44 protein-coding genes, 2 tRNA genes and 1 pseudogene (1 of these 47 running past the window's edge) are annotated in these 57671 nt (G+C 59.9%); 22 read left to right on the top strand and 25 right to left on the bottom strand.

Features of this window, described 5'->3' with window-relative positions; genetic code table 11:
- Window positions 1-51, top strand: a pseudogene (locus tag AC6H0R_RS15270) (helix-turn-helix domain-containing protein) (its annotated part extends 102 nt beyond the left edge of the window); the annotation flags it as partial.
- A gap of 721 nt (window positions 52-772) precedes the next feature.
- On the opposite strand, the gene AC6H0R_RS15265 reads toward AC6H0R_RS15270, so the two are convergent.
- From AC6H0R_RS15265 to AC6H0R_RS15240, 6 genes are all read right to left on the bottom strand, one after another.
- Window positions 773-1027 (bottom strand): hypothetical protein, encoded by a 255-nt coding sequence (locus AC6H0R_RS15265; RefSeq protein WP_497582226.1) that lies wholly within the window; start codon window positions 1025-1027, stop codon window positions 773-775.
- Window positions 1028-1062: 35 nt separating this feature from the next.
- Window positions 1063-2709 carry an NUDIX domain-containing protein gene (locus tag AC6H0R_RS15260; RefSeq protein WP_497582225.1) on the bottom strand — a complete coding sequence of 549 codons (1647 nt, stop codon included), beginning with the start codon at window positions 2707-2709 and terminating at the stop codon, window positions 1063-1065.
- 14 nt (window positions 2710-2723) lie between these two features.
- Window positions 2724-6092: a DEAD/DEAH box helicase family protein gene (locus AC6H0R_RS15255; protein WP_497582224.1), complete on the bottom strand. Its 3369-nt coding sequence runs from the start codon at window positions 6090-6092 to the stop codon at window positions 2724-2726.
- A complete protein-coding gene (locus tag AC6H0R_RS15250) occupies window positions 6092-9154 on the bottom strand; it encodes a site-specific DNA-methyltransferase (protein WP_497582223.1) in 3063 nt (1020 codons plus the stop codon). Before AC6H0R_RS15250 ends, AC6H0R_RS15255 begins: the two co-directional genes overlap by 1 nt.
- Before the next feature lie 33 nt (window positions 9155-9187).
- Window positions 9188-12127: an SNF2-related protein gene (locus tag AC6H0R_RS15245; protein ID WP_497582222.1), complete on the bottom strand. Its 2940-nt coding sequence runs from the start codon at window positions 12125-12127 to the stop codon at window positions 9188-9190.
- Between the two features lie 653 nt (window positions 12128-12780).
- Window positions 12781-14877, bottom strand: a complete 2097-nt coding sequence (locus AC6H0R_RS15240; RefSeq protein ID WP_497582221.1) for a site-specific integrase — start codon at window positions 14875-14877, stop codon at window positions 12781-12783.
- A 392-nt stretch (window positions 14878-15269) separates the two neighbouring features.
- Between AC6H0R_RS15240 and AC6H0R_RS15235 the strand changes: the two genes are divergently transcribed.
- On the top strand, window positions 15270-15896 hold the full coding sequence (locus AC6H0R_RS15235; RefSeq protein ID WP_497582220.1) for a DNA-binding protein: 627 nt from the start codon (window positions 15270-15272) through the stop codon (window positions 15894-15896).
- A gap of 430 nt (window positions 15897-16326) precedes the next feature.
- On the opposite strand, the gene AC6H0R_RS15230 is transcribed toward AC6H0R_RS15235, so the two are convergent.
- From AC6H0R_RS15230 to AC6H0R_RS15205, 6 genes are all read right to left on the bottom strand, one after another.
- Window positions 16327-17235 (bottom strand): helix-turn-helix transcriptional regulator, encoded by a 909-nt coding sequence (locus AC6H0R_RS15230; protein WP_497582219.1) that lies wholly within the window; start codon window positions 17233-17235, stop codon window positions 16327-16329.
- Window positions 17236-17463: 228 nt separating this feature from the next.
- Entirely contained in the window at window positions 17464-17787 is a 324-nt protein-coding gene (locus tag AC6H0R_RS15225) for a YkgJ family cysteine cluster protein (RefSeq protein WP_497582229.1), read from the bottom strand.
- A gap of 75 nt (window positions 17788-17862) precedes the next feature.
- Window positions 17863-18855 carry a hypothetical protein gene (locus tag AC6H0R_RS15220; protein WP_497582218.1) on the bottom strand — a complete coding sequence of 331 codons (993 nt, stop codon included), beginning with the start codon at window positions 18853-18855 and terminating at the stop codon, window positions 17863-17865.
- Between the two features lie 11 nt (window positions 18856-18866).
- Window positions 18867-19232, bottom strand: a complete 366-nt coding sequence (locus AC6H0R_RS15215; RefSeq protein ID WP_497582217.1) for a hypothetical protein — start codon at window positions 19230-19232, stop codon at window positions 18867-18869.
- A gap of 134 nt (window positions 19233-19366) precedes the next feature.
- Window positions 19367-19582: a hypothetical protein gene (locus AC6H0R_RS15210; protein ID WP_497582216.1), complete on the bottom strand. Its 216-nt coding sequence runs from the start codon at window positions 19580-19582 to the stop codon at window positions 19367-19369.
- Window positions 19583-19640: 58 nt separating this feature from the next.
- Window positions 19641-21194, bottom strand: coding sequence for a hypothetical protein (locus AC6H0R_RS15205; protein WP_497582215.1), 1554 nt, complete (start codon window positions 21192-21194; stop codon window positions 19641-19643).
- A gap of 281 nt (window positions 21195-21475) precedes the next feature.
- On the opposite strand from AC6H0R_RS15205, the gene AC6H0R_RS15200 reads away from it, so the two are divergent.
- A protein-coding gene (locus AC6H0R_RS15200; RefSeq protein WP_497582228.1) for an IS3 family transposase occupies window positions 21476-22638 on the top strand; the annotation gives its coding sequence in 2 pieces (ribosomal slippage) (window positions 21476-21734 and window positions 21734-22638; 1164 coding nt in all).
- An 88-nt stretch (window positions 22639-22726) separates the two neighbouring features.
- On the opposite strand, the gene AC6H0R_RS15195 is transcribed toward AC6H0R_RS15200, so the two are convergent.
- Window positions 22727-23005, bottom strand: a complete 279-nt coding sequence (locus tag AC6H0R_RS15195) for an AbrB/MazE/SpoVT family DNA-binding domain-containing protein (RefSeq protein ID WP_497582214.1) — start codon at window positions 23003-23005, stop codon at window positions 22727-22729.
- A 1128-nt stretch (window positions 23006-24133) separates the two neighbouring features.
- On the opposite strand from AC6H0R_RS15195, the gene AC6H0R_RS15190 reads away from it, so the two are divergent.
- Window positions 24134-24448, top strand: coding sequence for a hypothetical protein (locus AC6H0R_RS15190; RefSeq protein WP_497582213.1), 315 nt, complete (start codon window positions 24134-24136; stop codon window positions 24446-24448).
- A 166-nt stretch (window positions 24449-24614) separates the two neighbouring features.
- Here AC6H0R_RS15190 and AC6H0R_RS15185 read toward each other — a convergent pair whose 3' ends face one another.
- Complete coding sequence (locus AC6H0R_RS15185) at window positions 24615-25157, bottom strand: helix-turn-helix transcriptional regulator (protein WP_497582212.1); 543 nt, start codon at window positions 25155-25157, stop codon at window positions 24615-24617.
- A 2-nt stretch (window positions 25158-25159) separates the two neighbouring features.
- Window positions 25160-26641 (bottom strand): tyrosine-type recombinase/integrase, encoded by a 1482-nt coding sequence (locus AC6H0R_RS15180; protein WP_497582211.1) that lies wholly within the window; start codon window positions 26639-26641, stop codon window positions 25160-25162.
- Between the two features lie 586 nt (window positions 26642-27227).
- On the opposite strand from AC6H0R_RS15180, the gene AC6H0R_RS15175 reads away from it, so the two are divergent.
- From AC6H0R_RS15175 to AC6H0R_RS15120, 12 genes are all read left to right on the top strand, one after another.
- Window positions 27228-28094, top strand: a complete 867-nt coding sequence (locus AC6H0R_RS15175) for a glycosyltransferase (RefSeq protein WP_497582227.1) — start codon at window positions 27228-27230, stop codon at window positions 28092-28094.
- A complete protein-coding gene (locus tag AC6H0R_RS15170; RefSeq protein WP_497582210.1) occupies window positions 28081-28482 on the top strand; it encodes a sugar 3,4-ketoisomerase in 402 nt (133 codons plus the stop codon). Before AC6H0R_RS15175 ends, AC6H0R_RS15170 begins: the two co-directional genes overlap by 14 nt.
- An 11-nt stretch (window positions 28483-28493) precedes the next feature.
- Complete coding sequence (locus tag AC6H0R_RS15165) at window positions 28494-29702, top strand: FAD-dependent oxidoreductase (protein WP_497582209.1); 1209 nt, start codon at window positions 28494-28496, stop codon at window positions 29700-29702.
- Between the two features lie 98 nt (window positions 29703-29800).
- Window positions 29801-30424, top strand: coding sequence for a formyltransferase family protein (locus tag AC6H0R_RS15160; RefSeq protein ID WP_497582208.1), 624 nt, complete (start codon window positions 29801-29803; stop codon window positions 30422-30424).
- Window positions 30421-32046, top strand: a complete 1626-nt coding sequence (locus tag AC6H0R_RS15155; protein ID WP_497582207.1) for a transporter substrate-binding domain-containing protein — start codon at window positions 30421-30423, stop codon at window positions 32044-32046. The genes AC6H0R_RS15160 and AC6H0R_RS15155 overlap by 4 nt, the downstream gene beginning before the upstream one ends.
- Window positions 32043-32669 (top strand): ABC transporter permease subunit, encoded by a 627-nt coding sequence (locus AC6H0R_RS15150; RefSeq protein WP_497582206.1) that lies wholly within the window; start codon window positions 32043-32045, stop codon window positions 32667-32669. Before AC6H0R_RS15155 ends, AC6H0R_RS15150 begins: the two co-directional genes overlap by 4 nt.
- Window positions 32670-32694: 25 nt before the next feature.
- Window positions 32695-34098, top strand: coding sequence for a TAXI family TRAP transporter solute-binding subunit (locus AC6H0R_RS15145; protein ID WP_497582205.1), 1404 nt, complete (start codon window positions 32695-32697; stop codon window positions 34096-34098).
- Between the two features lie 54 nt (window positions 34099-34152).
- Window positions 34153-34890 (top strand): transporter substrate-binding domain-containing protein, encoded by a 738-nt coding sequence (locus AC6H0R_RS15140; protein ID WP_497582204.1) that lies wholly within the window; start codon window positions 34153-34155, stop codon window positions 34888-34890.
- Window positions 34891-34909: 19 nt separating this feature from the next.
- Window positions 34910-35563, top strand: coding sequence for an amino acid ABC transporter permease (locus AC6H0R_RS15135; protein ID WP_497582203.1), 654 nt, complete (start codon window positions 34910-34912; stop codon window positions 35561-35563).
- Window positions 35564-35566: 3 nt separating this feature from the next.
- Window positions 35567-36322 carry an amino acid ABC transporter ATP-binding protein gene (locus AC6H0R_RS15130; RefSeq protein WP_497582202.1) on the top strand — a complete coding sequence of 252 codons (756 nt, stop codon included), beginning with the start codon at window positions 35567-35569 and terminating at the stop codon, window positions 36320-36322.
- Window positions 36322-36996, top strand: coding sequence for an amino acid ABC transporter permease (locus AC6H0R_RS15125; protein WP_497582201.1), 675 nt, complete (start codon window positions 36322-36324; stop codon window positions 36994-36996). The genes AC6H0R_RS15130 and AC6H0R_RS15125 overlap by 1 nt, the downstream gene beginning before the upstream one ends.
- Before the next feature lie 20 nt (window positions 36997-37016).
- Window positions 37017-37220, top strand: coding sequence for a hypothetical protein (locus tag AC6H0R_RS15120; protein WP_497582200.1), 204 nt, complete (start codon window positions 37017-37019; stop codon window positions 37218-37220).
- Between the two features lie 287 nt (window positions 37221-37507).
- Here the strand turns inward: AC6H0R_RS15120 and AC6H0R_RS15115 are convergent, their stop codons facing one another.
- The 4 genes from AC6H0R_RS15115 to AC6H0R_RS15100 all read right to left on the bottom strand — a co-directional run bounded on the left by AC6H0R_RS15115 (window position 37508) and on the right by AC6H0R_RS15100 (window position 42184).
- Window positions 37508-39754 carry a TonB-dependent receptor gene (locus tag AC6H0R_RS15115; protein WP_497582199.1) on the bottom strand — a complete coding sequence of 749 codons (2247 nt, stop codon included), beginning with the start codon at window positions 39752-39754 and terminating at the stop codon, window positions 37508-37510.
- A 128-nt stretch (window positions 39755-39882) separates the two neighbouring features.
- Window positions 39883-40881 carry a FecR family protein gene (locus tag AC6H0R_RS15110; protein ID WP_497582198.1) on the bottom strand — a complete coding sequence of 333 codons (999 nt, stop codon included), beginning with the start codon at window positions 40879-40881 and terminating at the stop codon, window positions 39883-39885.
- Entirely contained in the window at window positions 40878-41408 is a 531-nt protein-coding gene (locus AC6H0R_RS15105) for a sigma-70 family RNA polymerase sigma factor (RefSeq protein ID WP_497582197.1), read from the bottom strand. The genes AC6H0R_RS15110 and AC6H0R_RS15105 overlap by 4 nt, the downstream gene beginning before the upstream one ends.
- 152 nt (window positions 41409-41560) lie before the next feature.
- The gene (locus tag AC6H0R_RS15100; RefSeq protein WP_497582196.1) at window positions 41561-42184 is read right to left on the bottom strand and encodes a DUF2238 domain-containing protein; all 624 of its coding nucleotides are present in this window, start codon (window positions 42182-42184) and stop codon (window positions 41561-41563) included.
- A 160-nt stretch (window positions 42185-42344) separates the two neighbouring features.
- On the opposite strand from AC6H0R_RS15100, the gene AC6H0R_RS15095 reads away from it, so the two are divergent.
- On the top strand, window positions 42345-42995 hold the full coding sequence (locus AC6H0R_RS15095) for a TetR/AcrR family transcriptional regulator (RefSeq protein WP_497582195.1): 651 nt from the start codon (window positions 42345-42347) through the stop codon (window positions 42993-42995).
- A 110-nt stretch (window positions 42996-43105) separates the two neighbouring features.
- Here AC6H0R_RS15095 and AC6H0R_RS15090 read toward each other — a convergent pair whose 3' ends face one another.
- From AC6H0R_RS15090 to AC6H0R_RS15065, 6 genes are all read right to left on the bottom strand, one after another.
- Window positions 43106-43450: a hypothetical protein gene (locus tag AC6H0R_RS15090; protein ID WP_497582194.1), complete on the bottom strand. Its 345-nt coding sequence runs from the start codon at window positions 43448-43450 to the stop codon at window positions 43106-43108.
- A gap of 91 nt (window positions 43451-43541) precedes the next feature.
- On the bottom strand, window positions 43542-43991 hold the full coding sequence (locus AC6H0R_RS15085) for a hypothetical protein (protein ID WP_497582193.1): 450 nt from the start codon (window positions 43989-43991) through the stop codon (window positions 43542-43544).
- A gap of 81 nt (window positions 43992-44072) precedes the next feature.
- On the bottom strand, window positions 44073-44660 hold the full coding sequence (locus AC6H0R_RS15080) for a recombinase family protein (protein ID WP_497582192.1): 588 nt from the start codon (window positions 44658-44660) through the stop codon (window positions 44073-44075).
- 838 nt (window positions 44661-45498) lie between these two features.
- Window positions 45499-46848 (bottom strand): DUF6538 domain-containing protein, encoded by a 1350-nt coding sequence (locus AC6H0R_RS15075; protein WP_497582191.1) that lies wholly within the window; start codon window positions 46846-46848, stop codon window positions 45499-45501.
- Between the two features lie 84 nt (window positions 46849-46932).
- Window positions 46933-47008, bottom strand: a tRNA-Thr gene (locus AC6H0R_RS15070).
- Between the two features lie 23 nt (window positions 47009-47031).
- Window positions 47032-48564, bottom strand: coding sequence for a fumarate hydratase (locus AC6H0R_RS15065; protein WP_497582190.1), 1533 nt, complete (start codon window positions 48562-48564; stop codon window positions 47032-47034).
- 259 nt (window positions 48565-48823) lie between these two features.
- Between AC6H0R_RS15065 and acs the strand changes: the two genes are divergently transcribed.
- From acs to AC6H0R_RS15040, 5 genes are all read left to right on the top strand, one after another.
- Entirely contained in the window at window positions 48824-50794 is a 1971-nt protein-coding gene (acs, locus tag AC6H0R_RS15060) for an acetate--CoA ligase (RefSeq protein WP_497582189.1), read from the top strand.
- A gap of 426 nt (window positions 50795-51220) precedes the next feature.
- Window positions 51221-53374: a 3'-5' exonuclease gene (locus AC6H0R_RS15055; RefSeq protein WP_497582188.1), complete on the top strand. Its 2154-nt coding sequence runs from the start codon at window positions 51221-51223 to the stop codon at window positions 53372-53374.
- Window positions 53374-55428 (top strand): sodium:solute symporter family protein, encoded by a 2055-nt coding sequence (locus tag AC6H0R_RS15050; protein ID WP_497582187.1) that lies wholly within the window; start codon window positions 53374-53376, stop codon window positions 55426-55428. The genes AC6H0R_RS15055 and AC6H0R_RS15050 overlap by 1 nt, the downstream gene beginning before the upstream one ends.
- Before the next feature lie 54 nt (window positions 55429-55482).
- Window positions 55483-55573 (top strand) — tRNA-Ser (locus AC6H0R_RS15045).
- A gap of 75 nt (window positions 55574-55648) precedes the next feature.
- Entirely contained in the window at window positions 55649-57373 is a 1725-nt protein-coding gene (locus tag AC6H0R_RS15040) for a site-specific integrase (protein ID WP_497582186.1), read from the top strand.
- The last annotated feature ends 298 nt before the right edge of the window (window positions 57374-57671 follow it).

Below are 57671 nucleotides of genomic sequence, written 5' to 3'. Positions count from 1 at the left end.
AAACTCTCCGTAGCTTTGGAAGTGCCGCTTGTCGATCTGCTCAGTCCGTAGCCGGCGGATGTGCGCGGCCAGCCAAAGTCGTAAGAAGTTATCGAGTTTATGTACAACCGAGCTATACAGGGTTGCAGTCAAACGGCACATGCGCCTCACCGTAGAGCGCCCCGGAGACTGCCGCCTAGTTGGTCGGGGTTATGAACGGCAGCGACTAGGGGATACACCGGACTGCGGGAAAGTCTCTGAGAACCGGGAACAGGTGGCGAAGCTAGCGCCTGTGGGACGAACGGCTGGCGGGTGAGTCGGCTCCAGACCTGCCATTGTGGCGAGGGTGGGGGTTGAGTCTGAAGGCCTATCCTTGCCGCTGTTGGCTGAGGATGGCTGGGCTCATCCCACCACCCTGACATTGTCTCCCTGGAACAACTGAGCTGGATGAGCCAATGGGAGAGATTGCAGCTTGAGCGTAGGGGGAGGCTCGCTGATTTGCTTACTTGCAGAGCGCCTACTATAGCGAGGGGGCGAAGCCCCATCCCAAAATGAGACGTGATTTTGGGAGCGTGGTTGTCCCGGGCAATTCTTTGCCATCGCAATTTAGCGAGGCGGTCCCAGCTTTCATATCTGACCGTTCGTAGCGGGGGTGTGCAAAATTTTATTTATCACCTCGGGCTTGTTGAGCTGCGCAACGAGCTCTGCAAACTTTGCTTTGGGGCCCATGAGCCGCGCTGTCTTGAACAGTTTTCGTGGTGACTTTTGCCGCTTCTCTCCGTCGGGCATACGCTCAGGGGTGCATGCCCAGCCAAAACGATTGCTGCTCTCCCCGCTGATCAAGTGTGCCGTCCTCCTGCTGCTTGTCGAGCTTTAGCGCCACCAGCGAACGCTGGATGATGCGCTTGAGCCTTCTGCATTCCTCAGCACGGCCGGGGGCGTTGCGGAGAGCGTCCAACTCCGTAGCCGCACGGCAGAGGATCTCGAGTTCGACGCGCTCGATATCCTGTTCGAGCTCCTGAACACTGCTGAATCTTCTGTTTTCCATGCCCGCCCTCCGCCTTCGGCGCCCGCGCATCGGCTTTACGCTTCGTCTTCGAGGATGTGCAGCACATCTGCCCACCGCTCCCAATCAATGATGAGCCCTTTTTTCTGCCGGGTCTTGAGCGCCTTGAAGACCCGCTCGCGAAACTCAGGATGCACCGCCACCGCCTGCAGTTGTGTCCAGTGGTAGGTGTCGAGCTGCTTCAGGGCGCTGCGCCATGTATCGACCCAGGGGTGATGGGATGGCTTGGAGATGTCCTCGATGACCGGTTGAGAGGCCGTATGGGCCTCAATGCGAAACTGCCAGCCGCTGGGCGACTGAATGCCGCACAGCGTCAGTTGGCCGCTCTCTGAAGCAACTTCAAGGATGGCCTGCGTCTGCGCTCCGACCGCGACTGGCACCCAGCGGAAGTCGCTCAAGGTCCTCTCGCCAAACTTCACGGTGTTTGTGCCGAGCATGACTGCCACCACGAACTGATGGGCAGCGTTGAGCTGAACCAGGGCATGATTTTCCCAGTTGGCTGCAGGGTCCTTCAGGAAGTCACCAAGCATCTCCAGCAGCTTGGCAAGCACTGCGGCCATGCCATGGCGGATGATCTCGGCAAGGTCTTCTCCCGGGTCGCTACCGAGCAGGTACTTCTTTACGTTGGCGCCCATCTGCTCGGCGCTGTGCCAGCCCGGCATACGGGTGTAGCCGGCGTCGTCCTCGGTAAAGGCTAAGGCCACCTGTTCGACTGCTTGGACAAAGTCATCTTCGGTCGCTTCATCAGCGATGGCTCGAACGGCAACATCGAATACTTCTTTGACCAACGCGGTCACGACATCTGGCGAGCCGAGGTACTTCGGCTGGCTGGCCAAGGCAATCGCCTTCACCAATCCATCGACTGCGGGTTCGTCCAGCTGCTCAAGTAGGTGGTATCGGATGATGTCGTTCAACAGCCTCAGATCTTCCGCGTCATCCGTGCAGCCGTACTCTCGAGACTCTCGATTTGCGATCACCTCGGTTACGCAGGCGGCGCCTTGCGCGTCGGAGGCAAAGCCCACGTCGAAGATCAGAAAACCCGTCCAGCTCCGGTGCATGCGGAGCCTGTTTCCGATGAAGTACAGGAACCACTTCTGCTCCATTACCGTAGGGAAGAAGCCGCGCTGGATGCGCTTCATCTCATCCGGGCTGAAGCGCAGCTGTGGGCGGAGCACGGTGTGCCGTGCCGGCATGGACTTCAGCTCCGGCCAGTCTTCTGGCTGGACACTGGGATGCTCGTTGTAGGGGATCATGTCGGCAGCCTTTGCCGCTGCGTTCAGAACGGACAGATCGCGGGCGCTACCGTCGGTGTTTGAAGACAGCCGAATCAGGTCGCGCGCTTCATCGAATGTCACCCAACGCAACCCGCTGGTCTGCCAGTTCGGGGAGGAGGGCGGGTGCCTGGCGTCCATCACGTAGTAACAGGTGCTGGAGGACGAGCCATTGAAGACGCCGGGTATGCTGATGCGGATCTCGGCGTCGTAGCCAGTTTTTTCACGCACGGCACGAAGGGCAGCATCGCGAGGCGACTCACCGGGCTTGGCCTCGGTTTTGGCAAGGGTCCACGCGTATCCACCATGGTGCTTGGTCGGTTCACGCAGCAGAACTTTGCCCCCGCCACTGACCACAACACCACCATAACTGTCTGCGGTAGGTAATTGCATGAAGCCTTCCTCAATCACACCAGTGCGGCAAACAGCTTCTTCAAGTAGCTGTTGCCCCCGTCTTCCATGAACAGCACGTTGCGGCTTTCGAGGTCTGCCTTCTTGGCCGGATCGCCTACGTTGAGAAGGTCAGAAAACTTCGTGGGTGACAGGACAAAAGCGTTCAGGACTAGCGGTGGTTCCCCGGTCCTGGCCTGCGCAGCCAACGTTGCTTCCAGCGTCTTCACTTCCTTGTAGAGGCCCAGTTTGGGGTGTGACAGGTCCAGATTGCGCAGACCCTTTGGATCAACGAAGGTCAGCCACTGCTTGCCGTTGGTATCGTCCACCAGCCACAGCAGGAAGTCCGGATAGAAGTTGCCCGCCAACGCGAAGCCCAGTCCTTTTTCTTCCCGATCCGCATTGCGCAGCAGATACAGACTGCGTGGGCCAATCGCTTCCTTGCCTTCGCTGGAGTTGTAGAACGCCTCCAGGTCGCGGACAAACTCCCATTCGCTGGGCGCGTCAAACGCCAGCGGACGCAGTTTCAGCGGCACAGCATCCTTGTCTTCCAACGCCAGCAGCGGGTAGTACAGGTGCCGATCAAAGCTGATAGCCACCATGTGCGGTGCGTTCCATTGGCTCGCCTCGCCAATCTTGCCGTCTGCCACCAGCTTTTTCAGCGTTTCCAGCTTCGCCTGATACTCCAGCCCGTCGTCGCTGTTTTCGATCTCGAACTGGTAAAGCTTGAGCATCGACCCGTGATCTTCATCGATGTGGGTGATGTCGTAGAACTGGCCCTCATAGCCAGTCTTCAGCGCCTTGTAGAAGCGGTCGGTGTAGTCCGTCAGCAGTCGCAGCAGGATGTCTTCCTGCTTGCGGATGTCTGCGAAGGTGCTCACGTTCAGCTCCGCAGCGGGAATGAACAGCGTGTACCAATCCTGCGCACCGGAGCAGAAGTCGATCAGCCTTTGTCTTTCAAGCCGCAGATTGCTCCAGCTGCGTTGCAGTTTGTAATCCTGCAAGGCCAGATAGATGCGATCCCAGTTGAAGGCGGAGAACAGCGTCTGATTCAGTTTGCCCTTGCTGCGAGCTTCCGTCGTGGGGGTGACCCCTTTGTCCTTGCTCGATAGCGCTTCGACGCGCGGATATAGGTCAAGCACCACATGCGGCAGCTTGATCTTGGGTTTGCCGGTGGTTTCGTCAATGAACTGTTCGGGAATTGTGTAAAGCTCAGGGAACACCTTGCGCTTAAACCCTAGTTTCTGATTGTCTTTGTAGCCATCCTTCAGTGCCAAGGTCTTTAATTTGTTTGCGGGCAGATTGGCCTTGGTCTCGAAGTCCAGCGTCAGCAGTTCGTCACTGGGCGTGATGCCTTCCTCGCGCAAATAGTCCTTGAATGCAGCCATATAGCTGGCACGCACGGCGAAGATGTTCAGCGCCTCCAGCTTGTCCAGATGAGCCCCCTTGGGGCTGTCCTGCGACAAGGTGCGCTTGAGCGAGAAGCCCTTGCCCTTGAGCCGCACCCCGCGCCCGAACAACTGGATGATCTGCGAACCTTCACCTTGGCCCATGTTCAGCAGGCCCATTGTGGACACGCGCCAACTGTTCCAGCCCTCGGTGAACTTGCGCGAGCCGATCAGCACATTCAGGCGGCTGTCTTTGTTGTTCAACGTACCAAAAAGTGCGCCACCGAAGTCGTCTCGTTCGCTGTCGAAGTTTTCTGCGTCCTCGGCCATCCCGAAGAAGCCAGCGTCGTCTCCGATGTTGATCAGACCGAAGGGCTCGGCATCGCCCACGCGCAATGCTAGCTCACCCTTGCTGCTTTTGATGTTGACCAGTTTCAAGCGCTGACGGGCGGAGGCATTGAACACACGCAGTAAGATGTCGGCGTACAGCTCGTCCACGCGGCCGCTGAAGCCCATCAAGGGTGTGAAGCGCCCGCTGAAGATGTTGTTGCCCTTGGCGTCCAGAATCTGCGCCTTGTCGGCAACTAAATCGGCCAGCCAACTCTTGATCTGCGCGTCGCTGTTCAAGAAGTCGGCGAGGAAATTCACCACTTCCAGGATGTCCGACTCCTCGCCCGACACCGTATTGCCCACGAAGACCCACAGCGGCTTTTCGATGTTGAAATCGGTCAGCTTGTCACCGTGCGTGCTCCACAGCCAAAGCTGCTGGTAGTACGCAAGCAAGCAGGCAGTGAAATACTTACGCGCGTTGTCGGTCTGTTCGTAGGCTTCGCCACTCATGTTGAGGATCAGCGATTCTTTGCCATAGCCATCCTCGTAGAAGAACTTGTACGAGTAATCGAACAAAATGCACTTGGCGTAAATCTCGCGGGTGGCAGTTACGCGCGCGCGGCGCTTGTCCTCTGCCGACAGCGCCAACTGCCCCTTCTGCTCGTCGTCCAGACTGCGCAGGCTGGTGGTGTTGAACAGCATCTTGGAGCGCTTTTTCTGGATGTCTTCTTCCGCCTCTGCCACGGTCATACCCTTGGCTACTGCCTGTCCGAACGTGGCGGAATACTCGAAGGCGAAACCACCCCGCACCAGCGCGTCACGTCGGGCCATCCAGGCGCCTGCTGCGGTGCCTGTGCCGCGGTGACCTTCGTCCACCAGTACCAGGTTGTTGCCTTCGAAGGCATCCACGGCGACTGTCTTGTCGCCCATCTCATCACCCAGCTTGTTGATGTCGATGATCTCAATGGAGCCGCGTGCGGGTGACTGCGCCTTGTTGAAGAACTGTGCAAAGCCAAAGCCGGACAGCTCCAGCTCTTCCAAATGCTGGCGCGACAGACCTTCGTTGGGCGTGAGCAGGATGATCTTGCTTGGATAGTGGTCGTGCCGTCCGGCTTGGAAGTAGTGCAGATACTGGCGGATGTTTACGTGAAGCAGCAGTGTCTTTCCGCTGCCCGTGGCGTTCCAGAAGGCGATCTTGTTCAGGTCGTCTGCCTCGAAGTCACGGAAAGGCTCCGCGCCGGTCTCGGTGCGGTAGCGTGTCATTTCCTCATTCAGGCCATCAAGCAAGTCCTGGCGGTGCTTGAAGTACCAGTCCAGATACAGCTCGGTGAATAGCAGCGAGAGGTACTGGAAGTACTTCATCTGCAACTCATGGCCCTCCAGCTTGTTGCGCTGGGCAGTGATGGCCTGCCAGTGGGCGACGATGTTCAAGTCGTAGCGCCGCAGGTCGGTCTCGGGGACCTTGTTGGGGTCGAACAAGCCTCGGATCAGCTCATGAAAGAACTTGGTCTGGCCGTCCTCGTCGATGCCCTCGAAGCGGTCGTCGCCCAGGCGCATCTTGAGTGCCGCCAGCGTGCCGCCTTGAAAGAAACCCAGTACCCAGCGGTTGAGTACCAGTTCCTGATGGAAGCTGCGCTTTTTCCCTTTTGGCTTTGCTGCGCGTGCCATCAGATGTCCTCCACAGAGAACATGCGTTCCTGAAACTCCGGTTCGATCTGGCGTAGCTTGAGCACGCGGGTGGCTCCGCCTTCCTCAGCGGTCTGTGTCAGCACGGTGGGGATGTTGTGGTCGCCATTGATGTAGACCACATCGAACTCGTTGTCCGCCGGGTTGATGGCCAGCTTGTCGCAGAGCTTGCTGACACCTTCGTAATCCAGCACATCACAGTCGCGCCAAAGCACCAGGCAGCTTTCACCGCTGGGTAGCGTGCCGGTGACGGTGATAAAGCCGCGTGAAGGCTGCATGTCGATGTGCTTCACGCGCAGGCCGATCAGGTAGTTGAAGGTTTCAATCAGGTCGACCTTGCGTGGCTCGAACGCGCCCGCGGAATCTACGGCCACATTGAGGGTGTAGTCGAATGGCTTCTTGAAATCCTCTACCGACAGCAGCGAGCTACGGCTTTCCACCTCCAGCAGGTAGTTGAGCAGGTAGTCGTCCTTGGCTTGTTGCGGCAGGGTGTTGAGCAGATCGCCCTGCGCGGACGTGCGTTGCAGCTGCAGGTTGTTCAGGGTGTCTTCGTAGCTTTCGAGCTTGAGGACTTTGAAACAGTGGGATATGCCCGATTCAGGATTAACGGGTTTGCCGTCCTTCCAGTCAGAAGAGTAAGTGGCCTTCTGCATGCGAGGCGTCAAGATGGTATCGAAATACTCATTCTTGTCGGTAAGTATGTATTTTCTATTTCCAGAGTCTCTTCGGTTTTCAGCCAAAACGGCTTGCCCGGTTGTTCCGGATCCAGCAAAGAAGTCCGCTACTATGCCCGATTCAGTAGTAGATATATAGATGATTCTGGATATGAGAGAAACGGGCTTTGCTGTGAGATTGGTGAGCGATTCGGCTTCCCTTCCAAAGAGCTTCATTAGCTCTTTAAGTCCATCTTGGGAGTGTCCAACATCTTCTTGGTTCCACCATGTCCATGGAACCATTCCGTCCATGTCACTCAGAAATCGTTTTACCGCTGGAGCCCCATCTCCATCTCTCCCAAAATACATGCGGTTTTCTGCCAGAAATTTTCTATATACCTCTTCCGTATAGCCCCAGCAACGATTTGCTGGTGGAGTTACAACTCGGCCGGAGGGTACGGTAATTGGGTACATTTGGTTCGGACGAAATCCTTGTGCAGTAAAGTTATCTGCTTTCCAAGGGCCTCTCGGATCATTGTCATGGTTCTTAAACTGCTTGGTTTGCGCGTCCCCAAGCGGAAGCTTTCTGCGGCGCGATTTAAACGATGCGGTGTCGTTTGCGTAACAGAAAATATATTCATGTGCGTCGCTAATGGCTTTCCGAACATCTGGCGCATATCGCTTCTGCCAGACAATATCCGCTATGTGATTGTGAGCAAAAAATTGCGCGTCGAGTAAAGCTTTGTAGCGATGTGCTTCGTTGTCATCTATGGATGAAAAGAACACAGAGTCGCTCGACATAAGAGAACGAATTCCGGATATCCGATCAGCCGTTAACGCAAGCCAGCTTGAGTGTGCGTATCCGTCTTTGTATGCAAACCCATCTCCTCCAGTATTGTAGGGGGGGTCGATATAAACGCATGTCAAATGATTGCGATATCGTTCTCTCAATAGGCTTGTGGCTTGGAAATTTTCGCTATGAATAACCAATCCATCCGTGCAGGAATCCAAATCTGGGATGTTGCTCAATAAACGACATTTGAAGTCAGGCGTAAAGAGCGCTGTATCCAACATCCGATACGGTGCAGCCTTCAGGTCCTCCAAAGTCCCAGGCGTCTCGCCATCCCAGACGCCCAGCTGCTTCCATCGCGCCCATTGATGCTCGTTCGCCGCCACCTCCGGCCACAGCGCTTCAGGCACCCGATCCAGCGTGATGCAGTAGTGGCTGGAGACAACGAACTTCTTTTTCAGCCAAAGCTTCTTCTGGAAATTCTCCAACTGCGCCAGGAAGGTAATCAGCTCTAGCGCGATGCTGCGTAGGCATTGGATCATGCGTAGGTTCTTCTCGATGTCCGCGAACGCGCTCGCGTTCTGCACATCATCCAGATGCATGACTTCGTTCTTGATGTAGAAGTCCAATTCACGCCGGAGGAAGCCACCCAGATCTTTGTGGATGAAGTAGTCCGCCGTGTTCTTGGTGGTGTAGTCGCTCAGGTGTTTTTCCAGCAGGGTGCGCTGAGGGTTCTTCTCGGTTGGCGCGCGGTTGCCCAGTGCCAACCAGCGGGCCTTGACGGAGCCATCCGCCAGCACAGCCTCTACTGCCTTGGTGATGAGTGCTTCCTGTTTGGTGCCTTTGGGCTGGGCGGCATACTCGAAGCGGATGATCAGCTCCTGGTTGCCGTCACTGCCCGATGCTTCCTCCACTGGCACAAGCTCTTCCTCGAACTCGTCGCCGTTTTCATCCACACGGGTGACGGCCTTGGGCGTCACAAGGGCAAATCGACGTTCCTTGTCGTTGTCCTTGCGGTTGTCCTTGGCGGTGTCGGCGGCGGCGAGACGGAAATGCACCGTGCGGCCGTCTTCGAGTTTGAAGCTGTAGTTGCTGAAGTTTTCGCCGCTCTTGGTGTAGTACTGGTCCTTGTTGGCCCAGTGCAGCATCACCTCTTCGCCCGCGTAGGGGATGGCGTAGGTGTCGCCCTTGTAGCGGCGCTGACTGATGAAGTCGCCACTTTCGTAGTAGCGCGAAAAGAAGGTGAGCAGGTGCGAGAACACGGCGTTTTCGTGTTCGCTGGCACCGGCGCTGTATTGCGCGAGCTTCTGTCGCAATTCCTGCACCTTGGGCACCGTGTCCGGGTTGATGCCGTCGGCCTGATACTGGGCTTCCTTTTCCTTTAGCTCGCGCGCCACTTGCTCGCGTTGGGCCTCGTTGCCGCTGCTAAGCGCTTGTTGCACCTTCTCGGCAAGCCGGTTTTGCAGGTAGTCATTGATCTCGCCCGCGCGGGCGTTGAGGATGCGGTAGATGCCGAAGTCGAGCTCGGGGCGGTCGATCTGAAAGATTTCGCGTAGCTTGGCGACAAGTTCCTGGAATTTGGGGTTGTGTTTGTTGGTCATGATTTGCCCTGATCTCGGGATGCTTGAATCGGGTTAGATCACCTGCCAGCGCAAGCTGAACAGGGTCTCGTTGCTTGTTGTTTCTTGCAGGCGCTGCTGGAGCGAGGCAATCAGTTCGTCGCGCTTTGCGATGATCTCGTCCTCGACAGCGAAAATTTCTTGCCGCTGGCGGCGTTGCTTGCGCTCCAGTTCCGATAGCTCGCGCTGGATGGCGTCCTGTTCCTGCAAAGTGGCGGCCTTGCGTGCGTCACGCTTCAACTGGGCGATGCGCGCCTTGGTGTTCCTCAGGGCCTCCTCGGCGGCCAGCAGCTTGTCATCGGCCCAGCGTTCCAGTTTGTCGCGTTCTTCATTGAAGAGGCGCTGGTTGGCTTCCAGAACTTCTGCAATGGTAGCGGCGACGGCCCGCTGGCTGTTGGCCAGCAGGGCGTCGGGTACGTTGGTGCTCAATGGAGTGGGCTTGCCTGCTGCAGGAATGGCCATGAGCTTTTCGCAGGCTTCCTGATCCAGCACCTGACCATCGTCAGTGAGGCCGGAGAACAGCAGCGCTTCGGTAGTCTCGAAGGCCGTGACTTGCAGCCGCGCCAGCGTCAGCCAGCCTGACTTGCCGCGTAGTTTCTCGACAACGGAGACGCGTGCGCCATGGTTTCTGTAGTCGAGCTTCAAGGCGGCGGTGGGCGTAGCCGCATGCAGACTGGCATCAATGCTCCATTCCCCCAGCGGGTGGCTGAGGCGGTAGGCGTGAGCGAGCATGTCTGGCTGTGCCGCACCGCGAATGAGCTGATAGCGGCCAGGAGGCGCTAGTTGTGCAACTCCCGTTGGGGGCCTGCTCAGAGAAAACGCGTAGGACTGCTCGTCGAAGTGAGCACAGTCGTTAAGCGCATAGCGGGTAACCCCCCAGAACCAGCGCCCCAGTTTGTCGAGCCGGGCTTCGGCCTCGTCTAATCGCAGCTTGAGTCGGTCGTGGACATCCTCGTCAAAATTCTCCAGCAACTGGGATTGGGTGTCTTTGATGCGGTCGGCGATGACTTCTTCCAGTTCCGATTGCAGGGCATTGAAGGCGGCTTCAATTTGCTCGGGCTGGCGGCAGGTGTCGTAGATCTGGAGGATGCGCTTCTCGAAGTCGAGCCCACCTTCGATGCGGCCCAGCACCTCGTCGCTTGCACCGAACACGCCGGAGAACAGGTTGAACTTTTCGGTGAGCAGTTCCAGCACGCGCTGGTCGGCCTGGTTTCGGGTGTTGAGAAAGTTGATGACCACGACGTCGTAGCGCTGGCCGTAGCGGTGGCAGCGGCCAATGCGCTGCTCGACGCGCTGGGGGTTCCACGGCAGATCGTAGTTAATGATGAGCGCGCAAAACTGCAGGTTGACGCCTTCGGAGGCAGCTTCGGTGGCAATCATGATCTCCGCGCCGCTACCGTCGTCTTTGCGGAAGTGGTCGATTAGTGCGGTGCGGCGATCTACCTGCGGCGAGCCGGTGACGCGATCCGTGCCTTTGTGCTCTTCCAGCCAGCGCTGGTAGATGGCGGTGGAGTCTTCATGATTGTTGGTGCCGCTAAACAACACCAACTTGCCCGCGTGGCCGTTGGCTGAGAGGAAGCGGTGCAGGTACTCCTGTGTGCGCTTGGATTCCGTGAAGATGATTGCCTTGCGTGGTGCGCGCAGCTCGGCCATCTTGCCGAAGCCGGCTGCGAGCGCCTTGAGTAGCGCCTGCGCCTTGGTATCGGTTTGCAGAGCTTGGGCTGCATCGACGAAGGCAGTCAGCTCCGCGATCTCGGCGCGGATGGCCACGCGTACAGCGTTGGCATCCTTTGCAGCATCTGGTTTGCCATCTTCGCGTGGCGCAAGCGTAGGGGCTTCGGAGTCTTTTTCGGCCTCGCTGGCCTCGTCTTCCAGATAGTCCTGCTCCAGGTCGTCCTCGGCAATGAGCTGTTCGATCAGCTGACTGCCATCGTCTTCCGTCTTGTCTGCCGTGAGCAAGCCTTGGAGGCGCTCCCGGATGGTGACCAACGTGGCAGCGACGGCGTGGGAGCTGGACGCCAGTAGTTTGCGCAAGATCAGCGCCGTGAGATGGCGCTGCCGCTTGGGCAGAGCGTAAGAGTCTTCCTTTTGCAGGAAAGCGGAGATGCGCTCGTACAGCGCTTGCTCGTCGTCCGTGGGGTTGAACGGCTGGGTGAGGGCCTTTCGTTCGGTGTACTTGATGTACTCCAGCACGTCCCGCCGCAGTGTGCGCTTGGCGAAGCTAGCGAGCCGCTCACGGAGTTCATCCGTGCCCGCTCCGCTGTTCATAAACTGCTTGCGGAAGGCTGCCTCGTCCCCGAACAGGTGCTCGTCGATGAGCGTGGAGAGGCCGTAGAGCTCCATCAGTGAGTTCTGCAACGGAGTAGCCGTGAGCAGCAGCTTCTTGCGGCCTTGCAGTGCGCGCTTGAGCGCTTGCCCCATACGGTTGCTGGCGCGGTGAGCGTTGCGCAGTTTGTGCGCTTCGTCGATGACTACAACGTCCCACGGAACCGCGCGTAGCTCGGCTTCCAGCTTGGCGGCGAACTGGTAAGACATGATGACCACAGCCTTGCCGACTTGGCGCTGCAAGGTTGCAAGGATGTCACCGGCCGACTGCTTGCGCAGAGATACCGCATCTACCACTGCGGTAGGCACTGCAAACTTGTCGTGCAGCTCTTGAGCCCACTGCTTGCGCAGGCTTGCAGGGCAAATCACGAGCAGTCGGCGGCGGCGCTCAGCCCAGTATTGGCAAATGACGAGGGCTGCTTCGATGGTTTTGCCCAGGCCGACCTCGTCGGCAAGCAGCACGCCCTCCTGCAACGGGTTGCGCAAGGCGAACAGCGCTGCCTCGATCTGATGTGGGTTCAGATCGACGCTGGCATCGAACAGCGACTGAGAGAGACGGTCAACGCCATCGGCCGCATGGCGCCGGGTCAGTTCGTGGGCGTAGTACTTGGCGTGGTAGGCGGAGATCAACTGACACCCTCCGCGCTTGCTACCTGGTTGGCTGACCAATTGAAGATCTTCACTGCCCTAATCCGCTGGGCCTCGAAAACATCCAAGGCCGCCATTCTCCTCGCGCCCTTGAGCGGGCGGCTTGTCAGTTCCTTCGCCGTGAGGTGCTCGGCAACTGCTTCGATTGTGGGGATTCCGTTTCCGTTCGGGTTATGGGGCATGGGAATCGGGCAGATAGTTCAAGAGAGCCCTAGGATAGTGCAGAACGTAGATGTTCGACCTAAAGACCGACCGCATACGGAAGTTTGGAAGTTTGGAAGTGTGGGCGCCGTTAAACTTTCGACCGTTTGATCTTCTAAGACGAGGAGTCAGCGCCGGCAGTGATCAAACGCGGGGTGCTGGTCGAGGGGCGTGCGAAGCAAACGTGGTAGCTGGGCAGGAGAAGGGGGAGTGACGCCTGTAGAACCGTCGTCCCAAGGAGCGTGTGCAGGTAGGCGAGCGCGCCATTGAGCAAATCCTGCAGCAGAACGAGAACCTCGCCGCCAAATGGCGTGAAGCATTGGGGCGGGCCTCGGTGTGAGTTGAGGCCTGTATGATCGATCTTGGTTTATCTGTCGGGGAAAATCCCGGGGAGGCTGCGGTCGAGCAGCTGAAACCCCCGGGAGTGAGACATCTCAACTCAGTGTGTCGAGATAGGCCTCGTACCGCGCAAACGAGTCGTCGCGGCGCAGGTGCGCGTAGTTTGCGAGAACGGTCGAGAGATTGTCGTTCAACAACTCGGCTACCGTCAGGAAGTCACCAGGGTGATTTCTTAGCCAGGTTGTTGCAACGAGATGTCGGAGCGCATGGGGGCTGAACCCCGGCGACCCAGGGATGTAGCGGCGAGTCAGGTTAAATACGGTCTTGTTCAAGCCTGCCCAAATCCTTGCGCTTCGTTCTCCGATGAGCAGGTAATCGCTCGTTCTGCCCGCGAGTAGTGTGTCCCGGTATTCGCAAAGGTAGTCGTCGAGCAGCGGCTTAACCCAGTCGGCGACTTTTACCGAGTAAGCGCGGCTTTTGCGCGAGTCTCCGGTTTTCAACTGATTCGGCTGAAGCTCGATACGGTACCCCTCTGAAGGGTTCCCTTGCAGCGTGCCGTGTCCGTTGGGTACCCAAGTCATCGACATCAGGGATCTGGCGCGCAGAGGGTTCGACAAGAGCAAAGCGAGCAGCAGAGCATTTCGCTTAAGTCTTGCTTCGACTATGCCCCCGGGCTTGGCGGTCGCGGCGTCAGACTCGATCTTCATGATCGCTTCGCGAATCGGTTTCAGAGGGTCAGGCTGCGCAAGCAGATGACTGATGGGTTCTTCAGGCTTCCTGCTCATCCCGTTTGAGTCTCGTGTGTAATCGCGCAAAAACTTGTAGCTCTTTGCGCACATCTGTTGCCACGCTTCGTCCGAGGCCGGCTGATATTCGCGGGGAAGGCGCTGGCGATAGATCTCGGGCTGTTGCCACAAGAAGCCTGTGGTCGGTCGAAGCAGGCTGCAAACTGTCATGGCGAACACTTTGTGCCCGCCATGGCGGACTCCGTCCGACTTTTCTGTCATCCAGGACAAAAAACAATTCAGCGCAGACGGATGAGCCAACCATGCGAGCGTGATCGGGGGCGCCTCCGTCCAGGCAATTCCGCCTTGGTCTGCTGGCAGCCTGCTGAGTACCCCAAAGAAACAGCGAAGTCGTCCGATGACATTGTCGGCGGACGGACAGACCATCCGACCTCTAGTCGCGAATTCGCTAAGGGCTTTCGATACGTTCGCTGCAATCAGCCGCCATCTGCCGCGCGATTGACGCTCAAGCGCAGGGAATGCTGTTGTTTTGTATTCAAACAAACTGCTCCACTCGGCTTTGAAGTTTTCTCCCAACTCAGCTTCGCGCAGAAAAAAGTTGTGCTTTGTCCGTTCTGCCAGCCGGCGTCTGTGAGACGGTGTCAAGGTAGCAGACTGATTGGTTACGACGGGCCTTTCAATCAATTTCGCAAGCGCGTCGCGTTCGAGGCCGAAGTACGCTTCGAGTCGGTGCAGCGACGGCATTGTGTCAGCTCGTGGCGTTGCTCCCTTTAGCCATCCTTGTAGGGTGCCCGGGTCAACGTTGGACTTTTTGGCCACAGTCTTCGGTGGGAGACCAGTCTGAGCAATCAGGCGGCGAATCTCTGCGCTGAAGTCCGGCTGACGGTTGGACGGAATCGAAGAGGTGGTCGCAGCCGCGTCTGCGAGGCGGTAGATCTGTCGAAGCTGGATTGCACGATCTTTTCGTGTGCGGTCTGCGACGTCGATCTGATCGAGGTAATCGCGAAGTTTTTCGTTGAACCCGCTTCCTAGTTCTGTGCCGACATTAGATTCGAGCGTCTTCCCGTGGAACGCAAGGTAGCTGTTAAGTGCGCTCATGTGGTTGCGGAACTGCTGCGTTGCGTTTGAGCGTTCGGTCTCGTTACTGCAGAAGGATTGTTTCAGTAGTTCGGTGATCTTGGTGTAACTGGTTGGCATATAGAGCTCCATTTTTGTGGAGCTCGCAAACACGCTGACGAAGTTGATTGCCTTGATAACGTTATCGCCCAAGTTGCCGACATAACGTACGTTTTTGAACACATTGAAATCATTGATTTTTCCTTTCATGATTTGACCCCCTGTATCAAAATCCGGGGTTCTGATTAGCGTTATCGCGAGCTGGTAAAACAGCGGATGCTGTATTTGCGTATAGCGGCGCGAGCGTTTGATAGGGTGTAAAAAACCCATGACTGAAAACTTCCCAGGGCCAGGCGTATAAGCGCGGTAGCAGGCGTGGTCGTTCCGTAGTGGTGTGGTCTACGAAGTGGCTTGGTGGCTTCGCTACGATCCGATCTGAGCTTCTGAACTGGGTCTGCCGCTTCCAGTGGGGCGGTTTAGCCCTTGTTTGCCCTGCCTTCACGCAGTTGCTGCTCGTTGTCGAACTTCGGCGTCGTCTTCCTATACTCCCTGCAGCTTTGCGCTGCACGCCGAGGGTGATGCTGTGCGCGGGTTTAGCGTGTGTCATCAAGTGGTGGACTGTTTACTTATCTGCTCAGCTTTCTCCTCTCGGTGTACTGTTATCGTAATTACGATAATTATCATAATTACGATAAAATCTAATCGTACTGTTGGAGATCTACATGCCCAAAAAATTGGTAACGGAAGAAATGGTTGCGCAAGTCGCTGAAGAGCTGAGAACTGAAGGGACAGAGCCAACGACGAAGAAACTGAAGGAGCGCTTAGGTGCTGGTTCGTATACGACGATTCAGCGCTATCTTGAGCTTTGGCGAGAGAAACAAACGCAACTTTCGACGGTTGCTCTACCCGAGGAGCTTTCGGAGCTCGCAAGACGGTTTGCATGCGGTGCTTGGGATTTGGCGTCTCGCGTTGCTGCTGAAGAGGTGACTGAAGCAAAGCAACAGGCTGCGGCGATTCAAGCTGCCGCACGAACAGAGGTTCAAGATGCTTACGCTGAGATCAGGCGATTGGAGCGTGTTGTCTCAGAGCAGGACGCCGAACTGAGTGGGCGAGCCAACGCCCAGCAGCAAGCCGAGATTGATGTGGCGCAGCTTCGCGTTGAAGTCGGCCGGATTGCTGGCCTTGAAGCCGCTCTGAGGGACTGCCAGGAAGTGCTGACTGTCAGGTCTGAAGAGGCCGCGCGCTATCGCGGAGAGGCAGACGCTTTGAAGGCGCAGTTGAGTGCGTTGCTGGCTAGCTTGCCCGAGCTCCAGGCGCGCAAGCCTGAAAAGCCAATTAAGAGCTCTTGATGTCGAAGAGGTGGCTGTTGTTCCGCACAGCTGAGTAAGGTGGCGAAGTTGCTCGCCACGAGTGTAGCCGCTAGGATTTTATAAAGCCCCAGCCGAGAAACGCGGCGGGGCTTTTTTGCACGGTATTCGCAGGGGCGGAGGCTCGGTTGTGCGACTTCGCTGTGGGCAGAGCTAGGACGCAGGCCACTAAGGCCTGAGTGGAGAGAGGGGCTCTATGACTCGATTCTCACGTCAGTCGGTCCTGCTCCAGACCATTCGTCTATCGACCGCGCTCTGGAAGCCTTGCTTCCTAGTGAGGGACGTGACCGTATGCTGGTTTTTCGTCCGTGTGTGGTGTGTCGTGGTTCGATGTTGAAGGGCCCGCCAACAAGTGGGACCAATTCATCGGTCCAGAGCGTCACTGGAACGGGCAGGCTGGCGGTGGTTTGTTTCAACTATCCAGATAGGCTCGCAGTTCCTGTTCGAGTGCATGCTGCCAGTTCTCGGGGCTGACGATACGTACATGTGGCACCCAGTAGCGTACGATAGGGACGATCTGGTTCGGGTGCGCAAACTTGCCGGAGATTAAGAGGCTGCCGTCCTCAAGCTCCGTGATGAATTTCTGTCCTGCAATCAGCTTGCGCCGCTTAAAGTACTGTGCAGCGGGTGCCGCGACTTTCAGCACAGCTTCTGGCTTGTCTTGATTCAGCCAGATGCTGTCTTCCTCTTCCAACATGCTCTGAATTGCGGCGTCAGGTATGAACGTGCCCTCGAGTACTCGCAATCCTGAAATCTTGCCAAGCGCGTAAGACTTGGGTTTGCCGCCGTCGTCCTGATCCGTCGCCGCCAGATACCACACGCCGCTATGGTTGATGAGGCGGTAGGGATGTGCCTGCACCGACTTGCCGCGGTCGATATCATCCCGACGGTAGGTAAGCTGCACTTCAAGTCGCTTCAGAATGGCATGTTGCAGCCTGCGAAACGTTTCAGCGAAATCACTGGAGCTCTCAAATTGATGTCCGTGAATCAGCAGCGTTTGCTGCAGCCTATAGTCGAACATTTCTCGCAGGAATGTCTTGTCTAGCCCCGGAAAAAAGCCATGCAGTCCAGCTAAAGCGGCAAAGCGCTGCAAGTCCGTGAACGTCAGCTCGCTGCCCAGAAATGCCGTATCCATGCTGTAACGGCCATCGCGCTTCTCCAGCGGCAGATAGGCAAAGCGTTCGTTCAAGTCGCGTTGGATCGTACGCAGGCATACATTGAACTCTTTGGCTAACTCTTGAGGGTCAAGCTTTTCGCCGTTATTGAGCCGTTGCAATACCTGCACAAGGCGGATGACGGTTGTGTCGTGCTGTTTGGTCATTTGAATTTGTGATGAAAGTGGAGTGATCACGATGTATTGGAGCGTGCGCGTTGCAACATCTTCGTGCGCCCATCGCTATCGAGTCCATCGTGGAGGCAGGGGCGGACAGGGTCCGTTGTGTCATCGTGTTCCACGGCGAATCCGAATGCAGAAAGCGGTGTTTGGGTGCAACCACAGCCAGTGATGATGGTTAAGGAGGTTGGGCAATAAGATGCCGGAGGGCAGTGTTTAGTCCGGCCGGATGGCATATAGACGTTCTCGCGGGGCTGTGATTCTCAACGCCTGGGAGGTGTTGTGCTTCTGTTGCAGGTGTGAACAGATCTGAAGGTTCAGCTCGACATACTCATCCCAGCTGTACAGCTTTGCGTAGTTCAGCGTGTACTGCCGGTCTACGCGGCAGATATCCGGGCGGTCGTCGTAGATTGCGCAGAGCTTGCTCGACGGCTCGTAGAACTTACACGTCCCGTCGCCTCGATCAAGAAAATGAGTTTCTTGCGAAAGGTGAACATGCTGGCAGCACAGTCCGCATTGCTGACACGAAAACGTAGGCATAGGGGTAAGAGGGGTCAGGGCGGCCACCACGTCGATACGCCTTGGCCGCTGTTTTTGGACAAATAGCGTGGCGTCTTATGTCGTAGCTTCTCTGATCTTCTGTAGTTTTTCCGTGGACAGGACGAGATTGCCGCCTTCATCCAGAATCGGGGCGTCAATCATGGCCTTGATGAGCTGAGCGAACTTAACTGAACGGAAAACAATTGCCTGGCTTTCTGGAGTCATGGCTTGGTAGTCCGCCCCTTCGACGTCAATGGCATTCTTGAGGTCGTGGACGGTGCGGCGTAGGTGCGTGCTGACGAACGAAAAGGTCTTGTTGGCCAAAGTGCAGATTTGCCCAATCGCGTCCAGCTTGCTGACCGTCAGCTCGGCTTCGGCGCGAAGGGTTTGGGCTTGCTCCAGATTGCTGCGTGCATTATTGAGCGCTTCTTTGCCCTTGTTGCCCACGATGTGGCCGAAGATCGCCAGTGCCGGGCCGGCTATGATGCCGCCCAGCATCATCGTGCCCAGTGCTACCCCACCACCGCCAGCGGCCAGGGAGCCGCCGCCCAGCCATGCGAGCGTGGCATTGGTGGCTGCCGCGCCGCTCAAGGTGGAGATCGCCGTGCCCGTGCTCGCGGTCGCCAGCAGCATGGTGCCGTTGTAGGCGCCAAAGGCCAGTGCCGCGCCGCTGCCGACGCCAGCACCTAGGCCCAGGCCGGAACTCTTGAGCAATGCGTAGTCATTTTTCAGTCCGGTTAGAGTGCCTTTGGAGAAATCTCCGACATTGAGCTTGTCGAGTTCCGGAGTGCGAATGGTCTCCACGTTCTTCAGCCGTTCGAAGGTTTCGATGAAGTCGGCGATGACGCCATTGAAGGCGCGTAGCTTGCGCGCCCCGTAGTCCTGCAGTACGGCGTGGGTCGTTTCGCGTTGCTCCTCGACCTCGCGGGTGGCGGTATCCGCCATGGAATGCGCGTTGTCGTTGATGTCTTTGGCCTTGCTTTGGTCGGCGGCGCCTTTGATGCCTTTGTAAGCGCCGTACAGCGCGGCACCGCCTGCAACGACACCGATGATGATGGGGACTGGCATGGGTCTTCTCCCTATTCGAGAATGATGGAAATGGTCTTGCTGGTCTCTTGGGTCAAGGTTTTCGCGCATTCCAGCAGGTCATCGAAAATGAAGTCTTCCAGTTGGTGATGGCTCTGAAATTGTTTGAGAAGCGCCATTTGGACGCTCGAGATGCTGCCGTTGCAGAGCGCAATGAGCATGAGTTCGAACAGCATGACCTTTGGAACTGCAGGGTTTTCGGCATTTTTACCTTCGAGAAGTTCTTTGAGAACTTCTCCAGCGGTCTCTATTCGGGCTGCAGGATCTTCGGTTTGTTGCATGGGAAAAGTCTTTATTTTTTCAATAAGCCTGTTTTCTATATCATTCAATTCTTTCAAGAAGCTTAAAATCTGAAACATGGTGTTCTACCTATTTAACGGTGGAAGAGCCGGTGTTGATTGATATTTGGTTAAAGGCGCCGATGTTTCCAGGAAGTGGTCACAATGAGGTAATCCATGTGGGGATGATTAAATTGCTGATCTACGAGTGCCCTTCACGAAGATGATGATCTGAATTCAGATTGCAGTTCGGCAAGGAGCGCAGTCTCCTGCTCTCCTTTCTGAATCGAGACCTTGTTGAAATCGGTATCGGAGGTGACCTCGTCTTTTTTCTTCCCGTCCCACAGCAAAGGCTTGTCGGCAATGACCATAAGTTCGGCAAGTTCGAGCAGGTGCTTTTTGTCCGATTCGGACAGAAGTTTGATCAGCATGGAGGTTCGCGTCTTGTTTTTGATGGGGTTGAAGGTGCGGGGGTGAGTGAGCGTTTGCTCACAGGTTCAGCGGTCGGTCGGTGCCCATGAAGTCGTCAAACGCTGTCTGCGACGGGAACTCCAACTCAGTGCCAAGCAAGGCCGCATACTGGTCAATGGCCGCTGCGACGGCGTCAGCGCTTGGACGCCCGGTGTCGAAACTGGCGAAGAACTGTTGTGTCGCCTGCTGCAGTTGAGGTATTTCGCTGCATACGAAGGCGTCGAACTGGGCCCGTTCTTCGGCAATGTGGCGGCGCGCGGCTTCCTCGATGTATCGCGTGCGGTTGAGCAATTCGAGAGAAAGTTCGGCGCCTTCGGCGGCCTCGAGCGCACTTTGATAGAAAAGCGAGGACAAGGTGTAGCCGATCATGCCGCCGATTGCTGCGCCAACGAAGGGCACAGGGACGGCCAGTTGTCCAAGCGCGGCCATCATGCCGGCCGAGAGCATGCCTGAGCCGTTTTCGCCGACTTCGACGAGTAGCTGCGCTTCGCCGATTTCGCCCGTGACGTAGCGCTTGATGGAGCCGCTCAGCGATAGGCACACGCTTACCGCCAGAGTTGGCGCGCTGGTGTTGGCCAGTGTGCGTAGACCTTGCCGGCCCGATTGCTGCATGCCTCCTTTGATGGCCGAGCCGGCAAAGGCCGTGCAGTAACCGAGAACGCCGGCGTCGGCGCTATCGACCAACAGATCCTTTGCAGCCTCGTTCTTTTCCTTTTTTCCCTGGGCGACGGAGAGCAGGTTTTGAACGGTGGAGATGCAGGAGCCGATGATGGCGCCGTATTTCGCGCCCTCCATCCCCGCACGGTGGCTGGTGCGAGCAATGTCTCTTGCCGTGGCGAGAGCGGGGTGCTGGCGGTAGAAGATGGCGTCTTGTGTAGTGAGACCGCTGTCTGTGACATCGTCGGCCAGCCGGTCGTAGTTATCGGCTTCAAGCCGGAACTTGTTAGCTAGATCAGGCTTGCCGCCTTGGTGAACCACTTCAGCTTGTTGGCGCAACTCGATGGCTCTTTCTCGGCAATATTGTTCTGCACCTTCAAATTGCTCCGAAGGAATTTCTAGTTTGACTCCGCGGTAGCGGGCGAACTTTCCATCCTCCTTGGCTATACGATCAAACAGCTGGTTTCGATTTCCGACAAATTTCATCTGTGCCTGTGAGCCCTCAATGATTTCGTCATTCAGGACTTGAATCCGGTCTACCACATTGTGGTTTTTCCCGTATTGCGGAAGATCGTCGCTGCGCAAGGTGCGGATGTTGGAACCCTGGATGATGGCTTCGGCGTTGTCGCGGCTGGTGGCGGCAACCTCGGCGGAAAAGCCCGCCTGTTGCTTGATGTTCTTGGGTGCTTCAGTCGGGTTCGGATTAACCTTATGCGTGCTTATGTCGGCTAAGCCTTTGGCGTAACGCTGGCCGGTTTCGTTGTCGAGGCCGCGTAAGCCTTTGATGTATTCAGCATTGGCACTGCCGAAGCGCGCGATGGATTCGGTGGTGGACAGTGCGACGCCTGCATGCGTGATATCCGTTCCACTGTCATTGTCGTTCGCGTATTGATCTGCTGAAGGGTTGGTTGTCATGGCTTTGCCTGCTGAAAGTGAAGACGGGGGCAATTGCTCTTAGTCGTTGCGCGCGTCACTGAATGTTATGGGATTCAGTCTAATCTGAATGTTAGTCAAATGGCCTACTTTGTGCGGCTGCTCAGATGTTTTCGGTGGGCGCTTCCTGGAGAGTGCATCGATCTTAGGCTATGTCCCGGACAGGTTGTGTCGCCGCCCGAAGCCATGCTGATCCTGTCTGAATCGCCCCGGGTTTTCTAGACACCTTTTTGCCTCAGAATGAGGTGCAGATGGCGGTGTTAATGGAAACGAGGAAGGCGCAGCAGCGCTTCACCGAGGAGTTCAAGGTCGAAGCGGTCAAGCAGGTGACCGAGCGCGGGTATCCGGTTGCCGAAGTGTCGGAGCGGCTCGGCGTCAGCGCCCACAGTCTCTACGCCTGGATCAAGCGCTCCGGCGTTCCGGCCCAACTGCGTAGTGCGCAGGACAGCCAAACGGACGAGATCCGGCGGCTCAAAGCGGAGTTGCGTCGGGTAACCGAGGAGCGCGACATTCTAAAAAAGGCCGCAGCGTACTTTGCCAAGCAATCCGTGTGAGGTACGCGTTCATCGACCGCCACGCGGTTGAGCATCCGGTTCGCCGCTTGTGTTCGATGATGTCGGTGCATCCGAGCGGTTACTACGCGTGGAAACAACAGCCGGAGTCGAACCGTTCAAGGCAGGATCAGCGTCTGATGCCACTGATCCGGCAGTTCTGGGAAGAGAGCGGCCAAGTCTATGGCTACCGCAAGATTCGCGACGATCTGCGTGATCTGGGCGAACAGTGTGGCAAGCACCGTGTTGCACGCCTGATGCGCCACGCCGGTCTGCGCTCGCATACGGGCTATGGTCAGTGCCCCGGCATACGCGGGGGCAAGGCTTCTGTTGTGGCCCCAAATCACCCGCAGCGTCAGTTTGAGGTCAGCGAACCGAACAAGGCATCGGTGACCGACATCACCTACATCCGCACGCATGAGGGTTGGAGGTATCTGGCGGTGGTGCTCGATCTGTTCTCGCGGCAAGTGGTCGGCTGGTCGATGAGCGCGCGAATGACCAAGGAGTTGGCGCTCAATACACTGCTCATGGCGGTGTGGCGCCGCAAGCCACAGCAGGAAGTGCTGGTGCCCTCGGACCAGGGTAGCCAGTTCAGCAGCCACGACTGGCAGGACTTCCTGAAGGCCCATCGCTTGGTCCCGAGCATGAGCCGGCGGGGCAACTGCCACGACAACGCGGTGGCGGAAAGCTTCTTCCAGCTGCTCAAGCGCGAACGGATCAAGCGAAGAATCTACCCGGATCGAGCCGAAGCACGTGCCGATGTGTTCGATTACATCGAGATGTTCTACAACCCCAAGCGTCGGCACAGTTCCAGCAATGGGCTGTCGCCGGTACAGTTCGAGCAGCAGTTCCGAATGAGGAACGCAACCGTCTAGAAAACCCGGGGCGATTCAGAGAGCCCCGCCTGCAACGGCCACTGCGAAAGTGGCCGTTGTCTTTTCTGCACTTGACATAGCGAACCGACTACTTCGGGCGCAGAGCCTCCGACAAGGGGTCAGGAAGGATCTCGAGCCCGACCTCAGGCGCATCTTCCCAGCCGTCGGGCCACGTTGCGTCCGTGGGCATCTCGGCCAACAAGTCAGCCAGCTTGTAATGAGGACGTGTGCCCACCAAGACGTTTAGCTGCTCTCGGGTTTCGTGGATGCTGACTTCAGTGCCCTCTACGAGACGATGTTGCTCGACGAATGATGGTGGCAGTGTCAGCACAAGTGAATCGCCGATCTTGCGAAGTGTTTGACGCATACAGTCACCTGAAAATCGCGCCGGGGTACCGGCGGAAAACTATCTGTGCCCAATGCTACTGTCCCAGCTTTGGCATGACTAGGTTTTGTTGGCTATCGGGCCCCATAGCCGTTGCGCGTGCAGGTTCCTCGGGTGTGCGATTACACAAAGTCGTTCCAGAACAACTGGGAGCGACTGTCTGAATCGCCCCTCGGCTACCTCAGCACGCTACGGTTCAAGGAGGCTCAAAAAGCTTAGGTTCGTGTCAACCGAGCCGGCAGCAGGCCATACGTCCCTGGAACTGAACCAGCTTCGACTTGAACAACTGCAAGCCACGGTGTCAGCTTATGCCGACCTCGCGAAGCTGCGGCCGACCGGTTCACTTCTTCCAGCGACGCCACTGGTTAACACAGAATACGCCAGGCACGCCTGTTGAGTCACCGACGTGATTGGCGACCTCCACCAGCCTACGAACACCCGAAGCCAAGTAGCCGACCCCGTTTAAAGGTGGGCAGCGGCGGCACCTAAACGATGGCATAGTTTCGTTTATAGGTGCCTGAGCAGTGTACTGGGAGCTAAACTAATTCAGCGTTTCGTTTGTTACCGGTGGGGTATGGCAACGCAAAAGATAATCAAGACAGTGCAAGAGCTCGGCGAGATAGTCGCCGCCATCCGAATTGAGCAGAGCCTTCGAGCGGACGACTTCTGCGTGTCGCATGTCTGCCTTAGCGGTATTGAGCGCGGGAAAGAAACGGCACAGATAGGCAAGGTGCTGGAGGTTCTGGCTGAACTCGGTATCCGTGTAAAGCTCGAAATGCCGCCTGGAATGAAGGTTCCGGAGGGCAGCGCATTGAGAAGGCGCAGGATTTCGAGGTAGCCCGTATGGGCCATATTGCTTCAATCAAGGGCAATAGGCGCTTCGAGCAAATCCCGGGCCACGCATACCCCATCCTTGACGACAAGCATTCAACTGGCCTGCTGCAAATTCGGATGACAAGGACCTGATCTGGTTGCCGTCGGAAGGATGCGAGTGCGGCTAAAAACGCCCATCCTCAGGCCAATTATTTTTTGGTCATGTTTTGCTTGTTTACGTCATGTTCGGCCAAGTTATGCTTGAACCGAGAGAGGCAGGGCAGCCGGAATCACCTGATGATTGGTAAGGTTACGCTTGATTCCCATGCCACCATACGTGTAACGGCACAACAGCCCCAGGCGCCCGCGCCTGCCGCACCTGCTGCCACAGAACCAGCGGCGACAACCGAAAAGAAGGCCAGCTCATGGGACTGGCTGTGGCCGTCCATAGTTGCGGTTATCATCGTCAAATTATTCGGTCGCGTTGGTGGCCTGGTTGCCTTGGGCTGCTGCTGGCTGAAACCGGAGCTGGGAGCGTTGGGCGCGGTTGCTGCCTCCTGCGTCATCGGCGTGGTGGTTGCCATCGGCCTCTTGGCGATGATTCGTAGCTGATCCTTCGCGCTCCTGTCGCGTCCGCTCGTCTTTTGCTGACCCCGATTCAATCCCACACACGAATTCGAACTCGAGTCCCAAAGCGCAGCTATTTCCGTGTTGTTGTAGTCCAAGGTGTGGCGTATGACTTCATCAGTTTTTTGGTGCGCGTGGCCGCAGGAAACGTTCAACTGTCAGAGTCGTCGTCCTTTTCATCAGGAACTTGCATTACAGAAATCACGTAGGATTTCCTCCAGCGTGACGGGTTCTCGAAGTGAGCTTTCTCGAACTGCTTGGCTTCGATGCGCCGGTACAAGGTTGAGCGTCCAATACCCAGAAGGCCTAGAACGTCGTTCAGCCTGAGCAGCTGATCTTCAACCTGCGGGGTGCCTGAGGCTACGGCGGTCACCGTAGGCAGTTCGGGGGGCAGCCAGGATTGCACCTTGATGATCCACGCTCGGACGCTCTCCCGGTCGAGGGTCACTTTACTGAGCGGTAGCGGAGCGCCGTCCTCGGTGTGTGTGAAGCCTTTGATTTTTCTTCGTTCAGCAGCATCCGCTAGCGCCTCTGCTCGTTCGGTCAGCTCAGGCACTCCTGCAAGGTAGGGGAGGTCATCCTCCACGACGACCAACTCTTGCTGCTCTCGCGTCAAGTGCTGCCATTCGACTGCAGCCTGGGCGACGGTCACTCGGTCGCTGAATCTGTTAGCTCTTTTGTACTTGTCGGCCACGTTTAGGTTTCTCCTTCGTCAGGCGTGAATGGGGCGAGCATGTCTAGCAGCGGTTCCCCGAGGGGGCCGCGGCCGGCGCGCACGCTGCGCTGTTGCTGCGGAGTTTTCGGAGGCTTCGCGTTTTCAGGTTGTGCTTGAGGTTCTTGTGCAAACTCGGTCTTAAGTTCTTCGTGGGCTTTGGCGAGTAGTCCCTGGACGTGCTGTCCCCAGCGTTGCCAGGCATCCGCCATCAAATGTTTCAGCTCCGCCCGCTGGTAGATTCGACGGACGCTGTTTTCGATGGCGTGCGCTTGGCACTTGTCGATGATGTCGGGTGAGACGCCAAGCTCCTGCATGTGCGACGACATCGTTCGGCGGAGGTCGTGTGGCGTCCAATTGCCTCCGCGCAAGACCAACTCCAGCTGGGCAGCGCGTCGCCCCTTGATGGCCGATGCCCTCTGTCGGTCACGAATCAACTTGGTGAGGGTGCTTGTCTCTGTGGGCCTATCCCTGTCATTGTTACTGCGTTCACTCGGGAACACGTACTTTGAGTCGCCTGCTATCGACACAAGGAACTTCGCGCAGGCAACGGCAAAGTCGGACAGATAGAGCGTTCGGTCTCTCGCCGGCACGTTGTTGAGCTTCTTCTGGTTTTCTTTCGGGATGAGCCAACTCTGTTTTTCGAAATCGAAATGGGATTTCTCCGCGAGCATCGTCTCTTCCATGCGAGACCCCATAGCGGTGATGAACCAAATGGCCGCTTGCCAGCGAACGGGAAACTTGCCCTTGTAGAGGCGTTTGTAGAGGTCGCGGAGTTCATCCTCCTCCAAGAAACGGTCTACTTCGCGGCTTTGACCTTTCCAAGTTTTCGGTTCGAGCCCCCGGGTCGGGTCTCCCATCAGCCATTCGTGATCAATCCCGAAGCTGAACATTTGCCTCATGCTAGTGAGCGCGATACCGCATGTGCGGGTCACGCCCTTCGCTCGTATGTTATTAAGGGCCACGATGGTGTGAGGCTTCTTGACCAGGTCCAGTCGGAGGTCCGCGAATTGCTGGTTCAGGACATGGTTATTGAATAGCCTGCGAACGTAGGCGCCCTGGTCGGAGTGGTGGTGCTGCAGGTAGTCGGTATCCCATCTGACGAATAAGTCCCGCACCGTGGTCGGTATCTCGCCGTGCTCAACGGCAACGCTGGTTGCCAGGGCTTCGGCTTCGATGTTTGCTCGTTCGATTTGCGGGTCGAGGCCGCTTGTAAGCAGTTTCTCTTTTTCCCGCGCAAGCTCACGGGCCTCAGCAAGCGTTACCGACGGATAGTTCCCCAAGGCAAGCTTCCTGCGCTTGCCGCTAACGGGAGATGTGTAGCGAAACAGCCAAGATTTCGCGACTTTAGTGGTGCGCTTACGAAGTCTGAGGATCAGGTTGTTGCCGTCGTAGAGCTCAAGCTCAGTTTTCCCTTCGGGAAGCTTGGATTTCTCGACTTCAGTGGCGGTAAGTGTCTTTGCCATCGTGAGCTTCTGAAAAATGGCATCAAGTTTACAGGGTCGTATTCCGTAAGTCACTGATATACAGAGAAATGTGAATTTGTCGAGCAGACGAATGTAGGGCTCCACCGCGGTGGCGGATCGCGGCTGAACCTTTGTGGGGCTTCTTTCTGGGGGGCCAATTGGGGGGCCGCCGTACCGGAGATGGTGGGGGATTTTCGATAGTCGGCGATTGGATGTTCGAGGGATGAACTTCTGTCGTGTGGGGCATCATGGGACAGTTGTAGACGTTTTTGGCTCGTTGTCTCGCTACGTATAATCAACTAGATATAGTTTTTGGGACGGTATCCAGTCATTTCTTGGTATGCAGATTTACGGAAAATGTCCCAGGGCTTGAGGTCAGTTTTTTCTGCGCGAAAGTTCACGAATCAGTTGCATGGGGTGCAAGGGGTCGCGAGTTCGAATCCCGCCGCCCCGACCAATTGAACGAAAAAAGCCGATCCCGTCTGGGGTCGGCTTTTTTATGTTTTTCAATTTTTGACAAGGTGTTCAGCGCCGCCGGGCTTGGTTACAGTTGAGCCTGTTTTTCAGGTTCAAAGGCTCGTTTGCGATGTCGAGTTGCCGCGTCACTGCGTTGTTACCGGCCTATCAGGCCGCAGAATTCATCCAGCCCACACTCGATTCCCTGAGCGCCCAGAGTAGCCCTGCGCTTTCTGTTGTCATCTCCGTTGACGCATGCAGCGACGATACCGCTCGCATCTGCGAGGAGCACGCGGCGAGGGACTCGAGATTTCGTGTGTGTCGGCAGGAGCGGCGTCTCGGGTATGTGGGTAACTGCAATTTTCTGCTGGCGCAGGCGAATTCCGAGTATGTCTTCTTTGCTTTCCATGATGACGTGCTGGCTCCGTCTTACGTGGAGAAGCTGGTCGCATTGCTCGACCGTACTCCGCAGGCGGTCATGGCTTTCTCTGACGTATCCCTCACACATGCCGATGGCCGACATGAACTGCTGTGCTTCGATGCGCTCACGGGCCTGGATGATGCGCTGTCGCGCGGTACGTTGATGTTTGCGCAGGTGCCGCTGTGGTGGGTGCCCAATCGTGGTGTGTTCCGTCACGCCGCAGCGCGGCACATCGGTGGGCTGAAGACTCATGGTGCCGGTGAGTTCTCGGCGGACTGGCCGTGGCTTTCCCACATGAGCCTGCTGGGGGGCTTTGTACGTTGTCCGGAGACGCTGTGTTTCAAGTATTACCAGCTCACCAGCCTGTCCCGCGCGTGGGATTTCTCGGCACGTCAGAAGTACGCTGTCGGCCTGTCGGGCCTGCGCGAGATTCGTCGTAGTGACCTCCCGTTCGGCAGCAAGCTCAGGCTGGCAGCGCCGCTGCTGGGTCGCTTGCTGAGGATGCGTCGCAAGATGCTCAAGCGTTCGGTCGCGCGGCGCCTGGGGCTTTCGGGAGAGCCGCATGAGCGTGGCTGATGCCAGCTGGTTTGACGGACGAGTGCGTGTTCTTGGCTGGCCGCCGCATGCCGATGAGCGAGGCATGCTGCAGGCGTTCGACTTCAATGCGCTTCCCTTTGTGCCGGCCAGGGTGTTCACGGTGTCGGCTGTGCCCACAGGCCTTGCACGCGGTGCGCACGGGCATCGCAGCGGAGAGCAACTGCTGGTGTGCGTGCAGGGCCAGATCGATGTCCTGATGCGCTGCGCCGGGCGTGAGGCGCAATGCAGCCTGCGACCGGGCTCCGGCATGCTGTGGGTGAGCAGCGGTGTTTGGTGTCGTCAGACTTATGTCGAAGCGGACTCGGTGTTGCTGGTGCTGGCCAGCGAGCCCTATTCGTCCGAGGCGTATTTCACTGATTGGAGTTGATGGGTGGAGTTATGCGGGTAGCCATTCTCGGGGCCGGGATCATGGGGAGTTCGTTGGCCTTGCATCTGGCGCGCCGTGGCGTTGCCGTGACGCTGTTCGATGCGGCTGCCGAACCGTTTTGCGGCGCCAGTCGATGGAACGAAGGCAAGATCCACCTGGGTTTTCTGTACAGCGCGGACCCTTCGCTGGCCACGGCTCGCCATGTGCTCGAAGGCAGTCTGATGTTCCGCCCGACGGTCGAGAGTCTGCTGGCATGCTCACTCGACAGCATGACGACGCGCGACGACGATCTCTTCATCTGTCATCGTCAGTCAGTGGTTGGCGTAGATGCAATGCAGGCCTATTTCGAACGTGTTGCCGCGCTCGTCCGTTCGCATCCCGCGGCTGACCGCTATCTGGTGGATGCTTCTGCCTGCCAGGTGCGCCGTCTGGAGGCAGAGGCGCTCGCGCGGGTCAGCACTTCACCGGACATCATCGGCGGCTTTGCGGTGCCCGAACGCTCGGTGGCAACGACCCGTATTGCAGACCGTTACGTCGATGCATTGCGCGCCGAGCCCGCTATCGAGTGGCGAATGAACACGCGCATTGTCGGTGCGGGGCCGGAGCGTGAGGCTGCCGATGCGAAGTGGTACGTCGAGACCAGCGTTGATGATCGCGATGGGCCCTATGACTATGTCGTGAATGCGCTTTGGGAGGGCCGTCTTGCCATCGACCGGACCGCTGGCCTGGCCCTCCCCGCAGTGTGGTCGAATCGCTACCGGCTGGCCTTGTTCGTACGCACCGCAAGCGTCCTGTCGTTGCCGTGCATGGTCATCGCCACGGGCCCGTTTGGCGACCTCAAGAACTACAACGGTCGTGATTTTTACCTCTCGTGGTATCCCGAGGGCTTGTTGCTGGACAGCGCGGAGGTGTCGCCGCAGCTACCGCCCATGCCTGACCCGCAGGCTCTGGCGGTGCGCATGATGAGCGCGCTGGAGGGGCATGTTCCTGGTGTTGCGGAAGTGCGTGATGCTGCCGAGAGTGTGAAGGTGGCTGGAGGTTGGGTATATGCAGCGGGCCGAGGCGCATTGAGTGACCCGCGGTCGACGCTGCATCGACGCGACGAATTCGGCGTCGTGCGGCGTGGCCGCTATCTGTCGGTCGATACCGGAAAGTACGCCACCGCGCCCTGGATGGCGATGCAGATCGCCGACAGTCTGCTCGGCACCAGAGCGGCTTGAACCCTTCGCGCTGACACGGGAACACGCTAAAGTCGGTGCCTTGAAGGCGCGCGCATCCTGCGGGCGATGTGTGATGGACCAGACGAGGGGAGGAGCGTGTGTTGCGCGTAGCCGTATTCGGGAGTTTCTATCGCGGTTATCACGTGCTGCACGAACTCATCTCCGGCGACCTTGCCGATCAGGTCGTGGTGGTGGGGGTCGCGACGGATGACCCGGATCAGGCCTTCGTCAGCCCCGGCAAGCGTGTCTGGCAATATCCCCATGCAGCGGCCGAGCGAAAGATGGTGGCGCGACTGGCCGAGGAGCACGGCATTGCGGTGTGGAACGGGCGGGTCAAGACGCCCGAGTTTTACCGCATCTTCGAGCAGCAATGGCAGCCCGATCTCGTCGTGATGGCGACTTTCGGCCAGAAGATCGACGCCCGCCTGTATGACTACCCGCGCATCGGTTTCTTCAATCTTCATCCCTGCAAGGACGATGGCTGGCCGTCCCACTATGTGGGCGGCAATCCGTTTCAGCGGCTGCTCGACGACGGTTCCGAATACTGCGTGATTGCGCTGCACCGGGTGGACGACGGTTTCGACACCGGTGAACTCGTGGGCTTTTCCGAACGTATCGCGCTGCCCGCGGGTGCCGGCGTAGTCGATCTGCACAAGCTCACGGCGCCTGTGGCCGCGCGACTGGCGGTGCGTGAGATCGCGCAGTTGCTCACGTCCGCATGAGCCGCACGGCGCGTCTGATGGGCGCTTGCCGGGGGCTGCTCTGTCTGGTTTGGCTGTGCTCGGCCTGCTCGTTGTGGGCGGCCGTGGAACCCAACGCCACGCTGGAGCGGGTGCGGGCGCAGGGCTACGTCAGCATCGGTGTGAAGACCGATTTCCCGCCCTTCGGCATGCTCGACAGTGCAGGGCGCCCGATGGGTTTCGAGGTGGATCTGGCGCGTCGCCTCGCGCAAGCCTTGGGCGTCGAGGCGCGTTTGCTGGGCGTGAGCACCGAGAACCGCTTCCAGCGGCTCGAGCAGGGTGCAGTTGATCTCATTATTGCCACGGCTGCCGACACGGCTGAACGTCGCCAGCTGGCGACGGTGATCGAACCGAACTACTACGGCGGAGGAGTGGGGGCTTTCCTGAGGCCGGGTGTCTTCTTCGACGACTGGTCGGCCATGCGCGGGGTCGAGTTGTGCGCGCTGCAGGGGAGCTATTTCAACAAGCCGATCATGCAGCGCCATCTGGTCAGGCTGCAGATGTACCGCAGTGTGCGGGATGCCCAGTTGGCGCTGCGCGACGGGCGCTGCGCGGGCTTTCTGTACACCGACGTGGCGATCCAGCAGTATCTGAAGGATCCGGAGTGGACCGGATATACGGCTCCGCTGCCGTCGGCGCTGATCATTCCGTGGGCCATCAGTGTTGCGCGTGCTGAGGCCGGCAGTGAGTTCGAGCGGGCCATCGGCGACATCGTTGCCGACTGGCATCGCAAGGGCACGCTGATCGAGCTGGAAGCCGCCTGGGACATCCAGCCCAACCGCTTCCTGCAGGACGCCAAGCGCTTGTGGAATGCGCGCGAGGCTGACGGCAGCCTGCTGTGCGAGCGTGCGGCGGATGGCCAGTGGCCGGCAGCCTGCCGCAACGCGGCCTTTGTGACGTCGGCCGATGTCGGCGGCTTGCAGGGCATCGGCCTGTGGGTGCGTGAGACGTTCGGGCTCGACTTTTCCTTCGTGTATGACCCCTTCGACCGCGACCGCTATGTGACCGGCATCCTGTGGACCTTGCAGCTGTGCGCCGCCACGATTGTCGGCAGTCTGGTGTTTGCCTTCATCGGCGCGGCAGTGATTGCGGCGCGCGTTCCGGTACTCAGCAGCCTGATCCGTGCGCTGGGCAATTTCGGCCGCATGACGCCGGTGCTGCTGCAGATGTATCTGGTGTTTTTCTGGCTCGGCGGAGTGGTGTGGAGCAGTTTCGGCATCAGCCTGCCGCCGGCGCTCGTTGCGATCTTCTGTCTGGCGCTGTACCACGGCTCGATCATCGCCTTTGCCTTCATCGATGCCGCCGATCACATTCACGAGACGCACCCCGAGTTCCGCTTCACGCCGGCCTTCATCCCTGAGCTGCTGGCCGAGGCCTCGGTCGGTGTGCGCAATACGCTGACCAATCTGGTCAAGGCCACCTCGATTGCGTCGGCCATTGCGGTGCCCGAGTTGCTGGCTGCCACGATTGCCATCATGGCCGACCGCGGCAACGTGTTCCTGATGATGAATGCCTTGCTGCTGGTGTTCTACGGCATGACGGCCTTCTGGATCCACGTTTTCGAGCGCTTTGAACGCCGGCTGCAGGCGCGGAGGGCGGCATGATCGGTGACGTGCTCGAGGTGCTGTGGACGTGGACGCCGTTCCTGCTGGAGGGCTTCTACTGGAACATCGTCATTGCGGTGCTGGCGACCGTTTTCGGTACCGCTCTCGGAGCGGTTCTGGCCTTGCTGCAACTGTCCAGCGCGCCGGGCGTGGCCCGCGCAGTGAGTCCGCTGGTCTCGTTTTTCCGCAATGTGCCCAGTCTGGTGTTTCTGTTCTACGTAGCCACACTGATTCCGAACCAGCTCGCGTTTGGCGATGGGGTGATCAACATTCCCGACTGGCTCAAGGCGGCGATTGCCCTGTCGGCCTCTCCGACCGGTTTCACCGCGCTGAACCTGCACACCTCCATCCTGCACTGGCGCGCCGGCCGCAAACGCTCTGCCATCCTCTTCATTCCGAACTGGCTGGGCGGCTTCCTGATTACGCTGCTGGCCTCGAGTACGGCATCGCTGGTCGGGGTCAGTGAGCTGGTTGGCCAGTGCAATACGGTGATTGCGGCGACCGGCACGACCTACCTCTTTCCGATTTATGTTTACGCCCTGTGCATCTTCTTTGTGTTCTGCTATCCGGTCAGCCTGGTGCTCGGGCAGCTCAGACAGGCGATGATCAGGCGCCATTCGTGACAATGCTTGATGGAGTGATTCCGCGGTGATCCGGCGAAGCCCCAAGGTCGAAAAGTATTTCCTGTTGAGTGTGCGTGACGAGCTGTTGGCGCTGCTGATGTTCTGCCGCCATCAGTGGTATGTCGTGCTGGGCATCATTTCGGTGATTGCCGCTGCGGTGTATGTGATCTCGCCCGTCCCGCCATCCAAGCTGCGCGTTGCCTCCGGGCAGCCGAACTCGACGCTGGAAACGATTGCCAGGCGATATGGCGACTACTTCGCCGAGCATGGCGTAACGGTGGAGTACTTCACCACGCGCGGCGCGGCCGAGAACCTGCAGGCGCTGCGCGACGGCAAGGTGGACGTGGCTTTCTCGCAAGGTGGTCTGCCGATTGCGGCGGACGAGGGGATCGTTTCGCTCGGCAGCATCGGCTATCAGCCGTTGTGGTTCTTCTACACTGGCCCGGTGTTCAACGGCCCGGATTTTGTCGAGTTTCTGGAAGGCAAGCGTGTTTCCATCGGCTTGAAGGGCAGCGGCACGCGTCCGGTCGCCGATGCCTTGCTTGGCGTCGTGCCCGAGGGGTCTCGCAAGCGAATCCGTCTGTACGAATTGCCGGCTGGCGAGAGCATCCGCAGCCTGCTCAACGGCGAGATTGACGGCATGTTCCTGCTTGCCGGCATGGAGTCGGGCAATGCCCAGGCGCTGCTGGCGCGACCCGATGTGCGCATCCTGAACTTCCAGACGGCTGATGCGCTGACCCGCCACATCGACTACATGGAAACCATCGTGCTGCCCAAGGGCGGGTTGGACCTGTCACCGCCGCGGCCGGGCAACGACGTGAATATGGTGGCCACGACCACTACCGTGCTGACGCGAGAGGGCCTGCATTCGGCCCTGCAGTATCTGTTCATGCGCGCGACATCGGACTTCTTCACCGGAGATGCCGCCTATTTCCAACGCCCGGGCGGCTTTCCCGCCTTCACCGAGCACAACATTCCGCGCAGCGAGGTGGCCGAGCGCTATCTGCAGCACGGCCCGCCGGCGCTGGAGAGTTACACCTCGTACTGGGTGGCGAGCTTCTTTGATCGGGCGTGGTTCGCCATTCTTGCGCTGATTGCCGTGCTGTACCCGCTGTTGCGCATGTTGCCGCGCTATCGCAAGACGTCGTTCGATATCGCTGCCAGCTACAAGTACGCCGAAATCTTCAAGCTCACGGCCGCCATCGAACATCGCAACTCGCTGGACGAATTGCCCGCCCATCGTCGCGAATACGAGCGTCTCGAACGGGAAGTCCGCGAGTTGTGGATTCCCAAGGGCTGTCACCAGGCCTATTACTTCCTGCTCGGCGCACTCGAGATCGTCGAGGAGAAGCTGATCTATGCCGAAACCGGCGTGGCGCCGGATTCCTCGCGTGCCGGCTCAGCCTTCCGAAAAAACGTTAGCATGTGATCCTTGCTGAATCTGCAGGCCGCCACGCCCCTTCAATCCATCAGGAGCATCGTCATGAACCGATTCGCCGTCGTACTGTTTTCCACACTGCTGGCTTTCGCCGGCAGCGCCTCCGCGCAGCAGGTCGTCAAGGTCGCCGTCTCGCCCGCCTCACCGCCCAACCTGTATGAAGAAGGCGGCAAGACCATGGGGCTGGATCTGGACATTTTCGAAGGCTATTGCAAGGCGCGCGGCTGCACCCTGCAGATCACGGCCTACGACTGGCAGGGCATGCTCGGCGCGGTGGTGAGCAAGCAGGCCGACGTGGCCTTCTCCGGCATCTCGATCACCGAGCAGCGCCAGCGCGTGATGGATTTCTCCAAGCCGTACATGGAGAACACCTGGAATCTGGTGAGCATGAAGGAGCGCAACATCGAGTTCATGAACGACCTCGACCAGCTCAAGAAGTATTCCGTCGGCTACCCGCGTGGCATGGCTTACACCGATTTCATCAAGCGTGACCTGGAGCCCAAGGGCGTGTATTCGCTCGACAAGGTCAAGCTCTACCCGACCTACAACGAGGTGCTGGCCGACCTGCGCAACGGCAACCTTGATCTGGCCTTCCTTGATGGCACCGTGGCGTCGGTCTATCGCAAGAGCATGCCGATCCAGGACGCCTACGTGTTTTCCGGCTTCGACCGCTTCGGCTTCGCCTTCCCGAAAGGCTCGGCAATGCGTGCCGACTTCGACAAGTATCTGGACGAACTCGGTCAGGACGGCCTGCAGAAAATCATCGACAAGTGGATGAATTGATCGCGCAGGGCGCCGGCGCATGAGCTTTTTCGACATCCTCACGCTGCTCGCCGCCGGCGCGGGCTATACCGTTCTTGTCACCTTCTCGTGCATCGCCACCGGGCTCGTTGTGGGCTTGTCGGTGGCGATGCTCACGCGCCTGCATCTGGGGCCGCTGGAGATCGTGCTGTCGGTGTTCACCTATGTGTTTCGCGGCATTCCGGTGCTGGTGCTGCTGTTCATCGTGTTCTTTGGCCTGCCGGCCTTCGGGCTGAGTGTGCCGCCGCTGGTATCGATGATGCTCAGCCTCGGGTTGATCGCCGGTGCCTATCTGGCCGAGGTCTTCCGCGGTGCGCTGGAATCGGTCGACGCCAACGAGATCGTTGCGGCCGAGGCCATGGGCATGAGCCGCTGGCAGATTCTGGTGTCAATCGAATTGCCGCAGATGCTGCGCTTTGCCGTGCCGGGCATGATCAACGAGTTCACCACGGTGCTCAAATACTCGCCGTTTGCCTACACGGTGGGCATTCCCGAGATCATGAAGCACGCCATGGTGCTGGCCTCGACCACGCTGCGCGGGGTCGAGATCTATCTGGCCATCGGCCTGCTGTACTTTGCCATCTACAAGCTGATGCTGGCCGGCGTGCGCGCGGTCGAGCGTCGCTACGCCATTCCCGGCTTTCACCGTGGTTGAAGCATGACGCAAACCCCCGAAAACACCGTGTTGCTCGAAGTGCGCGGCCTGATCAAGCGCTTTGACGGCAAGCCGGTACTCAACGGCGTGAACCTTGATCTGCCCGAGGGGCAGATCAAGATGGTCATGGGGCCGTCCGGCTGCGGCAAGTCCACGCTGCTGCGCTGCCTCAACCGCTTGGTCGATCCGTGCGAAGGGCAGGTCATCTTCCGTGGCGAGGACGTAATGCGCCCGGGTACCGATGTGCGCCTGTTGCGCCAGCGCATCGGTTTCGTGTTCCAGCATTTCGCGCTGTATCGTCATTTGAGCGCGCTCGACAACGTCACGCTGGGCCTGCGCAAGCTGCGCGGCATGAGCCGTTCTGATGCCATCGAGAAAGCCATGGCGGAACTGGCGCGCATGAACATGTCCGATCACGCCGCCAAGTATCCGTCGCAGCTGTCGGGTGGGCAGAAGCAGCGTGTGGCGATTGCGCGCGCGCTGGCCATGGACCCGGCGGTGCTGTTCTTCGATGAACCCACTTCCGCGCTCGACCCGCTGATGTCGCGTGAGATTGTCGGCGTCATCGACCAGTTATGCGCCGACAACGTCACCATGCTGTGCGTCACGCACGATGTGGAGCTGGCACGTGCGATCGAAGGCAATGTGGTCTTCCTCGACGAAGGCACGGTACGGGCCGAGGGGATCGCGGGTGAGCTCTTCGACGAGCATGCCGACCCGCGCATCCGCGCTTTCTTCTCGCGCGAGCGCCGTAGCTGATGGGCGACTGGTCCTTCTTCATCGCCGAGGTGCTGGACTACTGGCCGCAGATTCTCGACGGCCTGGGCAACACCTTGCTGCTTGCCGCGACGATCACCGTCACCGGGCTGGCCGGGGGCGTGGTGGTGTTCTACCTCAGCCTGAGCGAGCGCCGCATGGTGCGTCGGCTGACCAACGCCTACATCTCCTTCTTCATCGGCACGCCGCTGATCGTGCTGCTGTTCCTGATGTATTACGGGCTGCCGCAATGGGGGCTGCGCATGTCGCCGTTCCTGGTGGCGGTGATCGGCTTCACGATGAACGTCGCGGCGTACAACGCGCGTTACCTGATGACGGCCTACAACGGGCTGGATCAGGCTGAACTCGAAGCGGCGCGTGCGCAGGGCTTTTCCGGCCTGCAGGTGTTCCGCCTGATCACGCTGCCGCAGACGCTGCGGCTGGCCATTCCGGGGCTGACCAATCAGGCCATCCTGAACCTCAAGGACAGCTCGGTGGCCTTCCTGATCCAGTACACCGAGTTCTTCGCCCAGGTGCAGGAACTGGCCACGCGCAGTTTTGAATACTTCAAGGCCTATGTCGCCGCCGGGCTGGTGTATCTGGTCATGGTGTCGGTTGTCGTGCTCGCGGCACGCTGGCTGGAGCGCCGCTTCATGCTGCCCGGCGTGCGCCGCTAAACGGAAATTCTGTCATGTCCATGAGTTACGAAGCATATCTCGACGAAGTCACCACCCTGATCACCGAAAAGTACGACGCGGCCGACGAGGACGCCATCGCAATGGTGATGCGTGCGCAGGATGACGAGTTTTTCAGCACGCACGACGACGATCCGTCGATGCGCACGCTGGACCGTGCGCACGCGGATGCACGCACGGTGTTCACCAAGTACGCCAGGCGCTGAGCGCGCTGCGCCCGGTCTTAGGGTCTGTTCACATTTGCCATGGCGGTCGCGCTTGGTCCAAATGGCTCGCAGATCAAGGCGCGGCGACGCCGCAATACCGGGTGTCTTGCAAGGAGCCGCAACGCCGAAATGCGGGCCATTTGGACCAAGCCCTGCGGGTGGGTCTGTATGGCCGCGCCGGCGGCGTTGCGCTCATTGTCAAGGGAATGGCCATTGACTGCTTCGCGCGCCTTGCCGGCGCAGCCATACAGGCCCACGCGATCCGCCAGCGCAATTGTGAACAGGCCCTATGGCAGGACGACGTCGAAGCCGACCCACAGTACGCGGCCGAGCTTGCCTTCGTCGGACACTGTCACGCCCTTCACCGTTGAGCCGAAATGGCGCTCGTCGGTCAGGTTCTCGACGTGTGCGCGCAGCGTCCAGCGTTGGTTGATGGCCCAGTTCGCGCCCAGGTCGATGCGCGTAAAGCCGCCGCGCTCCACCACCGAATCGTCCGCCGCCACGGCCTCGTAGCCGCTGGAACGGAAGGCCGCCAGCCACAGGCCCACGGTGTCGATGGGCTGGTAGTCCAGCCGCAGGTTGTACTGGTGTTCGGGCACCGAGGTGCTCTGACCGTCCCAGAAGATGTTGCCGTTCACCTTGCTGCCGTCCGCGCGGATGGCTTCCAGTTCCAGCACGCGGGTGTAGCCGGCGCGCAGCGCCAGGCGCGGCGTGAGGCGTGCGAGCAGTTCTAGCTCCAGGCCGCGTTGATTGACGGTCATGCTTTCAAGGGCGCCGGCGTTGCGGCGCGGTACGCCGTCCTGCTCGATTTCATAGACCGCCAGATCGGCGTGGCCGAGCGCGAAGCCCTGACGTACGCCGACTTCGATGGTGCGCGATTCGACGATGTCATCCCCGGCGCCGCTGCTGTTGAGCGCGTCGGTGCCGAAGTTGCCGTACTTGCCGATGAAGCGGTTGTAGCCGGTTGCCACCGAGGCGCGCAGGCGGGTCTGTTCGAGCACGCTCCACGCGGCGCCGAGCGAGTAGGAGAACACCGAGTCATCTTTCAGGTTGTCGGCCTGGGTGACGCCATTGAGCTTGATGTGGTTGTCGAAGCGGGTGTAGCGTGCGCCGGCGTTGAGCGCCAGATTGTCGTTGAAGACGAAGCTGTTCTCGGATTTGAGCGACACGTCACGGAAGGTGTTGTGCCATTGCTGGTCGCGCAGGTATTCGGTGCGCTTGTGTTCGATGCCGAGCTTGCCGTCGTAGCGCACGCGATCGGACAAGTCGGCCCCGAGGTGGTGGTCGACGAAGAAGATGTCGTTGTCGATGCTGCGGTCGCGGTTGCGCGCGGCCCATTCGGCGCGGCTGTCGGTGCGCAGGTAGCCGAAGCGCAGGCTGCGTTCGTCGTCGAGCGCCACGTCAAGCAGCGCGCTGGTCAGGTTCTCGCGGCTGGTGATCGACTCGACCGCGCCGTTGCGGATGATGTCGGGCCGGCTGGTATCACGGATCACCAGCAATTCGCCGCGCACGCTGTCGCTGAAATTCCAGCCGAAGTTGCCGAGTACGTCGCGCACGCTCTGGCGTTGCAGGTTGGCCGGCTCGCCATCGTAGTCGCCGTTCATGGCGCTGCCCGCGACGTAGTAGTCCCAGCGCTCGCTGTGATCACCGGCTTCGATCTGGCCCTGCACCTCCCCCACGTTGCTGGCGTCGAAGGACAGCAGTCGATGGTCGCTCAGACCACGGCCCGACTTCAGGCGGTATTCCACCACGCCGCCGTCGGTGCCGTCGCCGTAGCCAACGGCCTGGCCGCCTTTGTGAACGTTGATGGTGTCGATGGCGATGGACGGGATGAAGGTGCTCGAGTAACCGCCACCTTCCTGATCGGAAGAGGTGTAGGCCGGCAGGCCGTTGATCGATTTGGCCGCGCCCCAGTCGCCGAAGCTGCGGATCTTTGTGCCGCCACCGAAGCGGTCGCCGTTGCCCGGCTGGTTCATCATGCCGGTCACGCTGTAGCGCAGCGCGTCGCCCTTGTTGGCCGGGCTCATGGCACTCAAGGTGCTGCCGTCGGCGGACGAGACCGAGCGACTGGCGATGAAGGCGTCGCGGCTGCGTTGCAACTGGGCCTGCGATGCATGGATGGCGTGGGCGGTGACCTCGACGGTCTGCAAGGTGGCCTCGCTCGAATCCCCGGAGGTTTCGACCGGCTGCAGTGCGTAGCTACCGTCAGACTGTGCGACGGCGCGCAGGCCGGTACCGGCAAGCAGGGCAGCCAGCCCCTGCGAGGCGGTATAGCGGCCGCGCAGGCCGGGGCTGGTCTTGCCGTTGCTGAGTTTTTGCGCACCGGCGAGGTAGAGGCCGGACTCGCTCGCAAAACGTGTCATGACCTCGTTCAGCGGGCCGGCCGGGATGTCGTAGTCACGGCTGTCGGGAGCCGTCGTGGCCGCCACGGCGGCGGGGGCGTGTGTCAGCAACGCGCCGGTGACGGCAAGCAGGCTCAGCTGAAGCGCCAGCGCAAGCGGGCGCAAGGAGGGTGGGGCGGGGTGGCGGGACATCTGCGGGTTCCTGTAATGGGTGACGACAAGGTCGAGAAGCCGTCGCGATGCGGGGCTCCTCTCACCTGGTAGAACGCGCGAGCCGCAGAAACCCGGAACCTCGAATGCAGAAAATGGAGTTGAAGCGCTCAGTGCGGAGTGCCCTCGGCTTCAATGCGGGTCCACCACGGGAGTGGGCGTGTGATGCGCACCGGCAGGCTGGCCGCCAGCATGCTCAGCACACGGTCGGTGTCTCGGATGGGGAAATTGCCGAAGACGCGCAGCTCGGCGACCTCATCGGCCAGCGCGAGGTGTCCGCGGCGGTAGCGACGCAGCTCGCGCACGATCTCGTGCAGCGGTATGTCGGTGGCGACCAGCGTGTTGCGGGTCCAGCTGCCGCGGGTCGGATCTGCAGCGCCCGCCAGGCTGATCCGCTCCGCGTCGAAGCGCGCCTGCTGACCGGCATGCACGATATGCGTTGCACCGCTGCGGGCGGTGCGAATCTCCACGGCTCCGTGATGCACGGTCAGCTGCACTGTGTGCTGTTCGCTCAGCACATTGAAGCGGGTGCCGAGTGCGTGCAGACGCCCCGCGTGGGTGTCGACGTAGAAGGGGCGTGCGGAATCGGGTGCCGTGTCGATGAAGATCTCCCCGGCGATCAGCCGCACGCGGCGCGTGTGGGTGTCGAAGCTGACATCTACCGCGCTGGCGGTGTTCAGCCACAGGTGGGTGCCGTCGGCCAGCCGGACATTGCGCTGCTCTCCGGTGGCCGTGCGGTAGTCCGCGCGCCATACGGCAAGATCCGTGGGCAACTGCTTACCGCGCCAGCAGATCAGGCCGATGACGCCGCTGCCGCCCAGTGCCGCAAGGCAGGAAAGGCAGCGTCGCCGCGCCCGCAGTCGCTCCTGCGCTGCGCGCAGTGCGTCGGCCGTGTGGCGGGGCTGCTCGACGCTACGCAGCGGCTCGAAGCCTTGCGCGATGTCCTCGACGTATTGCCACGCGCAGCGGTGTTCCTCGGCGGCATCAAGCCAGCACTGCCAGTCCCGCCGAATGCGTGCAGCAGCCCGCCCATCGCGCAGCCGTGCGTACCATGCGGCGGCCTGTTGCAGCACGGCGCTGGAGGGGGCGATGCTGGCAGGTTTGCTCAAAGCGCCGGCTCGCAGCGCAGTTCTAGTGCGGTCTGGCGAGCACGCAGGTTCAGGCAGGCGGCCATTGCGCGGGCGACGTACTTGCGCACCATGCGGCCTGAAATGCCCAGTTCGGCTCCGACGTGCTCGTCGCTGAGATCGCACACCACGGCCAGCATGAAGGCGTTTGCGGCTTTCGGCGGCAGGCTTTGCAACATGTTGGCCAGCTCCTGCAGGGCTTGCAGGACAATGACCTGTCGTTCGGGCGAGGGCTGGTGGTCGGGCGGCGTTGCGGCCAGCGTTTCCAGCCAGGCGCGTTCGATTTCCTGGCGTCGCCACTGGCTGATGCACAGATGCTGGGCGGTGGTGCGCAGATAGGCGCGGATCTCCGCGATGCTGTCGAAGCGGGGCTGGCTGCGATTGGTGATCAGACGCAGAAAGGTGTCCTGCGCGAGGTCGGCGGCCTGATGGGCGCACCCCAGCCGGCGTCGCAGCCAGCCGAGCAGCCAGCCATGGTGGCCGCGGTAAAGGTATTCGACATGTTGCACGTGTGCTCAGCGCCGTCGTGACACCTGTGGCATGACCTGTAAGGTGAGGAGACGACTCAAATAAAAATGAGAATGGTTACTATTCTATGTCCGGTTTGATTCGTCATGCAATCTGCACGGTGTTCTGAAGCCGGGCTTGGCCCCGCGTCCGTTCAGAGCCTGTGAGTTGTGATGTGCTCGGCAAGCTGCCGGTCATGCAGGCGCGCAAACAGCAGCTGAGCCGTGATCGCACCGCACAGCGCGAGGAACATGTCCCATTGCGCGTCCCAAACGTCGCCCTGGGCCCCCAGAAACTCCACCGCGCCATCCGCCCAGAGCACTGCCGCCAGCCATTCGATCAGCTCGTAAGCGGCACTGATGCCCAGGCAACTCAACGTCACGAGCATGAGCAGCCATTTTCCGGGCCGCAGAGGTGAGGTGCGCAGCAGCAGTTCACGCGCCACGATGGCCGGCGTCGCGCCCTGGAAGAAATGCCCGATGCGGTCATAGGGGTTGCGCGCAAGATCGAACCACTCCTGCAGCGTAAAGCCTAGCGGAACGCGTGCATAAGTGTGGGTGCCTCCTAAAATCAGGATGAGGGCGAACAGCGTGATCATGGTGTAAGCCAGCGTGGTCAGCGGGAAACGTCGAGCGCTGGCAACGAGCAGCGGGATCGCAATCAGTACCGGCATGACTTCGGCGAGCCACACGTCCCGCTGGTAGGGAGCAATTCCCGACCAGATCAGTGCAGAGAACACCAGGATCAGCATGCCGAGCGGCAGGGAGTGGGCGCGCATTGTGTCGGTTTCCTCGAAGGCGTCAGCACGTGAATTGTATGGTCCGAGAGCTCGCGGAAAAATTCTGTGCGCATAATTTGCAATTGGAAGCGATTGCGTCCGGCGGGTCTATGCAATATCGACGAAAATCACATCTGGATTTCTGTAAAGAGTGCAGTCAATGACGCAGCAAGCCCAACGCAAGATCCGTCGGCGCACCGTGCAGGGCGCTCAGACGCGCGAGGCCATTCTGGATGGTGCAGCGCAGGTGCTCGCCACGCTCGGGCTGGCGGGGTTCTCGATTCCGCAGGTGGCTTCGGCCGTGGGGATCGCACCGGGAAACCTGACTTACTATTTCCCGACACGCGAAGATCTCATTCGTGCCTTGTCCGAACGCCTGCTCGACAAGTATGCCCGGCAGTTCGACGCGATGTGCTCGGAGCTCGCCACCCGTCCCGATGTCGGCCTGAACGAGGTGATCGACTGGCTGCTCGACGATGCCGTCGCCCATGACACCGTGCACATGTTTCCCGAGCTGTGGGCCATGGCCAACCAGCATCCCTTCGTCGCTGAAAGTCTCGACCATATCTACGACGGTGCAGTGCTGGCGCTGGTGAAGGCGCTTGGCGTGTCGCCCGAGAATGTCGCGGCGGATGACCTCAAGGCCTGCGCCTACCTGCTCGGCTGCGTATCCGAAGGCAGCACGGCACTGTTCGGGCGCAGCGGCGTCCAGGATCCGCGCTTTGTGGCGATGAAACGGCAGGCAAAACGCGTCATGACCGCTGCGCTGCAGGATGCCATGCGCAAGGCGGAGTCGGTTGCCGCTAGATGACTGCCGGATTGCGGTGATGAAAAAAGCCAACCCATGGGTTGGCTTTTTTGTTTTCTGGTGCCGCTTGTCGGTACTGGTGCCTAATTTCGGCAGCGGAAAACATCAGTAAATCAAAGGGCTGGGGGTGCAGCTGATTGATCGGATACCGCACTTTCTACCACAGTTGGTCCCGCGTCGCCCAGTCTCGACAGTGCCTCTCTCAGCGAACGGAATACGCCGATCAGTTCGCCTTGGTCGTCTGTGGCGACGTACTCCCCGCCGTAGTGTTTCACCACGCCAGCTAGGGCGATCCCGTCGGCGTCCAGCAGCGATGCGACCAGTAGCCCCTCGTCGCTTTGGTCAAGTTCCAGATCAAGCCCTCTTGATGTCGTGAAGCCTCTCAGCTGGTCCAGTTCGGTCTCTGACCAGCGGGACAGCCAGTGAGCCTGAGCAATGATCGTGTCGAGTTCCTTCATGTGGCCTCCAGTGTTGGGAGGTCGAAGGGTAGCGACCGAGGAACTCTGTGAACAGCCTTCAGATTTGCTGTAGTCGAAAAAAATAAGGGGGTCAGAGCAGCCCGTCGGTGATCTTTTCGATGTGCTCCATGTGTTCAGCGCCTCTGATGCCCATGACCTCTGAGGCTTCCCCCAAAAGCACTTCGTCCGCGCTGTTGAAGTCGAACAGCCGCTGATTGTTTTGAACTTCGTTGAGCATCATCATCAGCGCGGCAGTCAGCACCATCGACACTTCGGAAATGCTCTGCGCTTGCTTCAGCGCGTAAGCTGTAGCGTAGGCGGCGATGCTAAGTTTGTGTGGGCGCTTGCCGTAGGTGCCATCGAACATTGCCGGGTTCGAGTTCCATGCGGCATCGACCACTATATTTGCCAACTTTGGGGGCGGTACGCTGATCGTCGAGCCGTATCCTCCGGTACGCTGGATGTACTCAAAGGCGTTCTGCACAACGACGGCTGCTTCAGCTTTCCGCAAGTTGTTCTTGATACCGCTGAACAGGCCCATGGTTTCTCCGGGTGGTTGTTTAGGCCGATCATATTTGCCAAATGTCCCCATCGTGAAGCCCGTGGCGGATTTCAGGGCGCTTCAGTGTCGCAAATCTGCAGCCTTGCGGATGTTCAAGACCGTTCCTCGGGATACCCTGAAGGCGCGACTGATGGCCGCAACTGCATCCCCTGCCTCAAGCCTCGCAAGAATCTCCTGCCGCTGCTCGGGTGTTGTCTTCTGAGGCCGCCCCATGTGCTTCCCTTCGGCCCTCGCTCGGGCTTGTCCTGCTTTGGTCCGCTCGATGATCAGGTCGCGCTCAAAGTCGGCCACGGCAGCGAGAACCTTGACCATCAGTTCCCCAGCCGAGGAGGTCAGGTCGAGGTTCCCCAGTTGCAGGACGATCAGTCGTATCCCTCGGTCAGCGCATAGCTGTACGGTCTGTTGAACGTCTATCGAGTCTCGCCCGATCCGGTCCAGTTTGGTCACGACTAGCGTGTCTCCCGCTTCCATGCGGACGAGCAGCTGCTGAAAGCCCGGACGCTGTGACGTCTGGACAGACCCTGAGACCTTCTCCTCGATGAACCGCTGAGGTTCGACCTTGTAGCCAGCTTGTGCGATCTGTTCGGCTTGGTTCTCGGTCAGCTGCTCGACGGTCGAGACTCGGGCGTAAGCGAATAGGCGCGACATATGCATCCCTCGGGTGACAAGAAGTGCTGTCAGTATTCGAGAGGCTGTGAACAATTGTCAATCCCTATCTTGCTGACAGTCTGTCTGAGGGTGCCAACAAGCGATCACTTTCTGGCGGTGGGGCTTGTGTCGCCTTGGCTGGCGGTCGTCGGGAGGTCGAAGGGTTGGTCTTCAGGGGATTTCGTCGGGCGTCCCTCGGGATCAGCGAGGAGGGGCCGGGGGGGATTCGCGCCCTGTGCGGCGGATGTATATGGCTTCAGAAATTTTCGGGAGGTGAAGGGCGGGGCGGGGAGGTCGATAGCTTCAGAGGTGCGTATCGACAGGCGGGAGTCTCGACCACATGGGGAGCCATCCGCTGCACTCCTCGCCCCTTGAGCGGGACTGAAGGTAGGACTTCAAGTGATTCACTTGAGGCTCCTCCCTTGGTTGGTGGATTTATCCGGTATCCACCTCACTTGGAGTGAAACCGAGGAGGCTCAGAGACAGCGCTGGGAACACCTGTAGCGTTTGGTCTGACTCAGGGACTACTCTGGTTGATCCTCGGGAGTAATCTTACGTGTGACTTGAGGCTCCTTTCGTACGTCTACACTAAGGGTATGTAACGGAGGGCGGAATCTTTTGGAATTGCTGCAATAGAGCCGCGCTTAAAATTCCCTTTCCGATCAATGCTTTACGGAGGTCATTTTTTCGGGGTTTCTTCGGGCATTGGTCGGTGCGATTAGAGGCTCTATGAGCCGTTGAAATCGTCTGGACTTATCTGGGTATTCCTGAGGTCATGATCGCCGCTCCTGAAGCGTTCTGACGCGTTTACAGTGTACGTCCTCAGCCGGGGAGTGGGCTAGTCGGTCTTCAGGGCGATCTTGGCGAGGTATTCATGGGTAACCCGAAGGGAGTACCCGTACCCATACTGGGCGGCGATGTCCTTCCGCGCCCAGCCCCCGATTTGATGGCGTACGTCTTCGGGGCAGCCGACTTCGCGGAGCCGGTCGGCAGTCGTGTGACGGAAGCAGTACAGCGTTAGAGCTTTGTCGATGTCGAGGGAACGCAACCACCTGTTCCCGCCAGCAGACGCGTTTCCGTTGTTGCAGACCCCGTCCTCCATGTAGCGAGGGAATGCGAATACCTGTCCCGGAGTGGCTCCTTCGACGATGCGACGAGCGGCCCACAGAGCAGCCCCGACCAGCGGATGCTTGCGTTCGGATGCGCCGTCGTCGCCTTTGCTGTCGGGCTTGAGTGTTCGGCCTGAGTGCTCGACGATGCAGATGTGGGGTACCGCGTCATCTAGGACGATGTCAGTCAGCCTGAGTCCTGCAATCTCTGCTGGTCGGGTGCATGTGTCTGAGATCATGGCGACCATGTGCCGGATGTCGTCATCTTTCTTTCGCGCTTCTTCTTGGACTGTCCGCAATTCGTCCATGGTGAAGGTCTCGCGCTTTACGGGCTTCTTCGCGCCCTTCGGGACGCGGTGGCTGGAGAAGCGGTTGGGGATGTCGAGTTCGTTTTCCCTGATGAACATCGTCGCCAGTGCGCACAAGGAGTTCAGGCGTCGTTTGATCGTCTCCTCGGCGTGTCCTTGTTTTTGGACTGACCAATCCAGCCATGCGTGCACGTGTTCGCGCTTGATGTCCGCGAATACTTTGTCCCCAACGGCCTCGATGAACTGCTGAACAGCATAGGTCGGCATCTTCCGGAACTCCTCGTCGTCCCCCTTCGGGTGCCGCTCAAAGTAGAACTTCAGGGCGTCGCTCAGGGTGGGCTTGTGACCGTGGTGGAGTAGGTCGAGCGCCTTGCGCTGAACAAGGGTCAGGCGGCTGGGCCAGTCCTCGTCGCCGTCGTCGAACTGGTCTTGAAGCAGTTGGGCAGCTTCGGGGTCTGGTTTGCCTTCCCCTCGGGGCTTTAACCCCCAGTCGTCGAGCAGCTGGCGGGCTTTCGATAGGTCGTCTTGCGTCGCCCCGGTGGGGTCGCTCCTGAGCCGCGCCCAGCGTGTTTCAAGTGCGGTGTTGATCTTCTCGACCATGCGCGAGGCGGCGATGGGGTCGGTGGTCTTCAGGGCCTGTTTGATGGTCTTCTTGCCTTCGATGCTCTGAAGGTCCAGCGGTACGGCCCGCTGATAGTAGAAGTAGCCGTTTCGGTTGTTGGTGTATCTGATCGACACGGACAGGACAGAGGAGAGGCGGTGAAGGCGCACGATAGAACCACCACAGTTCTACCACACTCCCTCACCGAGTATCGATCTAGGCTATTGATTAAGCTAGATAAATAGTGATTCTGATGGTGCCGCTTGTCGGATTCGAACTGACGACCTACCGCTTACAAGGCGGTTGCTCTACCAACTGAGCTAAAGCGGCGCGGGCCGGATTATAGCCCGGCCTCAGGAGATCGCCACTGGAATGCCGGCGATCTTTGCAGCCCATTCTTTCGGGCCGGTTTCGTGCACGCTGGTACCCAGAGCGTCCACCGCAACCGTGACCGGCATGTCTACCACGTCGAACTCGTAGATGGCCTCCATTCCCAGATCCTGGAAGCCGACGACCCGCGCGGTCTTGATCGCCTTGGAGACGAGATAGGCCGCGCCGCCGACTGCCATCAGGTAAGCGGACTGGTTGTCGCGGATGGCCTCGATGGCGGTGGGGCCGCGTTCGGCCTTGCCGACCATGGCGATGAGCCCGGTCTGCTCCAGCATCATGCGCGTGAACTTGTCCATGCGCGTGGCGGTGGTGGGGCCGGCCGGGCCCACGGCTTCCTCGCGCACCGGGTCGACCGGGCCGACGTAGTAGATGATGCGGTTGGTGAAGTCGACCGGCAGCTTCTCGCCCTTGGCGAGCATGTCGCCGATGCGTTTGTGTGCGGCATCCCGCCCGGTGAGCATCTTGCCGTTGAGCAACAGCACCTGGCCGGGCTTCCACGACGCGACTTCTTCTTTCGTCAGCGCATCCAGATTGACTCGCGTGGCGAGCTTGGTGTCGGCCTGCCAGGTCACGGCCGGCCAGTCTTCGAGCTTGGGCGTTGCGAGCTGCGCAGGGCCCGAGCCGTCCAGGTGGAAATGCACGTGGCGGGTGGCCGCGCAGTTCGGGATCATCGCCACCGGCAGGCTGGCGGCGTGGGTGGGGTAGTCGAGGACCTTCACGTCGAGCACGGTGGTCAGGCCGCCCAGGCCCTGTGCGCCGATGCCCAGCGCATTGACCTTGTCCATCAGCTCCAGACGCAGTTCTTCAGCGCGCGAAAGCTGGGCGCCCGAGGCTGCCTTGTCGCGCAGTTCGTGGATGTCACAGGGCGCCATCAGCGATTCCTTGGCCATCAGCATGGCTTTCTCGGGCGTGCCGCCGATGCCGATGCCGAGGATGCCTGGCGGACACCAGCCGGCGCCCATGGTCGGCAGCGTCTTGAGCACCCAGTCGACGATGGAGTCCGAAGGGTTGAGCATGGTCAGCTTGGACTTGTTCTCCGAGCCGCCGCCCTTGGCCGCACAGATCACCTCCAGGTGATCGCCCGGCACCATCTCGACGTGCACTACGGCCGGCGTGTTGTCCTTGGAGTTGCGGCGCGCACCGGCCGGGTCGAGCAGGACCGAGGCGCGCAGCTTGTTGTCCGGGTGGTTGTAGGCGCGGCGCACGCCCTCGTCGATCATCTCCTGGACGCTCATCGTCGCGTCCCAACGCAGGTTCATGCCGATCTTGAGGAAGACCACGGCAATCCCGGTGTCCTGACAGATCGGGCGGTGGCCTTCGGCACACATGCGCGAGTTGGTCAGGATCTGCGCGATGGCATCCTTGGCGGCCGGATTCTCCTCGCGCTCCCAGGCCTTGCCCAGCGCCTGGATGTAGTCGAGCGGGTGGTAGTAGCTGATGTACTGGAAGGCGTCGGCGACGGACTGGATCAGGTCGTCCTGGCGGATGATGGTCATGGGCTTCTCCGGGCGATGGGGCGTGTTCGCATGTGCGCTGGCGAGCGCCATGGTAGGTCAGAACCGGCCCCGGAACAGGCGGGATTCTACCAGTGCGTGTCGACGGGGTATGATTGGCACACGAGATTGTGTCCAAGCTCGCTCAGTAAGTCTTATGTAAGACCAATGACTTTAAATGAGCTGGCCGAGGGCGCTCCGGAAACCGCGCCGACAGAAGCCCGCGGGACCAGCACAGAACAGAAATCGAGGAGACGACAACATGTCGAGCGAACAGCAAGCCCGGATCTATCAACCGTCACCCGAAGCGGTCGGGCGCGCGACGGTATCGGGCATGGATGCCTACCGTGCGCTCTGCGCTGAGGCAGAACGGGACTATGAAGGCTTCTGGGCCCGTCATGCGCGTGAGTTGATCGCCTGGAAGGCGCCTTTCACGCAGACACTCGACGAAAGCGATGCACCGTTCTTCAAGTGGTTTGCCGACGGCAAACTGAACGTGTCGTACAACTGCCTCGATCGCAACGTGGAGGCCGGCAAGGGCGACAAGCTCGCGATCATCTTCGAGGCCGACGACGGCACGGTAACGCGCATCACCTACGCCGAGCTGCTCAAGCGCGTGTGCCGCTTCGCCAATGCGCTGCGCGGCATGGGCGTGAAGAAGGGCGATCGCGTCGTCATCTATCTGCCGATGTCGGTCGAAGGCATTGTCGCCATGCAGGCCTGCGCGCGCATCGGCGCGACCCACTCGGTGGTGTTCGGCGGCTTTTCGGCGCATGCCCTGCGGGACCGCATCGAGGACGCCGGTGCCGTGGCGCTGATCACGTCCGACGGCCAGTTCCGCGGCGGCAAGACCTTGCCGCTGAAAGCCATCGCCGACGAAGCGCTTGATGCGCCGGCCGCCAAATCGGTCAAGAACGTCATCGTGCTCAAGCGCACCGGCATGGACGTGACCATGGTCGAAGGGCGTGACCGCTGGATGCACGACGTGGTCGACGGGCAGGCCGACGTCTGCGAGCCGGAATGGGTCGAGGCCGAGCATCCGCTGTTCATCCTGTACACCTCGGGTTCCACCGGCAAGCCCAAGGGCGTGCAGCACTCGTCGGGCGGCTATCTGCTGCAGGCCACGATGTCGATGAAGTACACCTTCGACATCAAGCCCGATGACGTCTTCTGGTGTACCGCCGACATCGGCTGGGTCACCGGCCATACCTATGTGTGCTACGGTCCGACGTCCTGCGGCGCGACGCAGATCGTGTTCGAGGGCGTGCCGACCTACCCGGACGCCGGCCGTTTCTGGCGCATGGTGCAGGATCACAAGGTGACGATCTTCTACACCGCGCCGACGGCCATCCGTTCGTTGATCAAGGCGGCCGAGAACAACCCCGACATCTACCCGACCAAGTACAACCTGTCTTCGCTGCGCATCCTCGGCACGGTCGGCGAGCCGATCAACCCGGCTGCGTGGGAGTGGTATTACGAGAATGTCGGTGGCGGTCGCTGCCCGATTGTCGATACTTTCTGGCAGACCGAGACCGGCGCACACATGATCACGCCGTTGCCGGGTGCGACGCCGATGGTGCCGGGTTCATGCACGCTGCCGTTCCCGGGCATCCAGGCGGTAGTGGTGGACGAGACCGGCACCGAGGTGCCCAACGGCAACGGCGGCATCCTGGTTGTCAAGAAGCCCTGGCCGTCGATGATCCGCACGATCTGGGGGGATCCCGACCGCTTCCGCAAGACCTATTTCCCGGATGACTTCAAGGGCAAGCTGTACCTCGCAGGCGACGGTGCAATTCGCGACAAGGACACCGGCTACTTCACGATCACCGGCCGTATCGACGACGTGCTCAACGTGTCCGGTCACCGCATGGGCACGATGGAGATCGAATCGGCGCTGGTAGCCAACGATCAGGTCGCAGAGGCCGCCGTGGTCAGCAGGCCGGACGATGTGACGGGCGAAGCCATCGTGGCCTTCGTGGTGCTCAAGGGGCCGCGCCCGAGCGGCGACGAAGCCAAGGCCATGGTCAAGATGCTGCAGACGTGGGTCGGCAAGGAGATTGGCCCCATCGCACGCCCCAAGGACATCCGCTTTGGTGACAACCTGCCCAAGACGCGTTCGGGCAAGATCATGCGGCGCTTGCTCAGACAGCTTGCGAAGGGCGAGGAAATCACGCAGGATACGAGCACGCTCGAGAATCCTGCGATTCTGGATCAGCTGAAAACAGCGATCTGAAATTGCTCACAGGTTTACAGGAGGAGGCTGGGCACAAGGGCGCGAGATGAAGGAGGCGGCGTCTGGATCACACGGTTTCCGGTGCAACGGAGTGCCAACGCGACCTCGGTCACGCAGGCATCGACGGGAGGGCAGCGGAAACCCTGAGCGGTCCGGCGGCGGACTACCGACACGTAGTCGCCTGCCCAGGTTGGGGGGAAAGCGCGCGAAAGCGCGCTTTTTTTTTGCTACCGGCCCCAAGGCAAAGCCACCCCCTTGGGTGAGGGGCACGAAGCTCAGCTTCGTTCCCGCGAACGGGCCGGATGTGACACTTCCGGCAAGTGCTGAGGATGGAGTGCCGGACAGGATGATGCGCGCCAGCAATCGGACGGGTACCGCGGTGTTTTCTCCGTGTTCTGACAGGCCCTGCAGCGGTGGAGGAGATTCATGAGCGCACGTGGCCGGTATCTGCTTGGAGTGGTGGCGCTAGCGGTGCTGATCTTCGGATCGGTGGCGCTCGCGCTGTGGGTGCTGTGGGCGGTGGCCACGGAAGAGGCTCGGGCGGCTTTGCTGACCGCTGTGCGCGGTCATGTGGCGCCGGTTCTGGCAGCGCTGGTGCTGGCTTTCGTGGCGGCGGCCACCGCCTTGCGTTCACTGTTGCACGCGTATTTCCAGCGTGCGCGATTGATCGGTGAGCAGATCGGCACCATGAACGAGGCCAATCCGGATCTGCGCCTGAAAGAGGCGGTGCCCGAAGAGTTTCGCGCCATCGTGCGCGGCGCCAACGTCCTGGCCGATTGCCGTGACGCCCTGCGACGTGGTGTGGCCGAGCGTGTGGATGGTGCCCGCAAATCGCTCGAAGCCGAACGCAACCGACTCGCTGCGCTGATGGGCGAACTCACGCAAAGTGTGGTGGTGTGCAATCAGGATGGTCGCATCCTGCTCTACAACGCGCTGGCAAGGCAGCAGTTCCGCGCTCTGTCTCATGCGCCAGACGTGGCCGACGGGGGAGAGCTGATCGGTCTGGGGCGTTCGATCTATGCAGTGATCGAACGCAGCGTGGTCGCTCATGCACTGGACGTTGTGGCTCGCCAGCGCAATCGTGGGGTGGCGCATCCGGTGGCGACCTTCATCTGCGCGCGCGGCAGCAGTCTGTTGCGGGTGCGCATGTCACCGGTGCCCCAGATTGATGCCCGGACCGACGAAGCAGCCGGCGGCTTCATTCTGCTGTTTGATGACATCACGGATGATTTTGAGCTGGAGCGCCGCCGCGACCGGCTTCTGCAGGGGGTGACCGAGGAGCAGAGAGCGGGGCTCTCGCGTATCTCGACTGCGCTGGTCGAGCTTGAGGCATGTTCGGTCGATCATCCCGTCATGCAGCCATCGCTGGCGGCCATGCGCAAGGCGCTGGCTGATCTGTCCCGCCGAGTCGATGCGGCCAGCAGTGAGTTTGCCGATACGGCGCGCGGACGTTGGCCGATGGAGGACATGCAGACCTGTGACTTGCTGGAGGCGGCGAAGGCGCGCATCGAGGCGCACTGCAGGCTGACGGTCGATGTCTCAATGGCGGATGAGGACTGGTTGCGGGTGGACAGCTTCTCGCTGCTGCAGGTGCTGGTATTCCTCGCGACGCGTCTGGTGGATACCTTTGATCTGCGCGCACTGGAGCTGCGGGCCCGGCGCGAAGAGTCCGGCCTGTGCCTCGACCTGGCGTGGCGCGGGCATGCCGCGAGCACCGAGACCTTGATGTCGTGGGAGCTCGACCCGATCCGCATTGACGGCCAGGACAGCCCGCTGACGGTGCGCGATGTGCTGCAGCGCCATGCAGCGGAGCTGTCTTTGCAGCGTGACAAGGCTGGCCAGACCTCGATGCTGCGTTTGTGCCTGCCGCCTCGTGAGGGCGTCACGGAGCCGGCGGAAGTCCGTCCGCACATCGAGAGCCGCCCGGAGTATTACGACTTCGATCTGTTCAACTGGCCGGATCAGGCTCAGGCGCACGACGATCAGCTGTTGAGTGTGCTGAGCTATACCGCCTTTGACACCGAAACCACCGGGCTCGACCCGTCGGGCGGCGACGAGATCATCCAGATCGGGGCGACGCGCATCGTCAACGGCAAGTTGCTGCGGGGCGAGTCCTTCGAGCAGCTCATCGACCCGAAGCGTCCGCTGAGCCCCGAGTCTGTGGCCATTCACGGTATCGGTCCGGAAATGCTGTGCGGTCAGCCCGTGATTGACACCGTGCTGCCGGCTTTCCGCGCCTTTGCGGCGGACACCGTTCTGGTGGCCCACAATGCGGCCTTTGACATGCGCTTCCTGCAGATCAAACAGGAGTCCACCGGGGTGGTGTTCGATCTCCCGGTGCTCGACACGTTGCTGCTCTCCGCGCTGCTGCATCCGAACCAGGATTCGCATCGGCTGGAGGCCATTGCCGAGCGTCTGGGTGTGACGGTAGTCGGTCGCCATACCGCGCTGGGGGATGCACTGGTGACGGCCGAAGTCTTCATCCGCATGCTGCCGCTGCTGGCCGAGCGCGGCATTCGCACGCTGGGCCAGGCGCGTGCCGCGAGCGAGCAGACCTATTACGCGAGGCTCAAGTACTGATGGATGGTGAGGCAAAGGCCTTCGGGCGACGGCTGGTGCGCAACTACGTGCTGTACGCGCTGACCTTTGCCGCGTTGCTTGGCGCGCTCGCGCTGGGCGAACAGATGGGCATGTCGCAAGGGGCCATCGGCCTGGTGTTTCTGTGCGCTACGGTCGGCATGTATGCCGGCATCGGTGTCGCCAGCCGAACGTCCGACCTCAACGAGTACTACGTGGCCGGCCGGCGTGTGCCGCCGGTGTTCAACGGCATGGCCACCGCGGCGGACTGGATGAGTGCCGCGTCCTTCATCGGTCTGGCCGGCACCTTGTACTTCTCGGGTTTCGAGGGGCTGGCCTTCGTGACGGGCTGGACCGGTGGCTTTGTGCTGGTGGCGCTGTTGCTGGCGCCGTATCTGCGGCGCTTCGGTCAATACACCATTCCGGATTTTCTGGGCGCGCGCTACGAGGGCCGAGCGGTGCGCATCGTTGCCGTGATTGCGGCGGTACTGGCGAGCTTCGTCTATCTGGTGGCGCAGATCTATGGCGTCGGGCTGGTCACCAGCCGGTTTGTCAGCGTGGAATTCGAGATCGGCCTGTTCATCGGGCTGGCCGGTATTCTGGTGTGCTCCTTCCTGGGCGGTATGCGCGCGGTCACCTGGACGCAGGTCGCCCAGTATCTGGTGCTGATCGTGGCGTATCTGGTGCCGGTCATCATGCTCTCGTACAAGGCTACCGGCGTGCCGGTTCCGCAGGTCATGTACGGCACGGTGATGCAGCAATTGTCCGAACGCGAGGGCGAGCTGATCTGGGACTGGCGCGAGGCCGAGGCGCGCGAGCAGTATCGGCTGCGCGCCGAGGATTACCGCATCCGGATTGCCGGTTTGCCGGCATCGCTGGAGCAGGAGCGCAGCGCGCGCATTGCAGAACTCAACTCCCTGCTGACGAGCGATGCGCCCGCGCGCGACATCGTGCAGCTCGAACGCACGTTGCGCGACATACCGCTCACGCCGGAGGACGCGCGCGAACACTGGGGGGAGCAGCGTGCCGAAGCGCTGCGCCGCGCTGCAGTACCGGCGCGCTTCGCCGAGGCGCATCCGGGGGTGCTGCCCGAAGTCTCTGCGGTATCGCGCAACAACTTCATTGCGCTGGTATTCGTGCTGATGATGGGTACGGCGGCACTGCCACACATTCTCACGCGCTATTACACGACCTCCGGCGTGACGCAGACGCGTACCTCGGTGTTCTGGACGCTGTTCTTCATCCTGCTGCTGTATCTGGCGGCGCCAGCCTATGCCGTGTTCGCACGCTGGGAGGTGTACAGCAATCTGGTCGGCACCGAAATCGCGGCCTTGCCGGCCTGGGTAGCTTCATGGGGCAAGGTGGGGCTGGTCAGTTTCGAGGACATCAACGCCGACGGCATCCTGCAGCTGGCCGAACTGAGCCTCAACACTGACGCCATCGTGCTCGCCACGCCCGAGATTGCCGGGCTGCCCTATGTCGTCGCAGGTCTGGTGGCCGCCGGGGGGCTGGCTGCGGCGCTGTCCACGGCCGATGGCTTGCTGTTGACGATCTCGAATGCGCTGTCGCACGACTTCTACTACAAGGTGCTCAACCCGCAGGCGCCGCCGCACCGGCGCTTGCTGATGTCGAAATCGGCTCTGCTCGTGGTGGCCGTGGCTGCGGCATGGGTGGCCTCGCTGCGGCCGGACAACATCCTGTTCATGGTCGGGCTGGCGTTTTCGCTGGCGGCGTCGGCGTTCTTTCCGGCGTTGGTGCTGGGCATCTTCTGGAAGCGCGCGAACCGGGCGGGCGCCATTGCCGGCATGCTCAGCGGACTGCTGCTGACCATCTATTACGTCACCCGCACCCATTCCTTCTTCGGTGGAAGCATTGCCGATGCCTGGCTCGGGATCAATCCGGTATCCGCCGGCGCCTTTGGTGTGCCGCTGGGGTTTGCAGTGACGATTCTGGTCAGCTTGCTCACCGCGCCGCCCTCGCGAGAGTCCTCGCGCATGGTCGATTTCGTGCGTTCGCCGGAAGAAGGAAGCCCGGCATCCACAAGAACGTCTGCCTGATGCTGAACGGGGGTTTCTCCGCGCGCCAGTTCTGCTAGAATGCGCGGCTTCCGCGGAGAGGTGGATGAGTGGTTTAAGTCGCACGCCTGGAAAGCGTGTTTGGGATAATATCCCAACGCGGGTTCGAATCCCGCCCTCTCCGCCACGGATACCTGAAGGCCCCTTGAGGGCCTTTATTCTTGTGGGTTTCAGTCAAATCAGTGTCTTGCGGTAGGTCGCCATGGGAACAAAGCTGGGAACATCCGGCACGAAACAGGCGACAGACAAGGACATGGCTAAGCCTCCCGGTATGGCCCGTCACGGTCGGAGATGGCGCGTAACCCTGCGCGTTCCGGTCAAGCTACGACGCGAATATCCCCAGCACTACCCGAACACTTTTCTTCGCTTCAACACGCAGGAAGAGGTCAAGGAACTTGCCGCTCCGTTGGCGTGGGCGTGGATTGCCGATAAGGAAGCGGAGTTTCAGCGCGTTCGTGAAACCGGCTCTCCGCTGAAGCGTGTCCTGCCTGACGATGCTGCCGATCTAATCATCCGTAAGGCCATCCACAGCCGCTTAAAGGCCGACGATGAGATACGGACGGGCGGCGTCGATGACTTCCTGTTCTCCGAGCTTGCGGAGTGGGGTGCAGAGGCTTCACGTCGGGAGGCTATGGCGTCTTCACGCGGGATGCTGTCGAACGAGGCATCAGCCATTGTGCAGGACTGGTTAGAGGCGGATGGCTACGATCTTCCCCCGGACTCAGACGAGTTCAGGCGGTTTGCTGTGAAGTTCCACCGTCGAATGGCCGAAGCGACTCAAGTCTCCGCAGCACGGCAAGAAGGGCGCTGGGTGGATACCCCTGCTGCACCTGTAGAGCGCCGTCCGCAGCCCTCGTTGCCCCCGTTGTCCGCATTGATCGAAGAGTTCATCGCCAAGCAGGACAGCGGCAAGCCGATGTTCAAGAAGTATCGTCCGGCCCTCAGTCTCTTTCTGGAGTTCGTTGGCGACAAGCCCGGCGATCAACTCAAGCAGAAGGAGATTGATGACTACTTCGCCTTCCTCTGCAAACTTCCCCCGCGTTGGTCAGACGAGAAGCGAAAGCGGAAGGTGTCTGCGCGTGAGCTTGCCGCGTTGGACTGGCCGAAGTGCATCAGCAGGAAGACCTTCGAGGATGGCTACATGGCAGCTTTCCGGCCGTTTTTGGGTGACATGGTGCGGATATACAAGGATCAAGGTTTCCCGGCTGGGCTAACAATTGATGGGATTAAGTATTCCGGTAAGCGCACGAGAACCGAAAATGAGCAGCGCGCAATCAAGCGTGACGAGTTGATCCGCATGTTTATGGGGCCGGAATTTCAGCACTTCGCGGATACGCCCGAAGAGCATCACCAATACTGGCTTCCGTTGATTGGTCTCTACACTGGCGCGCGTATCAACGAGATTTGTCAGTTGAACCCGCAGTGCGACATTCGTCAGGAGGAGGGCGTATGGCTGTTCGACGTTACGGATGAGTCGGAAGCAGACAGCCGAGTGCGCAAGGTGGTGAAAAATGACGTGTCACGTCGAAAAGTGCCAATTCACTCGGAGTTGATCCGTCTTGGTTTCTTGAAGTATGTGCAGTTGCAGAAGGATTCCGGCGTGCGGTTGCTGTTCCCTCCGTGGTTGCCCTCTGCATCGGGACGCGCTACAGGTGCTGCGGATCGCTGGTTCAGGGCGTTCGTTGATAGCTTGGGGTTGCGTGACGATACTCCGAGAGCGCGCTTTGTTGGGTTTCACGCCTTCCGTTCGACTTTCTTGAACAGAGCGATGAACAGCAGAGTGCAGTTTGCAGAGTGGCTCACCGGACATGCTTCCGAATCTGTCTCGGCTGTCGTGGCGGCGTATCAAGGAAAGGCCGAAATCGTACTGAAGCAAGAAATTCTGGAAGCGATCCGCTTTGACGTGTCACCGCCGATGCCGCGATGAGAGGCTAGGGGAGGCGATTGCTCCCCCTGCATACTCGCTCGGTCTCAGGCTCTGTCGGCAGTCAGCCCGAACTGAGGCGTCCAGCACAACTCCCCAATAGCCGGCACTCGGACGTACAGCATCCAGATACCAACCTCCAGAACAAACCCACCGATTTGGAACGTCATTACGGCTACTCCTTTGTTGAGTGACCTGCTCCCCGTTTTCAGTACCACGCTGAACTTAGTAGAGTCCGTTGTCCGAACAGGAGACGGCAGTGAAGAAGCGTTTTACGGAAGAGCAGATTCTGGATTTTCTG

The organism is Pseudazoarcus sp. NS36 (assembly GCF_059703705.1).
Note: the sequence above shows the minus strand (reverse complement) of the source record. Positions and strands in the feature narration are given on the sequence as shown.

What these genes read in the sequence shown, in the direction of transcription:
- AC6H0R_RS15265 (WP_497582226.1), bottom strand. Translation starts at nt 1,027, where the DNA reads ATGGAAAACAGAAGATTCAGCAGTGTTCAGGAGCTCGAACAGGATATC.
- AC6H0R_RS15260 (WP_497582225.1), bottom strand. Translation starts at nt 2,709, where the DNA reads ATGCAATTACCTACCGCAGACAGTTATGGTGGTGTTGTGGTCAGTGGC.
- AC6H0R_RS15255 (WP_497582224.1), bottom strand. Translation starts at nt 6,092, where the DNA reads ATGGCACGCGCAGCAAAGCCAAAAGGGAAAAAGCGCAGCTTCCATCAG.
- AC6H0R_RS15250 (WP_497582223.1), bottom strand. Translation starts at nt 9,154, where the DNA reads ATGACCAACAAACACAACCCCAAATTCCAGGAACTTGTCGCCAAGCTA.
- AC6H0R_RS15240 (WP_497582221.1), bottom strand. Translation starts at nt 14,877, where the DNA reads ATGGGTTTTTTACACCCTATCAAACGCTCGCGCCGCTATACGCAAATA.
- AC6H0R_RS15235 (WP_497582220.1), top strand. Translation starts at nt 15,270, where the DNA reads ATGCCCAAAAAATTGGTAACGGAAGAAATGGTTGCGCAAGTCGCTGAA.
- AC6H0R_RS15230 (WP_497582219.1), bottom strand. Translation starts at nt 17,235, where the DNA reads ATGACCAAACAGCACGACACAACCGTCATCCGCCTTGTGCAGGTATTG.
- AC6H0R_RS15225 (WP_497582229.1), bottom strand. Translation starts at nt 17,787, where the DNA reads ATGCCTACGTTTTCGTGTCAGCAATGCGGACTGTGCTGCCAGCATGTT.
- AC6H0R_RS15220 (WP_497582218.1), bottom strand. Translation starts at nt 18,855, where the DNA reads ATGCCAGTCCCCATCATCATCGGTGTCGTTGCAGGCGGTGCCGCGCTG.
- AC6H0R_RS15215 (WP_497582217.1), bottom strand. Translation starts at nt 19,232, where the DNA reads ATGTTTCAGATTTTAAGCTTCTTGAAAGAATTGAATGATATAGAAAAC.
- AC6H0R_RS15210 (WP_497582216.1), bottom strand. Translation starts at nt 19,582, where the DNA reads ATGCTGATCAAACTTCTGTCCGAATCGGACAAAAAGCACCTGCTCGAA.
- AC6H0R_RS15205 (WP_497582215.1), bottom strand. Translation starts at nt 21,194, where the DNA reads ATGACAACCAACCCTTCAGCAGATCAATACGCGAACGACAATGACAGT.
- AC6H0R_RS15195 (WP_497582214.1), bottom strand. Translation starts at nt 23,005, where the DNA reads ATGCGTCAAACACTTCGCAAGATCGGCGATTCACTTGTGCTGACACTG.
- AC6H0R_RS15190 (WP_497582213.1), top strand. Translation starts at nt 24,134, where the DNA reads ATGATTGGTAAGGTTACGCTTGATTCCCATGCCACCATACGTGTAACG.
- AC6H0R_RS15180 (WP_497582211.1), bottom strand. Translation starts at nt 26,641, where the DNA reads ATGGCAAAGACACTTACCGCCACTGAAGTCGAGAAATCCAAGCTTCCC.
- AC6H0R_RS15175 (WP_497582227.1), top strand. Translation starts at nt 27,228, where the DNA reads ATGTCGAGTTGCCGCGTCACTGCGTTGTTACCGGCCTATCAGGCCGCA.
- AC6H0R_RS15170 (WP_497582210.1), top strand. Translation starts at nt 28,081, where the DNA reads ATGAGCGTGGCTGATGCCAGCTGGTTTGACGGACGAGTGCGTGTTCTT.
- AC6H0R_RS15165 (WP_497582209.1), top strand. Translation starts at nt 28,494, where the DNA reads ATGCGGGTAGCCATTCTCGGGGCCGGGATCATGGGGAGTTCGTTGGCC.
- AC6H0R_RS15155 (WP_497582207.1), top strand. Translation starts at nt 30,421, where the DNA reads ATGAGCCGCACGGCGCGTCTGATGGGCGCTTGCCGGGGGCTGCTCTGT.
- AC6H0R_RS15150 (WP_497582206.1), top strand. Translation starts at nt 32,043, where the DNA reads ATGATCGGTGACGTGCTCGAGGTGCTGTGGACGTGGACGCCGTTCCTG.
- AC6H0R_RS15140 (WP_497582204.1), top strand. Translation starts at nt 34,153, where the DNA reads ATGAACCGATTCGCCGTCGTACTGTTTTCCACACTGCTGGCTTTCGCC.
- AC6H0R_RS15135 (WP_497582203.1), top strand. Translation starts at nt 34,910, where the DNA reads ATGAGCTTTTTCGACATCCTCACGCTGCTCGCCGCCGGCGCGGGCTAT.
- AC6H0R_RS15130 (WP_497582202.1), top strand. Translation starts at nt 35,567, where the DNA reads ATGACGCAAACCCCCGAAAACACCGTGTTGCTCGAAGTGCGCGGCCTG.
- AC6H0R_RS15125 (WP_497582201.1), top strand. Translation starts at nt 36,322, where the DNA reads ATGGGCGACTGGTCCTTCTTCATCGCCGAGGTGCTGGACTACTGGCCG.
- AC6H0R_RS15120 (WP_497582200.1), top strand. Translation starts at nt 37,017, where the DNA reads ATGAGTTACGAAGCATATCTCGACGAAGTCACCACCCTGATCACCGAA.
- AC6H0R_RS15115 (WP_497582199.1), bottom strand. Translation starts at nt 39,754, where the DNA reads ATGTCCCGCCACCCCGCCCCACCCTCCTTGCGCCCGCTTGCGCTGGCG.
- AC6H0R_RS15100 (WP_497582196.1), bottom strand. Translation starts at nt 42,184, where the DNA reads ATGCGCGCCCACTCCCTGCCGCTCGGCATGCTGATCCTGGTGTTCTCT.
- AC6H0R_RS15095 (WP_497582195.1), top strand. Translation starts at nt 42,345, where the DNA reads ATGACGCAGCAAGCCCAACGCAAGATCCGTCGGCGCACCGTGCAGGGC.
- AC6H0R_RS15090 (WP_497582194.1), bottom strand. Translation starts at nt 43,450, where the DNA reads ATGAAGGAACTCGACACGATCATTGCTCAGGCTCACTGGCTGTCCCGC.
- AC6H0R_RS15085 (WP_497582193.1), bottom strand. Translation starts at nt 43,991, where the DNA reads ATGGGCCTGTTCAGCGGTATCAAGAACAACTTGCGGAAAGCTGAAGCA.
- AC6H0R_RS15080 (WP_497582192.1), bottom strand. Translation starts at nt 44,660, where the DNA reads ATGTCGCGCCTATTCGCTTACGCCCGAGTCTCGACCGTCGAGCAGCTG.
- AC6H0R_RS15065 (WP_497582190.1), bottom strand. Translation starts at nt 48,564, where the DNA reads ATGACCATCATCCGCCAGGACGACCTGATCCAGTCCGTCGCCGACGCC.
- acs (WP_497582189.1), top strand. Translation starts at nt 48,824, where the DNA reads ATGTCGAGCGAACAGCAAGCCCGGATCTATCAACCGTCACCCGAAGCG.
- AC6H0R_RS15055 (WP_497582188.1), top strand. Translation starts at nt 51,221, where the DNA reads ATGAGCGCACGTGGCCGGTATCTGCTTGGAGTGGTGGCGCTAGCGGTG.
- AC6H0R_RS15050 (WP_497582187.1), top strand. Translation starts at nt 53,374, where the DNA reads ATGGATGGTGAGGCAAAGGCCTTCGGGCGACGGCTGGTGCGCAACTAC.
- AC6H0R_RS15040 (WP_497582186.1), top strand. Translation starts at nt 55,649, where the DNA reads ATGGGAACAAAGCTGGGAACATCCGGCACGAAACAGGCGACAGACAAG.